Raw genomic sequence first — 56,076 nt, forward strand, 5'->3', positions numbered from 1 at the left:
TGCTCGATGTGTACAACCAGTACCACATGGGCATCACCGCCGAAAACGTGGCCAAGAAGTACAGCATCAGCCGCGAAGCGCAAGACGCGCTGGCCCTGGGCTCGCAGCAGAAGGCCGTGGCCGCGCAAGATGCCGGCAAGTTCAAAGACGAGATCGTGCCGTTTAGCATTGCTCAGAAAAAAGGCGACCCCATCGTCTTCTCGGCCGACGAATACCTCAACCGCAAGACCAACGCCGAAGCCCTGGCCGGCCTGCGCCCCGCCTTCGACAAGGCTGGTGGCGTGACGGCAGGCAACGCCTCGGGCCTGAACGACGGCGCAGCCGGGGTGGTGGTCATGACGGCCAAGATGGCCGACCAACTGGGCCTGACGCCGCTGGCGCGCATCAAGAGCTACGCCACCACCGCCATCGACCCGGCCTACATGGGCATGGGCCCGGTCACGGCTTCGCAGAAAGCGTTGCAACGCGCCGGCTGGAAGGCGGCCGACCTCGACCTGCTCGAAATCAACGAGGCGTTTGCTGCACAGGCTTGCGCCGTCAACAACGAAATGGGCTGGGACACGAGCAAGGTCAACGTCAACGGGGGTGCCATTGCCATCGGGCACCCCATCGGTGCATCGGGCTGCCGCATTCTGGTGACGCTGCTGCACGAAATGCAGAAGCGCAACGCCAAGAAGGGCATTGCCAGCCTGTGCATCGGCGGGGGCATGGGCGTTGCACTGACGGTCGAGCGTTAATCATCGTTGCGCGGTGTTGGTGGGAACCCGGTTGACCGGCCTCACCCGCAGCGCGACGCTAGGGAATCACCAACCGAAGGAGAAGAACAATGAGCCAGAAAATCGCATACGTCACCGGTGGCATGGGTGGCATCGGAACCACCATGTGCCAGCGCCTGCACAAAGACGGTTTCGTCGTCATCGCTGGCTGCGGGCCTAGCCGCGATTTCAAGAAGTGGCTTGATGAGCAGAAGGCGCTGGGCTACAACTTTCACGCCTCGGTGGGCAACGTGGGCGACTGGGATTCGACCGTCGCCGCCTTCCAGAAGACCAAGTCTGAGCTGGGCCCGATCGACGTGCTGGTCAACAACGCCGGCATCACCCGCGACGGCATGTTCCGCAAGATGAGCCGCGCCGATTGGGACGCTGTGATCGAGACCAACCTCACCAGCCTGTTCAACGTGACCAAGCAGGTCATCGAAGACATGCTCGACAAGGGCTGGGGCCGCATCATCAACATCTCGTCGGTCAACGGCGAGAAAGGCCAGTTCGGCCAAACCAACTACTCGGCGGCCAAGGCCGGCATGCACGGCTTCACGATGGCGCTGGCGCAGGAAGTGGCCAACAAGGGCGTGACGGTCAACACCGTGAGCCCCGGATACATCGCAACCGACATGGTCAAGGCCATACGCCAAGACGTGCTCGACAAGATCGTGGCCGGCATCCCTGTCAAGCGCCTGGGCACGCCGGACGACATTGCGTCCATCGTGTCGTGGGTGGCGTCTGATGAATCTGGGTTTGCAACCGGCGCTGATTTCTCGGTCAACGGTGGCTTGCACATGGGTTAGCAAGCGGAGCGAAGGGCGAGGGCCCCCGCTTGCGGGGATCGACCAGCGCAGCGCAGCGGCGAGTGAGCCGGGCTCAATGCCCGGCTTGCGAGAGGTGGAGCGTCAACGAGCTTTCCCGTCTTGCGACAATCTCGCCTTCCCATGCCAACCCTCTTCCACATCTCGTTCTACAAATTCACCGCACTGCATGAGCCTCATGCCGTCGCGGTGCATGTGCGTGCGCTCGCCGAAAGCCTGCTGGGCAGTGTGCTGGTGGCAGAGGAGGGCATCAATGGCGTGCTCTGCGGTACGGCACCTGAGCTCAACGCGTTCGAGCAAGCGCTGCTCGCCGACCGGCGCTTCGCCGGCATGGCCTTCAAGCGCAGCAGCTGTCGCACGCCGCCGTTTGCAAAGCTGAAGGTTCATGTCAAACCTGAGATCGTGGCGGTGGGTGTGCCGGCTGGTACGCCTTCGTCATCCAAACGGCTCACCCCTGCGGCCTGGCGCGAGCTGATGGCGCAAGACGACGTGGTGCTGCTCGACAACCGCAATGCCTTCGAATACCGCCTCGGCCATTTCAAACATGCCGTCGACCCTGGGGTGACGAACTTCCGCGACTTCCCGAAGTACGTTGAAGCGCACGCCGCCGACTGGAAGGCCCGCGGCCAGCGTGTCGCCATGTACTGCACCGGCGGCATTCGTTGCGAGAAGACCATTGCCTGGATAGAAGGCCTGGGCCTCACGGTCTACGAGCTCGAAGGCGGCATCTTGAACTTCTTTCAAGCCCTGCCCGACGCCGAGCGAGACTGGCAAGGTGAGTGCTTCGTGTTCGACAACCGCATTGCACTCGACACGCGGCTGCAGGAAACCGACACCACGCTGGAGCAGGTGTACGCCGATGAGCCTGATGGCGAATGGCGCTTGCAGCGCGCACGGCGGCTCGATGCTGCCGTTTGAAGCCGTGGTGCCGCCGTCTCGAAACGGTGTGGGGCCAAGCTGCACGGTCTTGCCCGAAGGGCCGTGGCCCACGATCCGCGAGTTTCTGCTCGAGCGCTTTGCCAAAGTGGCAGCTGCTGAATGGCAGTTGCGCCTGCAACGCGGTGATGTGATCAGTGCTCGCGGCCAGCCCGTGCGCGCCGATACCGCCTATGAGCCGCACCTCAAGGTCTACTATTTCCGCGACCCGCCGCCCGAGCCGGTGATCCCGTTCGAGGAGTCGGTGCTGTTTCAGGACGACCTGATCGTCGTCGCCGACAAGCCCCACTTTCTGCCCGTCATCCCGTCAGGCCGCTACTTGCAGCAGACCTTGCTCGTGCGCCTGAAGCGCCGCCTGGGCATCGACACGCTGGCGCCAGTGCACCGCATCGACCGCGACACGGCGGGCCTGGTGTTGTTCACGGTGCGGCCCGAAACCCGCGGGCGTTACCAGGGGCTGTTTCGCGAGCGCGAGGCACGCAAGCACTACGAGGCCATCGCTGCTCTCAACCCTGCGTTGCCGCTGCCCATGAACCACCGCAGCCGCCTGGTTGAGGGCGATTCGTTCATGACCATGCGAGAGATCGAGGGCGAAGCCAACACCGAGACCCTGATCGAACTCATCGAATCGCGGGCGGGCCTGGGCCGTTACGGTTTGCAGCCCTTGAGCGGCAAGCGCCATCAGCTGCGCGCCCACATGTCGGCGCTCGGCATGCCCATCGTCAACGACGGCATCTACCCAGCGCTGACGGCTGAGCGCGCGGTGCCCGACTACACACTGCCCTTGCAGCTGCTGGCGCGCTCGCTGAGCTTCACCGACCCGATATCGGGCGAGGTGCGCTTGTTTGAAAGCCGTTACCGGCTCACGCTGCCCGGGTAGGCGCCCATGGCCTCGCCCAGGCGCACGGCACCGCCCGGTGCCCAGGCGGGGTTGAACTGCAGAGCGCTACGGGGGAAGAGCATCACCACCGTGGAGCCCAGCATGAAGCGGCCCATCTCGGCGCCTTGCTTGAGCTGCACCGGCTTGTTTTCATAGCGCCAGTCGCGCACGTTCTTCACCCGAGGCGGGTTGACCACGCCGTGCCACACCGTCGCCATGCTGCCCACGATGGTCGCGCCCACCAGCACCAAGGCGAAGGGGCCGTGAGCGGTGTTGAAGACACACACCACGCGCTCGTTGCGAGCAAACAGGCCCGGCACGCCGCGCGCCGTGGTCGGGTTGACCGAGAACAGCTCACCCGGCACGTGGATCATGCGGGTCAGCGCGCCGTCACAGGGCATGTGGATGCGGTGGTAGTCGCGCGGGCTGAGGTACAGCGTGGCGAAGTGGCCGTCGTCAAACTGCGTGGCGAGGCTTGCATCGCCGCCCACCAGCGCCGTGGTGGTGTAGCGGTGGCCCTTGGCCTGGAAGATCAGGTCGCGCTCGATGGAGCCGAACTGGCTGATGGCGCCGTCTACCGGGCAGATCAGGTCGGCCTGGGCGAGCGGGCGTGCGCCGGGCTTGAGGGCGCGGGTGAAGAACTCGTTGAAGCTTGGGTAGCTGGCGATGTCGGGGTTGGCCGCCTCGCTCATGTCGACCTTGTAGCGGCGCACGAACCACTCCACGAATTGTGTGGTCAGCTTGCCTGCGCGTGCCGAGGCGCCCACGCCGGCCAGGCGGGTTAGCGCCTGCTTGGGCATTACGTACTGTGGCAATACATCTGTTCGATCGGACACGGCGGCACCTGCAAGAGAGAGGGCGCGATTCTATCGACCGGCCCGTGCCAGGCGTCAGGCTGAGATCGCGTCGAGCAGCTCGGTCTCGATCTCGATCTGCATCTTGTTCTGCTGCAAGGCAGAGCCGTCGATGAGGAAGGTGTCTTCCACCCGCTCGCCCAGCGTGGTGATCTTGGCGAGTTGCAGGTTGATGTGGTGCTGCGCGAGCACACGCGCTATGGCATAGAGCAAGCCCGAGCGGTCACTGGCGGACACGCCCAGCAGCCAGCGCTGGCCACGCTCGTCGGGCCGCAGCGTGACGCGCGGCGTGATGGGGAACGACTTCACCCGACGCGACAAGCGCCCGCGCGAAGGCACCGGCAGCGGCCCCTCGGCCTTGAGCGCCAGCGTGGCCTGCGTTTCCACCAGCGAGATGAGGTCGCGGTAGTGTTGGTCGATCTGCGGGCTGATCACCTGGAAGGTGTCTAGCGCATAGCCGGCGCGCGTGGTGTGGATCTTGGCGTCAAGAATGTTGAAGCCGGCGCTGTCAAAGTAGCCGCAGATGCGGGCGAAAAGGTCGGGCCTGTCGGGTGCGTACACCAGCACCTGCAGGCCTTCACCGAGCGACGACAGCCGCGCGTTGACCACCGGTTGGGTGCTTTCGACATGACGGAACAGCGAGCGCGCATGCCAGGCGATGTCGCCGGCATCGTGTCGCACGAAGTAGCTGAGCTCCAGCGTCTTCCACAGTGGCACTTCAGTGCCGGGCAGCAGCGAGTAGAGGTTGAGCGTGTGCCGGGCTTCTTGCTTGCGGGCTTCGATCTCGGCGTCCATGTTGGGCCGGGCACCGCCCAGCGCCCGCAGCGTGAGCCGATACAGGTCTTCAAGCAGCTTGCCCTTCCAGGCGTTCCAGACCTTGGGGCTGGTGCCGCGAATGTCGGCCACGGTGAGCAGGTACAGCGCCGTCAGCCGCCGCTCGGTACCCACCAGCTTGGCAAAGGCTTCGATCACGTCGGGGTCACTCAGGTCTTCTTTCTGGGCGATGCGCGACATGGTCAGGTGGCCCTTGACCAAAAACTCGATCAGCGAGGTGTCTTCGCGGCCGATGCCGTGGTCGCGGCAGAAGCGGCGCACTTCCACCGCGCCCAGGTCAGAGTGGTCGCCGCCGCGGCCTTTGGCCACGTCATGGAAGAGGGCGGCCACGCAGAGGATCCACGGGTCGTCAAAGGTAGAGGCGAGCTGCGAGCAGAAGGGGTATTCGTGGGCATGTTCAGCGATGAAGAAGCGGCGCACGTTGCGCAGCACCATCAGGATGTGCTGGTCGACGGTGTACACGTGGAACAGGTCGTGCTGCATCTGGCCCACGATGCGGCGAAACACCCACAGGTAGCGGCCCAGCACGCTGGCCTGGTTCATCAAGCGCAAGGCATGCGTCTGGCCCTCGGGCGCCTGCAAGATCTGCATGAAGGTGGCGCGGTTGACCGGGTCGCGGCGAAACTCGCCGTCCATCACCTCGCGGGCGTTGTACAGCGCGCGCAGCGTGCGCGCCGACAGGCCTTCGATGCCGTGCGACTGCTGGAAGACGAGAAAGGTCTCCAAGATGGCGTGCGGCTCGCGCTCGTACAGGTCGTCGCTGGCGACTTCGAGCATGCCGGCGCGGTCGAAAAAGCGCTCGTTGACGGGGCGCATGGGTGCGTCTTGTGAGCCGTTGACGCGCTCTTCAATGTTGAGCACCAGAATCTGGTTGAGCTGCGCCACCGCCTTGGCGGCCCAGTAGTAGCGGCGCATCAGCACTTCAGACACGCGCTGGCCCTTGGTGGCTTGGTAGCCGAAGCTTTCAGCCACGGCGGTCTGCAGGTCGAACACCAGGCGGTCTTCGCGCCGGCCGGCCACCATGTGCAGGCGCGCACGTATCAGGCGCAGCAGGCCTTCGTTGCGCTGCAACTGTTTCACCTCGAAGGGCGTGATCAGGCCCTTGGCGGCCAGCTCGTTCCAGCTCTTGCCCAGGCCGGCGGCGCGTGCCACCCAGATCACCATCTGCAGGTCGCGCAGGCCGCCGGGGCTTTCCTTGCAGTTGGGCTCCAGCGAGTAAGGCGTGTCTTCGTACTTCTGGTGGCGCTGGCGCATCTCTAGCGTCTTGGCGACGAGAAAGGCCTTGGCGTCCATCGCCGCGGCGTTGGCGAGGCGGAAAGAGTTGAACACCCGCTTGGAGCCGCAGAGGTAGCGCGATTCGAGCAGCGCGGTCTGCACCGTCACGTCGCTTTCGCTTTCGGCGATGCACTCGTCGACAGTGCGCACGCTGGAACCGATCTCGAGGCCGATGTCCCAGCAAGCGGTGATGAAGCCTTCGACCGATGACTTGAGCGCGTCATTCGATGAACCGGCCAGCCGCGCATTGGCGAGCAGCTCGCCCGGCGGCAGCAGCACCAGCACGTCCACGTCGGAGTGTGGGTACAGCTCGGCACGGCCATAGCCACCCACGGCCACCAGGGCGGCGCCCGGCGGCATGAGCGCGTGCTCCCAAAGCTCCAACAGGGTTTGGTCGACGTGGCGGGCCAATGCACGCACCAACCGTGTGGCGGCCGGCGCGGTGGGGCGCGACGCGCGGAAGTGATCGAGCAGCGCCCCCTTGCCTTCGCGAAACTGGGCGCGCTGCTCGCTGATGCTGCGGGGGGCGCCGATGGGCGCCCGAGTGGTTTCAGCCACGACCGCCATGGGCGGCTCCTTGTCTGGCGAGTTCAGGCGGTTGCAGTCGCGGGGGCGGTCACGAAGGCCGGCGGTGGCGGGCTGCCGGCCGACACGGTCAACACCTCGTAACCCGTTTCGGTGACGAGCACGGTGTGCTCCCATTGGGCTGAGAGCGAGCGGTCGCGGGTGACGATGGTCCAGCCGTCACCGGCTTCGCGTATGTCGCGCCGGCCGGCGTTGATCATGGGTTCGATGGTGAACACCATGCCGGGCACCAGCTCGTCGAGCGTGCCGGGGCGGCCGTAGTGCAGCACCTGCGGCTCTTCGTGAAATTTCTGGCCTATGCCGTGGCCGCAAAACTCGCGCACGATGGTGAAGCCGGCGTTTTCGCCGAAGGTTTGAATGGAGTGGCCGATGTCGCCCAGGCGCGCACCGGGCTTCACCTTCACGATGCCTTTCCACATGGCCTCGTAGGTGAACGAGCAAAGGCGCTTGGCGGCAATCGACCCTTCACCCACGATGAACATGCGGCTGGTGTCGCCATGCCAGCCGTCTTTGATGACGGTGACGTCGATGTTGACGATGTCGCCGTTCTTCAGCGGCCGGTTGTTCGGGATGCCGTGGCACACCTGGTGGTTGATCGAGGTGCAGATAGATTTGGGGTAGGGCGTGTAGCCCGGCGGCTGGTAGTGCAGCGGCGCGGGGATGGCCTGTTGCACCTTCACGATGTGCTCGTGGGCCAGGCGGTCGAGCTCTTCGGTGCTGATGCCGGGCTTGACGTGCGGGGTGAGCATGTCCAGCACTTCGGATGCGAGGCGGCCGGCGATGCGCATGGCCTCGACATCGGCGGCGGTTTTGATCGTGATCGTCATAGCCCTGAATTATGTCACCCGACCCGTAAAATGCCGGGTTTCCGCCATCCAAGGCCCGATGCCCGACCCGGTCTCCCCTGAACCGTTAGGGCTGAGCCCGTCGAAGCCCAGCGCAATGCACAAGGGCCCTTCGGCAGGCTCAGGGCGAACGGTGGTGTTCGATGAACTTTCCTCGCACTGAGCCCGAGCGTGACTTCCACTCCCAAGCATCTGCTGCACTTCGAGGGCGGCAACGCCTTGTCTGCCTTCCGCGCCCAGGCCTTGCTGCCTCGGCTGCAGGCGGTGAGCCCCCGCATCGCCGGCGTCCATGCCCGGCATGTGCATTGGGTGTGGAGCGAGGCGCCGCTGGACGCAGCGGCTACCGACAAGGTGCAGGCCCTGCTGCGCTACGGCGACGCTTACACGGGCCCGGCTGACGGCACGCTGATCGTCGTGGTGCCGCGCCTGGGCACGGTGTCACCCTGGGCATCGAAGGCCACCGACATCGCACACAACTGCGGGCTCGCCATCAAACGGGTGGAGCGCGTGACCGAGTTCCGCCTGGTGCTCAAGAGTGGCCTGCTGGGCGGCACCAAGCCCTTGAGCGCTGACGAGTTGCAGGCTGTTGCCGCCCTGCTGCACGACCGCATGACCGAGAGTGTGCTGCTGGCCCGCGAAGGCGCTGCCCACCTGTTCGACGCGCAGGCCAGCCAGCCCATGGCGCATGTGGATGTGCTGGGCCGCGGCCGCGCTGCACTCGATTCGGCCAACACCGAGTTCGGCCTCGCGTTGAGCGACGACGAGATCGACTACCTGGTCAACGCCTTCACCGCGCTGAAGCGCAACCCGACCGACGTGGAGCTGATGATGTTTGCGCAGGCCAACAGCGAGCACTGCCGGCACAAGATCTTCAACGCGCAGTTCACCATCGACGGCGTGGCACAAGAAAAGTCCATGTTCGGGATGATCCGCAACACGCATGCGTTGGCGCCGCAGCACACCGTCATCGCCTACAGCGACAACGCTTCGGTGATGGAAGGCGGCGCTACCGAGCGCTGGCTGCCGCAGGGTTACACCAACGCACCGCAGTACGCGGCGCGGCAAGAGCTGGTGCATGTGCTGATGAAGGTGGAGACGCACAACCACCCGACCGCCATTTCACCGTTCCCAGGTGCTTCCACCGGCGCAGGCGGTGAGATTCGAGACGAAGGCGCCACCGGCCGCGGCTCCAAACCCAAGGCGGGCTTGACGGGCTTCACGGTGTCCAACCTGCACTTGCCGGGCACCAGCGAGCCTTGGGAGCAAACGCCCTATGGCAAGCCGGAGCAGATCGCAAGCCCCTTGCAGATCATGACCGAGGGCCCGCTGGGCGGCGCGGCGTTCAACAACGAGTTCGGCCGGCCCAACCTGGGGGGCTACTTTCGGGTCTACGAGCAGACGGTGGGCGAGCAACGGCGCGGCTATCACAAGCCCATCATGATTGCTGGCGGGCTGGGGTCGATCTCTGACTCCCAAACGCAGAAAATCAAGTTCCCCGCCGGCACGCTGCTCATCCAGCTGGGCGGCCCGGGCATGCGCATCGGCATGGGCGGCAGCGCCGCCAGCTCAATGGCGGCCGGTGCCAACGCGGCTCAGCTCGACTTCGATTCGGTGCAGCGCGGCAACCCCGAGATTCAGCGTCGCGCGCAAGAGGTCATCAACCACTGTTGGGCGCTGGGTGAGGTGAACCCCATCCTCGCCATCCACGATGTGGGTGCGGGTGGTATTTCCAATGCTTTCCCCGAGCTGGTGGACGGCGCCGGCCGCGGTGCGCGCTTCGACCTGCGCCAAGTGCCACTCGAAGAAACCGGCCTCGCACCCAAGGAAATCTGGTGCAACGAAAGCCAGGAGCGCTACGTGATGGCGGTGTCGCCCGAGGCGCTGCCGCTCTTCAAGGCCATGTGCGAGCGCGAGCGCTGCCCGTTTGCCGTTGTCGGCGTCACCACCGCCGAGCAGGCGCTGGTGCTGGAAGACGGCCCGCAAGGCGAGCAGGCCATACACATGCCCATGGAAGTGCTGCTGGGCAAGCCGCCCAAGATGCACCGCGACGTGAAGCGCATCGAGCGCAAATTTTCCCCGCTGAACCTGAACGACGTGTCGCTAGACAAGGTCGCCTTCGACGTGCTGCGCCACCCCACGGTGGCCAGCAAGCGCTTCCTCATCACCATTGGTGACCGCACCGTGGGCGGCTTGAACAGCCGCGACCAGATGGTGGGCCCGTGGCAGGTGCCGGTGGCCGATGTGGCTGTGACGCTGGCCGACTACAGCGGCTTTCGCGGTGAGGCCATGAGCATGGGTGAACGCACGCCGCTTGCGTCATTGGATGCACCCGCTTCCGGCCGCATGGCGGTGGGTGAGGCCATCACCAATCTGCTGGCCGCGCCCATTGAGCTGCCGCGCGTGAAGCTCAGCTGCAACTGGATGGCCGCTTGCGGCGAGCCAGGTGAAGACGCCGCTCTGTACGACACCGTGAAGGCGGTCGGCATGGAGCTGTGCCCCACATTGGGCATCAGCGTGCCGGTGGGCAAGGACAGCCTGTCGATGCGCACGCGTTGGAACGAAGGCACTGGTGACGCAAAAGCGGCGAAGCAAGTTACCGCCCCCGTGAGCCTGATCGTCACCGCGTTCGCCACGCTGGCCGACGTGCGGCCTACGCTCACGCCACAGCTGCAAGCGGGTGACACGACGCTGATCCTGATTGACCTGGGCAATGGCAAGAACCGCATGGCCGGCTCGATGCTGGCCCAGGTGCTCAACCAGTTCGGCGACGAAGTACCCGATCTCGACCAACCCGATCAGTTGAAGGCGCTCGTCAACGCGATCAACCAGCTGCGCACCGAAGGCAAGCTGCTCGCGTACCACGACCGCAGCGACGGCGGCCTGTGGGCGGCTGTGAGCGAAATGGCCTTCGCCGGCCACCTGGGCGTGAGCCTCAACATCGACATGCTGGTCACCGAAGGCGACGGCATCACCGACAGCCGCGCCGACTTCGGCGACTCCAAGAACTGGGCCGGCCAGGTGGGCGCACGCCGCACCGAGCTGAGCCTGCGCGCGCTGTTCAGCGAAGAGCTGGGGGCGGTGATTCAGGTGCCCACAGCGGTGCGCAACGAGGTGATGCAGGTCTTGCGCGAGCATGGCCTCTCCAAGCACAGCCATTTCATCGGCAAGCCCAACGACAAGGGTGTGGTCGAGGTGTGGCGCGACGCCAAGGCGATCTTCAGCACGCCGCTGCGCGACTTGCACCAAGCATGGGACGACGTGAGCTGGCGCATTGCGCAGCTGCGCGACAACCCCGTGTGCGCCGATGCCGAGCACGCGGCCGCCGGCCGTGCCGATGACCCGGGCCTGCACGTGCACCTGTCGTTCACGCCTGAAGCGCCTGCCATCAAGCTGACCCGCCCCAAGCTCGCCATCCTGCGCGAGCAGGGCGTCAACAGCCACGTCGAGATGAGCTACTCGATGGACCAGGCCGGCTTCGACACTTTCGACGTGCACATGAGCGACCTGCAGACCGGCCGCGCGCGCCTCGATCAGTTCCAGGGCTTCGTGGCCTGCGGCGGCTTCAGCTACGGCGACACGCTGGGCGCCGGTGAGGGTTGGGCCCGCTCGGTGATGTTCAACCCGGTGCTGGCCGAGCAGTTCGCCGCCTTTTTCCAGCGACTAGACACCTTCGCGCTGGGCGTGTGCAACGGCTGCCAGATGATGGCCGCGCTGTCGCCCATCATTCCTGGCGCGCAGGCCTGGCCCAAGTTCGTGCGCAACAAGAGCGAGCAGTTCGAGGCGCGCCTGAGCTTGGTCGAAGTGCTCGACAGCCCGTCGATCTTCTTCAAAGGCATGGCCGGCAGCCGCCTCCCCATCGCGGTGGCGCACGGCGAGGGCTTTGCTGATTTCTCTCAACGCGGTGACGCCAAAGCCGTGCACCGCGCCATGCGCTTCGTCGACCACAGCGGCGCCGCCACCGAGGCCTACCCCTTCAACCCGAATGGCAGCCCCGAGGGCCTCACCTCGGTCACCACACCCGATGGCCGCTTCACCGTGTTGATGCCGCACCCTGAGCGCGTGTTCCGCAACGTGCTGATGAGCTGGACTTCGGGCGACAAGAGCGAGCACAGCCCGTGGATGCGCATGTTCCAGAACGCACGCGCCTGGGTTGACTGAACTCTCGGCGCGCACTGATTTGCCGAACAAGACGGCCCCTCCGGTCTGCACCGGCGGGGCCGTCGGCCTGAGGGGTTTCGCTCAGCGGTTGGCGCAGAACCCGAACGCTGTCTTGCCACCCGGTGCCAGGCTGGCGTTCCAGTCGACGCCGCGGGCGCTGAGCTGGGTGCCGGTTTGGCTCCACACGGTGTTCCAGGCCTGCGTCACCTGGCCTTCGATCCTCAGGGTCACCCTCCAGACCACGGCGGTGCCGCCGGTGTTGGCCACGTCCACGTTGGCGCAGTAGCCGGCGGTCCAGTCACTGGATTTCGTCAGGGTCGTTGTCACGCCGGGAGGCGGAGGCGGAGGCGGAGGCGGAGGCGGTGGGTTGCTGGAGCCCTGCCAGAACGCCTGCAACAGCGCCACCTTGCCGGCGTTCACGGTGATCCAGTCGTCGTTCAAGATGCCACCGGTATCGCCGCTGTTGGGGTTCCACGACCAATAGAACACGTCTCGGATGTCTTTGGCTTTCAGGTAGGTGAAGAGCCTGTCTTGAAACGCCTTGTCGCGCGGGTCGCCGCTGCCGTATCGGCCGCCGGTTTCGCCGATGACGACGGCATAACCCTGGGCGCGGGCGTTGCCGAAGTGGGCGTCCCAGATGGCGGGCAGGTTGTTCGGGAAGCCGGCTTCGCCAAAGTAGGGCTGCGGGAACACATCTGGGCCATAAACGTGCGGCGAGAGCACCAGCCTGTTGGCCGGGATATTGAGTGGCTTGCACAGCTGGCCGGCCACGCTGCCACCCCACCAGGCGTTGGCTTGCAGGCCGGTGCAGTAGGTGCCGTCGCTTGTGCCCTCGACGAAGATCAGGGCCTGGGGGGCGACGCCCAGCACGGCCGCACTGGCCTTCTCGGCCGCGGTGTTCCAGTCAACGGCCGGGTTGCCGCTGCCCCAGCGGGCTGCGCCGTGCGGCTCGTTCTTCAAGTCCATGCCCAGGAAGTGCGGCCTGTTCTTGTAGCGAGCGGCGATGGTGGTGAGGTCGGCTATCCACTGCTGCTCGGTGTAGCCGTTGACGTACCACAGCTCAGAGATGGCCGAGCAATCGGGCCGGTGGTGGTCGAGCAGGAAATACATGCCGCGCTTTTCCATCTCTTGCACGAACACGTCGAGCACCTGCAGGCTGTTCAGGCCCTGCAGCGCCGGGTTCTTGGCGTAGTCGATGGAGTTGGGTACGCCGCCGTGCAAGGTGGAAGGGCAGAAAGGCACGCGGATGGCGTTGAAGCCGATGCGCTGCATCTGGTCGAGCGTGTCGGTCATGCTGCGTGACCACAGGCCGTGCAACACGTTGTTGGCGGTCTCGAAGCCGAACCAGTTCACGCCTTTGAGCGTGATGCGGTTGCCGGCATCGTCATGGACACGACCGCCCGAAACATAGAAAGCCTGGGTGCTGACGCTCAAGCACAGCGCAGCAGCAGCGAACAGCGTTCGCGAGAAGGGGATTTTCATGTTGTCTCCTTGTAGTGGTTGCGCATCAGCGCGTGGTGATGATGTCGACCGTGCAGTTTTGGCCCTGCACGGCGGCACCCGTGGGAAGCGGCTTGCCGCCGCTGTAGGCCAGCTGCCAGCCGAGGTCAGCCGAGCTGTTGGGCAGGATGGTGGCGTTCCAACTTGTTGGCCTGACGGTCACCACACGCCCGCTGGTGGTGAACACACCGCTCCAGCTGTTGGAGAGTGTGAAGTCGTTCGACTCCGTCCACGAGAGTTGCCAGTTGGTGATGGGCGCGAGGCCGCTGTTGGTGAGGCGGATGGACATCACCTGGCCGGTGCCCCAGTCGTTGCTGATGTCGAGCGTGAGCCTGCAGCCGGCGGTGCTCACCGCCCTGGGCGTGGCGTTGATGGCGGCCGAGGCGGTCTGCCCTGCTGCGTTGGTGGCCAGCACGCGGTACCAGTAGGTGCTGCCGTTGACCACGGCGGTGTCGAGATAGCTCGTGGTGCTGGCCGGCACACTGCCCAAGGTGCTGAACGGGCCGGCCGCTGCGCCGCCGCGTTGTACCGTGTAGCCGGTGGCGCGATCGGCAGCGCTCCAGCTGAGGCTCACTCGGGCGTTGCCTGCGGTGCCGGTGAGGGTGGTGCTTGCGGGCAGCGTGGTCCCGGTCGCCGTGGCGGCCGATGCAACGTTGCTGGCCCGGCCCTCGCCGTCTGCATTGCTGGCGGTTACCAGGTAGAAGTATCTGGTGTTGGCCGGCAGGCTCATGTCGGTGTAGTTGTTGACGGTGGGGCTGGCAATGGCCACGAAGCTGCCAGCCGCGCCGCTGCTGGAGCGCTTCAAGCTGTAGCGGGTGGTGTTGGCGGTGGCCGTCCACGACAAGGCAATGCTGCCGCTGCCGCCTGTGGCCGTGAGGCCTTGTGGTGCAGCGGGCAAGACGGGTGGTGTGCCGCCGCACGCGCTAGGTTCATTGCCGAAGATCAGCCTGCCGGCGGAGTACACCGGTATGGCCTTGGTCTTCACCGCCGCCGAGGCGCTCAGGCCGGCATACGACGGGTCGTTGATCGGGTTCCAGTAAGTGGTGCCAGCAGGTGCGGCGAAACGGAACTGAATCTCCTTGCGGTGGGCTGATTGGCCGCCCGGGTAGATGTTGGTGCCAGTGAAGTCCGCAACGGCGTAGTAGATGCTGCTGGAGCCACAGCGAAACAGCCCCGTGGCGGCGCCGCCCTGCGTGTAGTTGGTGTTCAGACTGACCGCGCTGGCGGGCTGGCCGGCGACGGCCACTTCGCTCAAGTCGACGAAGTAGCGCAGCGAGAGTTTGTCGCCTTGGCGCGCGGGCCAGCCCGAGTTGTTGTTCAGCAGAGCCTTGATCTCGGTGTAGTTTCCGCCCGAGCTGTTGATGCTGGCTTCGACAAAGATTTCGTCTTCGGTGGCCACCTCGCGCACCGGGAAGTTGGCCAGCGGCACGCTGCCCGGGGCCAGCTCGTTGACCGCGGCCAGCACGCCGGTGAACGAGGCGTTGTAGTCGGTCGCGACTTCGTTGGTCACGTAGTTGCCGATCTCGTCGACATAGCTGTCGTCGGCGCCGGGGCCGCCCACCAGGGCGCCATACAGCGTGTGGCGGTGCTGCGCCGGGGTGGTCTGGCTGTCCAGCCACGAGCCGTGCGAGGTGCGGTGGTGCGGGTGCTGCGGCGGGTTGTTGCCGAAGCCGATGACGTAGCTGCTGCGGCGCGGGTTGTCGCCCAGCACGTAGTGCAGCTGGCGCAGTGCGAAATCACGGTAGCGTTGTTGTTTGCTGCTGTCGGCCACGGTGTCTGCGTAGACGAGTGCGAGAAACGATTCATTCATCGCATAGCGCAGCGACCCCCATTGCTCCAGCCAGGCCAGGCCGCCGGGGGTGTAGGTCACGCGCTCGCCGTTGCTGGTGCCACTGGTCCAGTAGTCGAGGTTGCGTTCGATGGCGTTGCGGTAGACGGCCTTGCCGGTGGCCTCGGCCAGCATCACATACACGCCGTAGTGCTTGCTGTCCCAGCCGTGCGTCCACTTGTAGGGCAGGTAGCTGCTCTGGCCTTCAGTGCCGAAGCCGCTGCTGCTGGTGTTGACCCAAGATTCGGCCTTTTGCAGGTAGGCCGCTTCGCCGGTGGCGCGGTGCAGCCAGGCGGCACCCCAGGCCAGCTCGTCGGCGTAGCCCGACCACGATTTGTAGAAGTTTGCGGCGTCGGTCACGCAGTCGGAGTACTTGGCCCGCACCGTGTCGGCGAATGTGTAGAGCTGCCGGGCGTGCGTAAGCAACTGGGCGGCGTAGTTGGGGTCGCTGGGCCTGAAGACCATCGAGGCGGCTGCCAGTGCAGCCGCCGTTTCCGCGGCCACATCGGAGCCGCCGCAGCTCGCGGTGATCTTGTAGCTGGGAGCGGCCAGGGGGTAGACCTCGACCGGGCCCCACCAAGTGTGGTCAGTGCCGCCATTGCCCACTTGCACATACAGCTCATTGGGCGCGGTGTGGGCGCGCATGAAGTAGTCGTTGACGAAGCGCAGGTTGTTGAGCATGGCGTCGTATTGGCCAGCGGCCCGGTAGCCAGCCTCGAAGCGCAGCGCGCCCCAGGCCAGCTGGGTGGCGGTCGCCGCCATCGGGAAGCCGAACTTCACGTGGTCGCCTGCGTCGTACCAACCGCCGCTCAGGTCATGGCCGACGTCGGCGCCGTCGTTCAGGCGCGAGTCACCGCGCCAGCTCACCCGGTTCCAGCTGGGCAGGCGGCCCGATTGTTGGGCCTCGTAGAAGAAGATGGATTTTTGCAGCGCCTCGGCATAGTTGAATCTGGGCGCCAGGGCCTGGGCGGTCTCGCGCTGGCTGCTGCTGCTCTGGGCCTGTGAAGGTGTGGTGGGGTCGCCGCTGCCGCCGCATGCCGCCGCCACGCAGGCGACGGCGCAAACGGCCAAGCGCCACGCGCCGCGTGCCGGCCTGAGCCAAGAGGGGATGTATTGGGTGAGGTTCATGCGCAACTCCTTTTTCACAGTGACGTGTCGGGTCACGGCGCGTGGGGGCGCGACGCGTTGGGAATTGGTTCGGCGCTGGTCCAATGCCAGGCGCAAACCGTGGGGGCAATTGCAAGGAAATGTGAAAACGTTTTCATACGTGAGTAAAAAAATTTGGCGTAGCGGCCGTCGCCATGACTGCTCGAATCCATAGGAGCTGAGCTTGGCAAGGTCGATGGTTTCCGACAGTTGAGGCTGAAAGTACGCATGAAATCGTTTCCAAGAAAGCCACAGTATCGAATTGAGGGCGCTCGTGAAACAGTGATAGCTATTACATCCGGGTAAACGCTGATGATCTTGCCCGGCCGCAGGCAGGCGAGGTGCTAGCCTGAGCTTCGATTCCCAAAGCTTGTATGCACAGCAAACCGGTGAAATATGTGGTGCTCATCGAATCAGGCGGCGTGATCACGGCCCGGCTGTTCGACGCCGAGCGGACTCAGGTCGGCTTCATTGACGGCTCGTCGGGGGAGGTGGCTTCCATGACGAATGGCGTGAGCCCTCTGGTAATCGAGATCAACGACCCCCTCTGGCGCGAGCCCTTGGCGGCGCACAGCTCGAGCGAGCGACGCACTGCCCGCCTGTTTGTGCTGAATCCCTGATTTGCACCACCCTGACCAACGGTGCATGCACGACCTGACGGGGGGGGCGGGGCAGCCCGTTCTCCCTGCCGAAGCGCGCTCGGTGGGTCCGGGTGTCCTGGGAGGCCTTTGCGTTGTGGGTGCGCAGCGGCACACCGACAACGAGATGGGGTTGCGTGCTCCGCGTGGTTTTCATGGGCTGCTCCCAGCTGAAAGAAGAGCAGCCGTCTCGTGCCGGGTCTTTTTGACAAGTCTTGCGGACTTGGCGGCTATCGGTTGCCGTCGACCACCGCTCGCACGAACAAGGCGGTGGTGTCGGCCAGCGAAGTGAGTTCGCCGATGCGGTCCTGCTCGATCATCTCCAGCACCAGCTCGTTGATGCCGCCCACGATGGTGACGGCCAGTGCCTGCGGCAGTGGCGAGTGCGTGGCTGACGGCTGGTTCACCAGTTCCAGGATCAGCTCGGCCAGGTGTTGGTTGACCCGCCGCCGCGCGGCCAGCCCCACCGTGCCCAGGCCGAGGATTGCGACGAACAGCGTCTTCAGCAGCGGCGGGTTGCTCGCCAGGCAGGCGAAGTAGGCTCGCAACGCCTGCTCGGCCTGCATCAGCGGGTCGTGTGCAGGGTCGATCGCTTTGCGAAGCACCGACAAGGCCTGCCCGCTGGCCGCTTCATAGAGCGCAATCAGGCACTCTTCCTTGCTGCTGAAGTGCTCGTAGAAGGTGCGGCGCGACACCCGCCCGCGTGCCGCCAGGTCGGCGATGGTGGTGTCGGCGTAACCCTTGTGCGCCACCGCATCGGCCATGGCATCAAGCAGGCGGTGGCGGTGGTCGTTGCGGCTGTCGGTGGCGGCAGGCATGGGCAGAAGCAAGCGAATTGGTACTTGACAGTACCACATCGACTTGGCACATTGGCTGCGTTGGTACTGATGAGTACCGATCCTTTTCTTCCGGAGAAACTCATGGCCGACCTCGTCGTGCGCCGCCTGCTCATCGACCTCGAAACGGCCATCCCGCGCCGCTGGGCGGGTGGCGATGCTTTTCGCACCGCCTTGTTCAACGCCTTGTCGATGAGCTTCCCCGTGGGCGAGCAGTTTTTCATCGACTCGTTGCGTGCCGGTTTGAAGCAACTGCCTGAAGACAAGCGCGCCGCGCTGGCCACCGAAGTGCAGGGGTTCATTGGCCAGGAGGCCACGCACCGGCGCATTCATGCGCTGTTCAACGGTCACCTCGATCGGCATGGCTACAAAAACACCTGGGAAGCGCGCATCGCCAAGCGCACGCCCATGTTCGACCAGGTCGACGCGCGCCATGTGGTGGCCGTGACGGCCGCGACCGAGCACTTCACCGCCATCCTGGCGGAATGGATGCTGGGCCACACGCAGGCGCTGGCCGGCGCGGAGCCGCGTTTGCGCACCATGTGGATGTGGCACGCGGCAGAAGAGTCAGAGCACCGCAGCACCGCCTTCGACATGTACCAGGCGCTGGGCGGCAGCCACGAGTGGCGTGTGAAGTGGTTCCGCAGGGTCACGATTCTTTTCCTGACCGACGTGCTGCGCCAGACCACGCGCAACCTGTGGCATGACGGTGACTTGTTCCGCTTCGCCACCTGGGCCAGCGCGGTGCGCTATCTGTTTGGCCAGCATGGCCTGGTGCGCTGCACCTTCAAGCCGTGGCGTGCGTATTTCAAGCGCGACTTCCACCCGCGCCAGCAAGACGACTCGCTTTCACGCGATTGGCTGCGCAGCAACGCGGCGCAGTTTTCGGAAGTGGGGAGATAGTTTCCGTTCGCCCTGAGCTTGTCGAAGGGCCCTTCGGCAAGCTCAGGGCGAACGGAGAAGCGCGATGGCCTTTAGCCGATCGCGCTCAACTGCACCGCCACACCACCCAGCACGGCGTTGCCCGAGATCGGGTCGCGCAGGTTCTCATCGAGCACGCTGTTGAGGTTGCTGCCCGGTCGCTCCGAAGCCAGTCCGAGCTGAGCCCCTGGCAGGTTGTGACCCCAGCCATGCGGCAGGCTGACCACGCCTTGCATGATGGTGTCGCTGACTTCCACCTGCGCTTCGATGGCGTTGCCCGCATGACCGGCAATGCGCGCCATCGCACCATCCACCAAACCCAAGCGCTGCGCATCGGCAGGGTGAACCAGTGCCGTGCAGCGGAACGGTCCCTTGGCCAGCAGCGGCAGGTTGTGCATCCAGCTGTTGTTCGAACGCACGTGGCGGCGGCCCACGATCACCATGTCGGGCGCCGGTTGGTCCAGGTCGGCTGCGGCGCGGGCCACGTCGGCAATCAAGAGCGCTGGGGCCAGCTCGATCTTGCCACTGGGCGTGCGCAAGACCTCGGGCACGCGCGGCTTCAGCGGGCCCAGGTCGATGCCGCCGGTGGCGGCGATCACCTTGTCGAGCGTCAAGCCTGCGGGGTTGCGGCCGAAGCCGTCGCCATAGGGGCCACTGCGCAGCGAGAGGTCGAGGCGGCGCTCCGGGCCGGTGTGCTTGGAGATGGCGGCCATCACCGTGTCGGCCTGCTCGCCGTGGCTGCGTTGCAGCTCGGCGTAGATCAGCTCGTCGTCGATCTGCTGCGCATCGGCTTGCGCGCCACGGCCTTGCAGCAGGCCGATCAGCTTCACCATCATCTGCCAGTCGCGCAGGTGGCCTTCAGGGCCAGGCAGTGCCGGCGAGCTGTAGCGCACATGGTTGCGGTAAGCGAACTGCGGCAGCGCCACATCAAAGTGCGCGTCTTCCAGCGGCGAAAGGCCGGGCAGGATGACATCGGCATGGCGCGTGGTTTCGTTGAGGTAGATGTCGATGCTCAGCATGAAGTCGAGCCCGTCCAGCGCCTTGGCCAGCCGCGCACCATTCGGCGCCGAGAGCACCGGGTTGCTGGCGAAGGTGATCAGCGCCTTCACCTGGCCAGGCCCCGCTGTTTCGATCTCTTCGACCAGGCAGCCCATGGGCAGCTCGCCGAAGACTTCGGGCGCGCCGCTCACCCGCGAGCGGTGGCGGCCGGTGCTGATGCCTTTGCCTGTGCCCGGCGTGCTTTCGGTGTTGGCCGAGAAGGCCGCGGCTTTGGCAAACATGGCGCAGCCGGGTTCGTCGAGGTGGCCGGTCAGCACGTTGAGCACGTCGATCAACCAGCTGGCAAGTGAGCCGTAAGCCTGGGTGCAAGTGCCCAGACGACCGTAGACGGCGGCGCGCTCGGCCTGGGCGAACTGGCGCGTGAGATCGCGGATGTTGTCGGCTGCGATGCCGCAGCGCGCGGCCACGGCGTCGGGGGAAAAGGGTGCCACGGCCGTTTGCACTGAGTCGACTCCGGTGATGTGCTCCGCCAGGCGACCCACGTGCACCAGGCCTTCATCGAAAAGCGTGTGCACCATGGCGAGCAGCAAAAACGCATCGCCTCCGGGGCGTACGGGCAGGTGGCGGCTGGCGATGTCGGCCGTCTCGGTGCGGCGCGGGTCGACTACCACCAACTGCCCACCACGCTCGCGCAGCGCTTTGGCTTTGCCACGGAAGTCGGGCACCGTCCACAGGCTGCCGTTGCTGGCCATCGGGTTGGCACCCAGCATCAGCAGGAAATCGCAGCGCTCGATGTCGGGGATCGGAATGGACAGCCAGCTGCCGAACATCAGCCCGCTCGAGAGCTGCTTGGGCATCTGGTCGAGCGTGGAGGCGGAGTACACGTTGCGCGAGCCCAGGGTCTTGAGCAGGCGGCCGAAGTACAGCATCAGCCCGAACTTGTGGCCCGCGGGGTTGCCCACTGACGCCGCCACGGCGTCGTTGCCGTGCTCAGCGCGCACCGGCAGCAGGCGGCGCTCGATCTCATCGAAGGCTTCGTCCCAACTCGCTTCCACGAAGCGACCGTCGCGCTTGATCAGCGGCGAGCGCAGGCGGTCGGGGTCTTCTTGCAGGTCTTTCAAGGCCACGCCCTTGGGGCAGAGGTAGCCCTTGCTGAAGCCGTCGGACTCCTGGCCGCGAATGGCGATCACCTTGCCGTCGTTGATGTGCACGTCGAGGCCGCAGGTGGCTTCACAGACGGGGCAGATGTGGTGCGCAATGGTCGTCATTTCTCGTTTCCTCCCCCGCGGGTTATGCAGGATTTGCCGCCACCAGTCCGTCACTCATGCGACGCAGCGCTTGCGCGGTGGCTGCGTCGGCGGGGAAGAAGGTTTCCAGCGCCAGCTCCGACAGGGTGATGTCGACCGGTGTGCCGAACACGGTGGTGGTGCTGATGAACGACAGCACGCCGGCCGCCGTGCGCAGCTGCAGTGGCACGGCCACGGAATTGGGGTCGATCGCCTCGTGGGTGCCGTCATCGGGAGGGGCGGGGTAGGCCATCAGTTCTTCCAGCAAAGCGGCGAGCACCGGATCGGCACTGGCGGCAATCTGCTGGCGCAGGCGTGCAAACAGGTGCGTGCGCCAGGCCGCGAGGTTGACGATCTTCGGTGCCAGGCCTTGGGGGTGCAGGCTCAGCCGCAGCACGTTGATTGGCTGCTGCAGCATCTCGGGCGCAATACCGTCGAGCAGCAGCAGCACCGGCCGGTTGTGCGAGAGCATGTTCCAGTGCCGGTCGACCGCCAGCGCCGGGTTGGGCGAGTGGGCATGCAGCACCAACTGCACCGCATCGTGGGCGGCTTGTAGGGCAGGGTGGTCGAGCGTGCGTTCGAGGTAGAGGGGCGCATAGCCGGCGGCGGTGAGCAGAGAGTTGCGCTCGCGCAGGGGCACCTCTAGCTGCTCGGCCAAGTGCAGCACCATGGCGCGGCTGGGCGTGGCGCGCCCGGTTTCCACATAGCTCAGGTGGCGGGTGGAGATGCTCGCATCGAGCGCGAGATCGAGCTGGCTCAGGCGGCGGCGCTGCCGCCACTCACGCAGCAAAGTGCCCACCGGAGCGGGCGATGAAGCGGTGGTGCTGTGCATGAACGTGACCATAGCGCAGCGGCAGCCGGCGCTCCATGACCTGGCAGGTCATGGACGCTGCACCACCCCCCAGTGACCATGCGTGCCATGTCGTCGCCAGTGGGGCGGCGGCTCAACACAAGGAGTTCGCCATGTCTCAGGTTCTCGTGTCTCGATTTGTGCGCAACGTGCTGCTGGCCGATGCCGCCGTGAGCGCCGCCGCCGGTGCGGTGATGGCGCTGGGAGGGGCGGCGCTGCAGGCTTTGCTGGGCCTGCCCGGCTCGCTGCTGGTGCCGGCGGGGCTGCTGCTTTTCCCATACGCCGCCGTGCTGGTGTGGCTGTCTCGCCGCGAGCGCCTGCCGCGCGCCGCGCTTTGGGTGCTGGTGGTCGGCAACCTGCTGTGGGCCATGGAGTGCGTGGTGATCGCGCTGGGCCACGGCTACGCGCCCAGCGTACTCGGGCAAGTCTTCCTGGCCCTGCAGGCGATCGCGGTGGGGGTGTTCGCCGAGTTGCAGTTCATCTGCCTGCGCCGGCCTCAGCAGCACGCCATGGCTTGAGATCAGACCACCGTGTCCCAGGGTGCAGACAGACGCACCGCGCCGTTGATCACGCCCACCATCGAATAGGTTTGCGGGAAGTTGCCCCAGAGCTCGCCGGTGCTGGTGTGCAGGTCTTCCGACAGCAGGCCGAGGTGGTTGCGGCTGGCCAGCAAGGCTTCGAATATCTCGCGCGCCTGCGCCGTGCGGCCAATGCGGGCCAGCGCATCGATGCGCCAGAACGAGCAGACGTTGAAGGCTGTTTCGGGCAGGCCGAAATCATCGGGTGCTTCGTAGCGGCGCATGAAGGGGCCATCACAAAGCGAGGCTTCGAGCGCTTCCACTGTGCTGATGAAGCGCGCATCGCGCGGGTCGATGAAGCCCACCTCGGCCATCAGCAGCACGCTGGCGTCGAGGTCTTTGCCACCGAAGCTTTCGACGAAGGAGTTGCGCGTGTCGCTCCACGCCTTGGCGAGGATGGTGTCGCGGATGATGGTGGCGCGCTCGCCCCAGAAGGCGGCGCGATCCGCGGCGCCCATCACGCGTGCGATCTTGGCCAGCCGGTCGCAAGCCGCCCAGCACATGAGCGATGACGAGGTGTGCACGCGTGAGCGTGTGCGCAGCTCCCACATGCCGGCGTCGGGTTGGTCATGCAGTTTCCAGGCTTGCTCGCCCATGCTTTCGAGCAGGGCGAAGTCGTTGGCGTCGGCGCGCTTGAACAGGCGGTGGTCGTGGAAGGCCTGCGCTGCGCCCAGCACGACGTTGCCGTAAACGTCGTGCTGAAAGTGTTCGGCGGCCTGGTTGCCCACACGCACCGGCCCCATGCCGCGGTAGCCCGACAGGTGGTCGAGCATGCTTTCGGGCAGCTCCTTCTCAAGACCCACGCCGTACAGCGGCTGCACATGGCCACCGGCGGCACCGCGCATCACGTCGTTGAGCCAGCGCAGGTACTCTTCCATCGTGCCCACTTCAGACAGGCTGTTGAGTGCGCGCACCACGAAGAAGGCATCACGCAGCCAGCAGTAGCGGTAATCCCAGTTGCGCTGGCTGTTCGGCGCCTCGGGGATGCTCGTGGTCATGGCCGCGATGATGGCGCCGGTGTCTTCGAACTGGCACAGCTTGAGCGTGATGGCGGCGCGGATCACCGCGTCTTGCCACTCAAGTGGCAGCGCGAGACGGCGCGTCCAGGTGCGCCAGTAGAGCGAGGTCTGCTCCTCGAAGTCGCGCGCGGTCTCTTCAATCCCACCGGCCAAGGTTTCATCGGGGCCGAACAGCAGACTCACGGGGACGTGCAGCGCGAACCAGCTCTCTTTGTTGATGTAGGTGAGCGGCGCGTTGGTGGTGAGGCGCAGTGTCTGGTCAGGCCCGACGAAGCGGATGTGGTGGCTGCCTTGCGTGGTCACGGGCGTCACGGTGCCCCAGCGCGCCAGCGGATGCACCACGATGCGAATGCGCGGGTGGCCCTGCAGCACCCGCACGCGGCGCACCAATTGGGCTGGGCGAAAGACGCGGTCCCGATTAAAGAAACGGGGTGCGAAGTCGGTGATCTCGACGGCGCTGCCGCTGGTGTCGAAAAGGCGTGTACGCAAGATGGCCGTGCAGGGCTCGTAGGCCTGCTCGCTGCGCTCGAAGTTCTCGATCTCGACGGCATAGCTGCCGTGATCGGGCAGGCCGTCGGCCGAGTTCAGCAGCGAGTTGAAGACAGGGTCGCCATCGAAGCGTGGCAAGCAGCACCAGGCGATGCGGCCGCGTGGGTCGACCAGAGCACTGATGGCGCAGTTGCCGATGACGCCGAGTTCTAACGAAGCATGGTGTTTCATGGGAATGAGAATTGCGTTAAGGTCATAGGTTCCCTCCCAGGCAAATCGAAAGAGAGCATCCGCTGCACGATTTATTCTCATTGAAAACGCTGCGCTTGCAGTTGAGATTTTTGGTGCCCCTGGTACTGACACTCACAGCCGCCGCCTATATTGCGCTGCCCCTCATGGACCGGCTGACCTTGCGCTGGTTCGCGCGTGACCTCGACATGCGTGGCGCTCTGGTGGCCAGTGCACTGTCCGAGTCGATCGAGGACGCGTTGCAGCAAGGCCGGGATGGGCGTGTGCAATCTTTACTGAACCGTGCCGTTCAAGACGAGCGTCTGATTGCCGTCGGCCTGTGCGGAGACGACGGCCAGCTGCTCCAGCGCACCGCTGGCTACCCGACCACCCTGAGTTGCAGCGCCGCCGAGCAGACTGCCGGCCAGCGCGAGCCTCTGCTGCGGGTGTCAGGTGGGGCGATGCAGGTGGGGCAATACCCGGTAGAGAGCCAGGGGCGGCGCATCGGCAACCTCATCTTGCTGCACGACCTGAGCTTCATTGATCGGCGCAGCCAAGACACGCGCCAGTACCTCATCATTTTGATCGTGGTGCTTGGCGCGGTCATGGCGCTTATCACCATGGTGGTGGCCCAACTGAGCTGGCACGGCTGGGTGAAGGGCATGCGGGCCATCTTGCGTGGCGAGGGCCTGCTGCGCCCGATGGAGCGCGGCGCCGCGCCGCCCGAGCTGGCGCCCCTCGCGGCCGACTTGCGCGCGCGCCTGCGCGATCTCGAAGATCAGTACCGCCGAGGTCTGGGGCCCGAAGAAGAATGGAATCCTGACCGGTTGCGGGCATTGCTGCAGTCGCAATTGCGTGGCGATCAGGTTTTGGTCGTGTCTAACCGTGAGCCTTACATCCACGTCAACACGCCCGACGGTGTGGTGGTGGAGCGACCGGCGAGCGGCGTGGTCACGGCGGTGGAACCCGTGATGCGCGCTTGCTCGGGCACCTGGATCGCCCACGGCAGCGGCAGCGCCGACAGGTCGGTGGTCGATGCGCACGATCGCGTTGCTGTGCCGCCCGGGCTCGAGGAGTACCAGCTTCGGCGCATCTGGCTCACACCGGAGGAGGAGCAGGGCTACTACTACGGCTTTGCCAACGAAGGCCTGTGGCCGTTGTGCCATGTGGCCCATGTGCGGCCGGTGTTCCGCGAATCCGACTGGAAGAAGTACCGCGAGGTCAACCAGCGCTTTGCCGACGCGGTGGTGGCCGAAGCGCGGGGCGAAGACCCCATCGTGCTGGTGCAGGATTACCACTTCGCGCTGCTGCCGGCCATGGTGCGCGCCAAGCTGCCGCGGGCGACCATCATCACCTTCTGGCATATCCCCTGGCCCAACCCCGAGTCGTTCAGCATCTGCCCATGGCGGCAAGAGCTGCTGCAGGGTTTGCTGGGCAGCAACATCCTCGGCTTTCACACGCGCTTTCATTGCAAGAACTTCATCGAAACGGTGGATCGCAACCTGGAAGCCCGCATCGAGCACGAGCACTCGACCATCTCTTACCAGGCCGACGAGACCTTGATCGAGAGCTACCCGATCTCGATCGCGTGGCCCAGCCCTGAAGAAATGCAGACCATGCCGTCGGTGGAGGCGTGCCGCGAACGGGTGTTTGCGCGCATGGGGTTTCCGCCCAAGCTGAAGCTGGCTTTGGGGGTGGATCGCTTCGACTACACCAAGGGCATTCTGGAGCGGCTGCATGCGGTGGAGCACATGCTGAGCAAGCACCCCGAGTGTGTGGGCCAGTTCAGCTTCGTGCAGGTGGCGGCGCCCACGCGTTCGTCGCTCGACGAGTACCGCGTGTTCCAGGAGCGCATACACCAGGTCACGCAGCGCATCAACGACCGCTTCGGCAGGCCGGGTTACCAGCCGGTGCATCTGCTCGCCAAGCATCACGGCCATGAGGCGTTGATTGAGCTGTACCGAGCAGCCGACGTGTGCGTGGTGACCAGCCTGCACGACGGCATGAACCTGGTGTGCAAGGAGTTTGTCGCGGCTCGCGACGACGAGCAGGGTGTGCTGTTGCTGAGCCGCTTTGCGGGTGCGGCACGTGAGCTGGGTGAAGCGCTGATCGTCAACCCGTACCACGTCGAAGAAACCGCCGATGCGCTCTATCGAGGCCTCAACATGCCGAGCGAAGAGCAACGCGAGCGCATGGCCAGCATGCGCGCCACCGTGCGCGAGTTCAACGTGTTCCGCTGGGCTGGGCGCATGCTCACACGTGCGGCCCGCTTGCGGCTGCGCAGCCGCGTGGAGGCACGCGTACAACTTCACCAGTCCGACTGACATGCAGCCACTTTTCTCGCCCGAGGGCGAAAGCGCGCTCGCCTCGGTGATGCAACGCCGCCCGCTCCTGGCGTTTGATTTCGACGGGACGCTCGCGCCCATCGTCGATCGCCCCGAAGAGGCGCGTCTGCCGGCTGCGTGGGCCGTTTTGTTTGCGGAGCTGAAGACCTTGCTGCCGGTGGCCATCGTGACCGGGCGTTCGGTGGTGGACGTGGCGCCGCGCTTGTCGTTCGAGCCCCACTACATATTGGGCAACCATGGCGCCGAAGACCCCCACGGCACCATGCAAGCGGGCTCGGTTGAGCGGCTCGATGCCTTGCGTCACGAGTTGGCCCTCAGCAAACCCCGCTGGTCGGCGCTGGGCATAGAGCTCGAAGACAAGCACTACTCGCTGGCCTTGCACTACCGGCTGGCGGCCGACCAGGAGGCCGCGCGAATCTGCATCGAAGAGCTGGTGGCCGGCAAGCCGCCAGGCCTGCATTTCTTTCACGGCAAGTGCGTGATGAACGTCGCCCCCGACGATGCCGACGACAAGGCCGATGCCGTGATGTCGCTGGTGGAGAGGGTGGGTGCGGGCGCCGCCTTGTTTGCGGGCGACGACATCAACGACGAGCCGGTGTTTGAGCGGGTGCCCGCCGACTGGCTGACGGTGAAGGTGGGCCATGAAGGCCCGCCCAGCCGCGCACGCTTCGGCTTGAGCGAGCAAGCCGACATGGGCCAATTGCTGCGGCGTTTGCTGCAACTGGCCCGGGCTCTGCCTCAGTCTTCGTAAGCGGCCAGGGGAACGCAACTGCAGAAGAGGTTGCGGTCGCCGTAGACGTTGTCGACCCGGCCCACCGGCGACCAATACTTCTGCTGGCGCAGGCTCTTGACCGGGAAGGCCGCTTCTTCGCGTGAGTAGGCGTGGGGCCAGTCGGCCTTGAGCAGCGCGGCCGTGGTGTGCGGCGCGGCCTTCAGCGGGTTGTCTTCGCGCGGCCAGCCGCCTTGCTCCACTTTGCGTATCTCTTCGCGTATGGCGATCATGGCGTGGCAGAAGCGATCCAGCTCGACCAGCGGCTCGCTCTCGGTGGGTTCAACCATCAGCGTGCCTGCGACCGGGAAGCTCAGCGTGGGCGCGTGGAAGCCGTAGTCGATGAGGCGCTTGGCCACGTCTTCGGCGCTGATGCCCGAGCTGTCTTTCAGTGGCCGCAGGTCGAGGATGCATTCGTGCGCCACGCCCCCGCCCTTCACGCCGGCGATGTTGCCGCTGTAGTGGATGTCGTAATGGTCGGCCAGTCGTGCGGCAATGTAGTTGGCGCTCAAGATGGCGGTTTCGGTGGCCAGCTTCAGTCCGTCGGCGCCCATCATGCGCACGTACATCCAGCTGATGGGCAGCACGGCGGCGTTGCCCAGCGGGGCTGCGCTCACCGCACCCACTTGGGTGTCAGTGCCAATGCCCGCCGCACGATGTGCTGGCAGGTAAGGCACGAGATCGGCCACCACGCACACCGGGCCAACACCGGGGCCGCCGCCGCCGTGCGGAATGCAGAAGGTCTTATGCAAATTGAGGTGGCTCACGTCGCCACCGAATTGGCCCGGTGCGGCAATGCCCACCAACGCGTTCATGTTGGCGCCGTCCACATAAACACGCCCGCCATGCTGGTGCACCAGGGCGCACAGCTCCTTCACCCGCGTCTCGAACACGCCGTAGGTGCTGGGGTAGGTGATCATCACGCATGACAAGTTGGCGCTGTGCTGCTCGCACTTGGCTTTCAGGTCGGCGAGGTCGACGTTGCCATCGGCATCGCACTTGGTCACCACCACTTGCATGCCGGCCATCTGGGCGCTGGCCGGGTTGGTGCCGTGGGCCGACTCGGGGATCAGGCAGATGTTGCGCTGCCCTTGGCCCTGGGCCTCGTGACAGGCCTTGATGATCAGCAGGCCAGCATATTCACCTTGCGAGCCGGCATTGGGCTGCAGGCTGATGCCGGCGTAGCCGGTGGCCTGGCACAGCCAGTCGCGCAGCTGCTGGTCGAGCTCGGTGTAGCCCTGCAGCTGGTCTTGCGGCGCAAACGGGTGCACGTTGGCGAATTCGCTCCAGGTGATGGGGATCATCTCGCTGGTGGCGTTGAGCTTCATGGTGCATGAGCCCAGTGGGATCATGCTGCGGTCTAGCGCCAGGTCTTTGTCTGACAGGCTGCGGATGTAGCGCAGCATCTCGGTCTCAGAGTGATGGGTGTTGAAGACAGGGTGCGTGAGGAAAGGGCTGCTGCGCAGCAGCTCTGGCGGAATGCGCGGGGCGATGCCCTTTTCATACTTCTCGAACGACGAGCCGGCGCGACCGAAGAGTGTCCAGAGTGCGCGTATGTCATCGCGCGTGGTTGTCTCGTCGAGCGTCACGCCCACTGAGCTGGCTGACGCGCGCCGCAGGTTGAAGCCCGCTGCGCGCGCGCCCTTCAGCACCTGCTCGGTCTTGTCGCCGCTGATGATCTCCAGCGTGTCAAAGCTCGCGCCCTGCGCCAGCGGCGCACCCAGCTCTTCAAGCCCTGCCGCCAGAATGGCGGTGTAGCTCGCCACGCGCTGGGCAATGCGCTTCAAGCCCTCGGGCCCGTGGTACACGGCGTACATGCTGGCGATGACGGCCGGCAGCACTTGCGCCGTGCAGATGTTGGAGGTGGCCTTCTCTCGGCGTATGTGTTGCTCGCGCGTTTGCAACGCGAGGCGATAAGCCGGGTTGCCGTGGGTGTCGACGCTCACGCCGACCAAACGGCCAGGCATGGAGCGCTTGAATTCGTCTTTGGTTGCCATGTAGGCGGCGTGCGGGCCGCCATTGCCCATGGGCATGCCGAAGCGTTGGGTGTTGCCTACCGCAATGTCGGCACCCATCTCGCCGGGCGAAGTGATCAGGGTGAGTGCGAGCAGGTCGGCGGCGACGATGGCCAGACCGCCTGCGGCGTGTACCGCCTCGATCACGGGCTTGAGGTTACGCACCACGCCGTTGACGCCGGGGTACTGGAACAGCGCGGCGAAAGCCTGCGCGCGGGCGGCATCGATGGCGGGGCCGGTAAGCACGGTGATGCCGAGCGGGCGCGCCCGTGTCTGCACCACTTCCAGCGTTTGAGGCAGCACGTCGTCGGCCACGAAGAAGGTGGTGGACTTGCTCTTGCCCACGCGCATGGCGAGCGTCATGGCTTCGGCCGCGGCGGTGGCCTCGTCGAGCATGGACGAACCGGCGATGGCCAGGCCGGTAAGGTCGCACACCATGGTCTGGAAGTTGACCAGCGCTTCCATGCGTCCTTGCGAAATCTCGGCCTGGTAAGGCGTGTACGCGGTGTACCAAGCCGGGTTCTCAAGGATGTTGCGCAAGATCACGCCTGGCGTGTGCGTGCCGTGGTAACCCTGGCCTATGAAGCTCTTAAGCACCTGGTTCTTGTCGGCGATGCCCTTCAGCTCGGCCAGGGCCTGCGCTTCGGTCAGCGGCGCCGGCAGCGACATGGGCAGCGGCCGTGCGATGGTGCGCGGCACGATGGCGTCGATCAGCGCACGGCGCGAAGCCGCACCGATCACCGACAGCATGTGCGCTTCGTCACCGGCCTCGATACCGATGTGGCGGGCCACGAATTCAGAAACGTTTTCAAGCTCACCGAGGGGCTTGTGGGCGGGCATCAGCATGTTGGTTCCAGCAAGGGCGTGGTGGCAGAGAGAAGGTTCAGGCGTTCTTCACGAGCTCGTCATAGGCGGGCGCGTCCATCAGTTGCTCGAACTCGGCCATGTCGGCCACGCGCACCTTGAAGAACCAGCCGGTGCCCAAGGGGTCGGTGTTGGCCAGGGCCGGGTCGGCACGCAGGGTCTCATTCACTTCGACGATCTCGCCGCTGATGGGCATGTACAAATCGGCAGCCGCCTTGACCGACTCAACGACACCGGCCACGTCGCCTTTCTTGAAGGTGCGGCCCACCTCGGGCAAGTCAACGAACACCACATCGCCTAGCGCGTCTTGCGCATGCAGGGTGATGCCGACGGTGGCGGCTTCGTGGTCTTCGATGTTGATCCACTCGTGATCGGGGGTGTACATGGTGGTCATGGGATGGCTCCTGTGGGGTGAGGCGTTGAATTTGAAGAGGGGTTTGTTGCTCGACTTGCTACGTTCGGGCTGAGCTTGTCGAAGCCGGCGCGATTCTCTGAACAGCACTTCGACAGGCTCAGTGCGAACGGGCGGCAGTTTCAACCGCGGAAGTACCTGTGCGGCGTAAACGGCATGGCGGTCACGCGCATGGGCTGGCGCTTGCCACGCACCTCGGCATACACCTCGTGGTGCGGCAAGGCGTGGTTGCTGGCGAGATAGGCCATGGCGATGGGCTGGTTGACGCTGGGCGACAGCGTGCCGCTGGTCACGTGACCCAGCTTGTGGCCCTGGGCGTCGACGATGGATGCGCCTTCGCGCACGGGCACGCGCTCGAGCCCGAGCAGGCCCACGCGCTTGTTGCTGGCACCGTGCGCGAGCTGTGACTCGATGACGTTGGCACCCGGGTAGCCGCCCGCGCGCGCACCACCGGGGCGGCGTACCTTCTGGATGGCCCAGGTGAGGCCGGCTTCGACGGGTGAGGTGGTGTCGTTGATGTCGTGGCCGTAGAGGCACATGCCGGCTTCCAGGCGCAGCGTGTCGCGTGCCCCCAGGCCGGCAGGCTTCACTTCGGGCAGGGCGAGCAAAGCGCGAGCCAGCGCTTCGGCTTTGTCGGCAGGCACCGAGATCTCGAAGCCGTCTTCGCCGGTGTAGCCCGAGCGGGTGACGAAGCAGTCGGCACCGACGATGTGGGCATGCATGCCGGTCATGAAGGTGAGGCTGGCCACTTCGGGGTTGAGGCGGCGCAGAGCGGTCACGGCTTTCGGGCCTTGCAGCGCCAGTAGGGCGCGCTCGGGCAGGGGCTGCACGGTGCAGCGGTGGCCGATGTGGGTGACGAGGTGAAGGGTGTCGGCGTCTTTGCAGGCGGCGTTGACGATGACGAAGAGATCACCTTCTCGGCGCGTGATCATCAGGTCGTCGAGGATGCCGCCGCTGGCGTTGGTGAAGAGCGCGTAGCGCTGTTTGCCGAGTGCGAGATCGACCACGTCGACCGGAACCAGCGATTCGAGGGCCTTGGCGGCATCAGGCCCTACCAAGCGCAGCTGGCCCATGTGCGACACGTCGAACAATGAGACCGAGTCGCGGCAGTGCTTGTGCTCGGCAATGATGCCGCCGGGGTAATTGACCGGCATGTCGTAGCCGGCAAAGGGCACCATCTTGGCGCCCAGCTCCAAATGCAGGGCGTGCAGCGGTGTTTTAGAAAGGGTGGCAGACATGGCAGTGCTCCGAGGGCATTCTTATGAGACAAGTATTCGCCACCGAGGTGATGAATGCCTGCAATGCCCTCACTGTCCGCTTTACCTGAGAGATTGACGCGGGCCGGTCAACGGCCACGCGCTTGCCCCTTCGGTGGGCCCACTCAGGGTGGGCCTCTCTCCAGCGAGGAACGCCTCTTTTCAGAGGCGCTTGCCAGTCCTTTTGCCTGAGCGTTTGAGCGTCACATTTCTGTTCGGCCCTGCGCCTTCGGCGGCTTCCGTGGAAGCTCTCTCCTAGCGTCGGGGAGTGTAGCTCCCCAGGTGGTTCACATGCCCGAATAATTCGGCCCGCCGCCGCCCTCGGGCGTAACCCACACGATGTTTTGCGTCGGGTCTTTGATGTCGCAGGTCTTGCAGTGCACGCAGTTCTGCGCGTTGATCTGCAGGCGGTCGGTGTTGTCTTCGTTTTTCACGAATTCGTACACGCCGGCTGGGCAGTAACGGGCTTCGGGGCCGGCGTATTTGGCGAGGTTGATCTGCACCGGCACGCTGTTGTCTTTGAGCGTGAGGTGAGCCGGCTGGTGCTCTTCGTGGTTGGTGTTGCTGACGAAGACGCTGCCCAGGCGGTCGAAGGTGATCTTGCCATCGGGCTTGGGGTACACGATCTGCTCGCATTCGGCTGCCGGCTTGAGGTACAGGTGGTCGGCCTTGTGGCGGTGGAACGACCACGGCGGCGCCTTGAAGCCCAGGCGCGGCAGCACCCAGTGCTCAATGCCCACCATCAACCCACCGATGAGGTTGCCGAACTTGAACCAGCTCTTGAAGTTGCGCGAGGTTTCCAGCTCGGCGCGCAGCCAGCTCTTGTCGAATGCGGCCGGGTACTCGGCCAGCTCATCGTGCTGGCGGCCGGCTTGCACGGCGTTGAATGCGGCGTCGGCGCAGAGCATGCCGCTCTTGATTGCGGCATGGCTGCCCTTGATGCGCGCGCCGTTGAGGTAACCGGCATCGCAGCCCACCAGCGCGCCGCCTGGGAACACCGTCTTGGGCAAGCTCATGATGCCGCCGGTGGTGATGGCGCGTGCGCCGTAGCTGATGCGCTTGCCACCCTCTAGGTAGGCCTTGATGCGCGGGTGTGTCTTCCAGCGCTGCATCTCTTCGAACGGGCTCAGGTAGGGGTTGCTGTAGTTGAGGCCGGTCACCAGGCCCAGCGTCACCTTGTTGTCTTCGAGGTGGTACATGAAGCCGCCGCCGTAGGTGTCGTCCTTCATGGGCCAGAAGGCGGTGTGGATGACGAGGCCGGCCTTGTGTTTTGCGGGGTCGATTTCCCACAGCTCTTTCACGCCCAACGCGTAGGCCTGCGGGTCTTTTCCTGCGTCGAGCTTGTACTTGGCGATGAGCTGGCGGCCCAGGTGGCCACGTGCGCCTTCGGCGAATACCGTGTACTTGCCGTGCAGCTCCATGCCGAGCTGGAAGCTGCTGTTCGGCTGGCCGTCTTTGCCGACGCCGAGGTTGCCGGTGGCAATGCCTTTGACGCTGCCGTCATCGTTGTAGAGCACCTCGGCGGCTGCGAAGCCGGGGAATATTTCGACGCCCAGCGCCTCGGCCTGTTGGCCCAGCCAGCGCACCACATTGCCCAAGCCGACGATGTAGTTGCCTTCGTTGTGGAAGCAATTTGGGATGAAGAACTTCGGCGTGCTGAACGAGCCCTTTTCGGTGAGTACCAGCAGCTCGTCGCCGGTGACGGGCTGGTTGAGCGGGGCCCCATCGGCCTTCCAGTTGGGCAGCAGCTCGGTCAGGGCCTTCGGGTCCATCACCGCGCCGCTCAGGGTGTGCGCGCCGGGCTCTGAGCCTTTCTCAAGCACCACCACCGAGATTTCCTTGCTCTGCGCCGCCGCCAACTGCTTCAGGCGAATGGCGGTGGCCATGCCGGCCGGGCCGCCGCCGACGACGACCACGTCGTATTCCATGGCTTCGCGGGGTCCGTACTGGGCGAGGATTTCGGCGGGGGTCATGCGGGCTCCTTCATTGAACAATTGCCGCGCATTCTAATGGCGCGAAGACTGAAAAGAACGGTCGTTCGTTTTCGTTTCGCTCTGCAGTTCCTGGCGAGTCGAATGTGCCCGAGGCGCGTGCTATCTTCATCGCCACTTTGTGATGACGTCGAGGAGAAGAACATGGGCTACACCATCGATCTGTCGGGCCGCGTGGCCTTGGTTACCGGAGCCTCCAGCGGCTTGGGCACGCAGTTCGCCAAGACGCTTGCCGGCGCGGGCGCAGCGGTGGTGCTGGCAGGCCGCCGTGTCGAGCGACTGAAGGCCTTGCGCGCGGAGATTGAAGCCTCGGGCGGCGTTGCGCACGTGGTCACACTCGACGTGACCGACCACGACAGCATCAAGGCCGCCGTGGCGCACGCCGAGACCGAGATGGGCAGCATCGACATCCTGGTCAACAACTCGGGCGTGAGCACCACGCAGAAGCTCACCGATGTGTCGCCGGAAGACTACGACTACATCATGGACACCAACACCAAGGGCGCCTTCTTCGTGGCGCAAGAGGTGGGCAAGCGCATGCTGGCGCGTGCCAAGGGTTCGGCGCCAGGCACCTTCACCGGCGGGCGCATTGTCAACATCGCGTCGATGGCAGGCCTGAAAGTGTTGGGCCAGATCGGCGTGTACTGCATGAGCAAGGCCGCCGTGGTGCACATGACCCGCGCGATGGCGCTGGAATGGGGCCGCTACGGCATCAACGTCAACGCGATCTGCCCCGGCTACATCGACACCGAGATCAACCACCACCACTGGAGCACCGACCAGGGCCAGAAGCTCATCAGCATGCTGCCGCGCAAGCGCGTGGGCCAGCCGCAAGACCTGGACGTGGTGCTGATGATGCTGTGCTCGAACGAGAGCCATTTCGTCAACGGGGCGGTGATCCAGGCGGACGACGGCTTTTCAGTCTGACTGTGCGTCCACTCTCGCTGCTGGAAGCACGCGTTCTTGGCGTGCTGGTCGAAAAGGCCCACACGGTGCCCGACAGCTACCCGCTGTCGCTCAACTCGCTGATGTCGGGCTGCAACCAGAAGACGACACGAGACCCGGTGATGGGCGCCACCGAAGCCAAAGTGCAGATGGCGGCTGACGCGCTCAAGGCCTTGCACCTGGTGTTCGAGTCGAGCGGCTCGCGGGTCACACGCTACGAACACAACATGGGCCGCGTGATGGCCTTGCCCTCACAGTCGGTCGCGCTGCTCGCCACGCTGATGCTGCGTGGGCCGCAGACCAGCGCCGAGCTGCGCGGCAACTGCGATCGTTTGCATCGTTTTGCCGATGTGTCGTCGGTCGAAGGCTTTCTGGATGAGCTGGCCACGCGGTCAGACGACAAGGGTGGCCCGCTGGCCGTGAAGCTGCCGCGCGCACCCGGCGCTCGCGAAGCGCGCTGGGCGCATTTGATGAGTGGTGCGATCGACATTTCGGCGATGCCGGTGGCGGCGCAGTCTGAAGACTTTGTAGCGGCCAGCGAGCTTGCGTCGCTCAAGTCGCAGCAGCTCACCATGCAGCGCGAAATCGACGATCTGCGTGCGCTGGTCGACAAGCTGTATGCGGAGCTGGGTGTGACCAAGCCCTGAGGGAGGTGCGATGCGCATTGAGATACCGCGTGAGAAGCGCCTGGTTCACGAGATGCAAATCCCCATACGATGGGGCGACATGGACGCCATGGGCCATGTCAACAACGTCAGCTACTTCCGCTATCTAGAAACTGCTCGCATCGAATGGCTGAACGGCGCGGGCTTCCAGCCCGACCCGAGCGGCGAAGGTTTTGTAATCATCAATGCCTTCTGCAACTTCCTGGTCCAGCTCGAATACCCGGGCACGGTGCTCGCGAGGACCTACGCCGCCAACCTCGGGCGCAGCAGCTTCGACAGCTTCACCACGCTGGAGCGCACCGACCAAGCTGGCGTGATCAGTGCGGCAGGTGGCGCGACGATCGTGTGGGTGGACTTCCCCTTGCAGAAATCTACGCCGTTGCCTGAGCGGCTGCGCGAGCTGCTGGCCTGAGGCCCAAGGGGATCAGGCCCCGGTAGAGCGCTGGCACTCCAACCACGTACCGATCTCGTAGCTGAAAACCTGGCCCATGACCATGGGATCGGTTTGAACCACCGCTTTGACGATGTCAGCGTCGGCAGAGTTATAGATCAGCACCGCCTTGCCGGTGGGTGCTCCGCCTGCGACCAAGGGGCCGGCATATTGAATGTTGCCCTGAGACATTTGCGATTTCAGGAAGGCCAAATGCTCGGGCATCAGTTCGTTGGCCCGGGCGACGCGCGCCCCAGGCGCGTAGAACACGATGGTCTTTGGTGCCCCCGACATGCCGGGGCCGCAAGGTGAACCCTCAGTGGCCCATATGGCAGCGGGCGACAGCAGGCATGCAAGCAGTGCGACCCGCGAGCACGCCGGGGTGCGAAGGGTGAGGTATCGATTCTTCATGAGGCTGTCCTTGGGGAGTTGCAGGGTGTGCGCCGCTCGGGTCGACCGCGCGCCGTGAAAATGTAGGCAGCCCTGGGTCTTGCCACCAGCCAGCGCGGCGATACTTCAGTTTCACCAAGGTGATGAAAATGGCCGCATTCGACAAAATTGATGAGTTGCGTACGCTGGTGCTCGTCGTCGATGGGGGCAGCTTGTCTGCAGCAGCGCGCAGCTTGCGTGTGAGCCCCAATGCTGTCAGCCGGCGGGTCATGCGCCTCGAGCGTCAACTCGGGGTCAAGCTCTTTCACCGCTCCACGCGAGCACTGAGCGTCACGCACGAAGGTCTGCTGCTGTACACGAGGGCGCGCCGCGCTCTTCTGGAACTGGACGCGGCGCACGACGAGATCAGCGAGTCAAAAGCCGCGCTCAGTGGTTTGGTGCGCGTGGCCATTCCCGGCGGGGCCAGCCACCCGCTGGTGCTGGGGCAGCTGACGCAGTTACTCGACGCCAACCCGCTGCTCCAGCTTCAGCTCAGTCTTGCCAATGAGCCCGTCGACCCCCGGGCCCAAGCCTTCGACATCGTGGTCCAGGTCGGGCCGGTGGCCGACACCCGCCTGGTTGCGCGCAAACTCACTGTGAGTTCGTGGGCTCTCGCGGCCACCCCGGCCTATCTGGCGCGTGCAGCGCCGGTGCGCACTCCGCACGATCTGCGGCATCACCGATGTCTGCGATTTGCTTCGCAGCAACCGCAAGCCGACTGGCCGCTGGTGGACGCGAAGGGCCGCACGATCAAGGCGCCGGTGGGCGGTGGGTTCGAGGCGGATGACACGCGTGTCCTGGGCGACGCCTGCTACGCCGGTTTGGGCATCGGCGTGCGTCCCATGGCCGAATTGCGGGCGGCTGAGCGTGAGGGCCGGTTGGTGCAGGTGCTGCCTGAATGGCGTTTTGCGGCATTGGATGTGCATGCGCTGCTCCCTCAGGGTTCGTTGCGCGTGCCTCGTGTGGCCGCCGTGCTCGCCGTGCTGCAAGATGCTTTCGCTCGCTTGGCTTAAATGGCTCGCCTGGGGCATCGTGACGGCGAATCTCGGCACTCTTGAAGGTCCACGGTGCGCATGGCGAAGGATCGACCTTTGTCGCGGTACGTGCCGCTCAAAGTCGCCAGCTGTTGAGCGTTAAACGCTGAGCAGCTTGTGCACCAAGTCGGGCGTGGTGGAGGCCGCGTACTTGCGCATCAGCCGCGCGCGGTAGACGTCGACCGTGCGCGGGCTGATACCCAGGCGTTTGCCGATCAGCTTGCTGGTCAGGCCGTCGATCAAGAGCGCCGCAATTTCGCGCTCGCGGGCGGTGAGCTCGGCCTTGAGCTGGCGGCGTGACGACAGGTCTTCGAAAGACCAGATGCCGGCGGCGTGCGCTTGGTTTGGGTCGAGCGCGCGACCCGACACGTGGCACCAAAACAGCTCGCCGCGCTGCGGGCCGTCTACCCGCTTCATCACGCGCTCGTCGGCGTACCAGCCGCTGGCGTTGAGGCTGGCCACGATGCGCTGGCCGGTGCGCTCGAACTCGTCGTGTGTGGGATAGAGCACTTCGAACGACTGGCCCAGCAGCTGCTCTTTGGCGGCGCCAAACATGTCGAGCAGCTGCTGGTTGCAGTCCAACATCAGCCGGTTGCGTGACAACACCATGCCGATGGGGGCCAGGTCGAAGGCGGTGCGGTAGTCGTCTGCGCTGAGGGCCATCGTGGGGTCCGGGGTGTGAGGCGAAAAGGTGTGCAGGAAGGTGCGCGGGTATGTCGGTAATCAATTCTACGTAACGACTACGTAATGGGTTACGTAGTACGCTCCCGGATTGCAATTCATCCCCGCAGGAGACAGCAAATGAACAAGGTGTACGCCAGTGCCGCCGAGGCACTGAAGGGCATCGTCAAAGACGGCCAGCTGATGGCCGTGGGCGGCTTCGGTTTATGCGGCATCCCTGAAGCGCTGATCGCCGCACTGCGCGACACCGGCGTCAAGAATCTTTCGGTGATTTCCAACAACGCGGGTGTTGACGGCTTCGGCCTCGGCCAATTGCTCGAGACGCGACAGATCAAGAAAATGATCTCCAGCTATGTCGGCGAGAACAAAGAGTTCGAGCGCCAGTACCTGGCCGGCGAGCTGGAGCTTGAGTTCACGCCGCAAGGCACGCTGGCCGAGAAGCTGCGCGCCGGTGGTGCTGGCATCCCGGCTTTCTTCACCAAGACCGGCGTGGGCACGCTGGTGGCCGAGGGCAAGGAAACGCGTGAATTCGACGGCCAGGTCTATGTGATGGAGCGCGCGTTGCTGCCCGAGGTGAGCCTGGTCAAGGCGCACAAGGCCGACAAGAGCGGCAACCTGATCTTTCGCCGCACGGCGCGCAACTTCAACCCCGCCGCGGCCATGGCCGGCAAGATCACGGTGGTGGAAGTTGAAGAGATCGTCGAGACCGGAACCTTCGACCCCGACGCCGTTCATCTGCCGGGCATCTATGTGCATCGCATCGTGTTGAATGCGACACCCGAGAAGCGCATCGAGAAGAGAACCATCACTGAAAAAGCGGGAGCCTGACCATGGCCTGGACACACGATCAAATGGCCGCCAAGGCCGCCGCCGAGCTGCAAGACGGCTTCTATGTGAACCTGGGCATAGGCTTGCCTACGCTGGTGGCCAACCACGTGCGCGCCGACACCGAGGTGTGGCTGCAAAGCGAGAACGGCATGCTGGGCATAGGCCCGTTCCCGACCGAAGACGAGGTCGATGCCGACCTCATCAACGCGGGCAAACAAACCGTGACCACCATCCCCGGCTCCAGCATCTTCGGCTCGCACGACAGCTTCGCGATGATCCGCGGCGGCAAGATCAACCTGAGCATCCTCGGCGCCATGCAGGTGAGCGAGAAAGGCGACCTTGCCAACTGGATGATCCCCGGCAAGATGGTCAAGGGCATGGGCGGCGCGATGGATCTGGTGGCCGGTGTCGGTCGCGTGCTGGTGCTGATGGAGCACGTGGCGAAGAAAAAAGACGGCGGCATCGATCTCAAGATATTGCCGACCTGCACGCTGCCGCTCACAGGTGTGGGCGTGGTCAACCGCATCATCACCGACCTCGCGGTGATGGACGTCACACCGCAAGGCCTGAAGGTGGTGGAGCTTGCAACCGGCGTGAGCCGCGAAGAACTTCAGGCCAAGACGGGCGTGCCGCTGCGCTGAGGTTTCAGCCGCGTTTCCCCGACGCTTTCAAGGCGCGCGCGGCCTCGGTCACGAGCCCTGGGCCTTTGTAGATGAAGCCGGTGTAGAGCTGCACCACGTCGGCGCCCGCGGCGAGCTTGGACTGCGCATCGGCCCCGCTCATCACGCCACCCGCGCCGATGATGGGAAAGCCTTGGCCCAGCGCGGCGCGCAGCTCGGCGATCACGCGGTTGCTCGCGGCGAATACCGGCGCGCCCGACAGGCCGCCGGCTTCTTCACCGTGAGGCAGCTTCTTTACTGCGTCGCGCGCGATGGTGGTGTTGGTGGCGACCACGCCGTCGATGCCGTTCTTTCGGATGGCGGCGGCGATCATCTGCACCTGGGCTTCGTCTAGGTCGGGCGCGATCTTCACGAAGATGGGCACTGGGCGGCCATGCTGTTGTGCGAGCTGTGTCTTGCGCGTTTGCACAGCTGAGAGCAAGGCATCGAGCGCTTCGTCGCTTTGCAGCTCGCGCAGGTTCTTGGTGTTGGGCGACGAGATGTTGACCACCACGTAGTCGGCATGCGGGTACACGCCGTCCAGGCAGATCAGGTAGTCGTCGACCGCGCGCTCGATGGGTGTGGCGGCGTTCTTGCCGATGTTGAGCCCTAGGATTCCACCCTGATCGCGGAACCGGCTGCGCTTCACGTTGGCGATGAAGACGGAGAGCCCCTCGTTGTTGAAGCCCAGGCGGTTGATGAGCGCTTGTGCGTCGGGCAGGCGAAACATGCGCGGCTTGGGGTTGCCGGCTTGCGCGAGCGGCGTGACCGTGCCCACTTCCACCGAGCCGAAACCCATGGCACCGAAAGCGTCGATGCAGCGGCCGTTCTTGTCGAGGCCGGCGGCCAGACCCACGCGGTTGGGAAAGCGCAGCCCGGCCAGGGTAAGAGGGTCGTTGATGCGCGTCTGAGACACCGCGCAAACCAGCGGTGTGTGCTGAATGCGGGCCAGGGCCCCCAAGGTCAGGTCGTGGGCCTGCTCAGGGTCGAGCCCGAACAGAAAGGGGCGGGTGAGGGCGTAGGGAACGAGGGGCATGAGTGGCGTCTTGGATAATCCAGCATTGTCTCAAACGCTTACGCATAGACGCCATGACGCAAGACGAACTGAAAGTGTTGGTGGGGCAGGCTGCGCTGGCCTATGTGGTGCCGGGGGCGGTGATCGGTGTGGGCACCGGGTCGACGGTGAACTGCTTCATCGACGCGCTGGCCGGCATGAAAGATCGCATTGCCGGTGCCGTGTCCAGCAGTGAAAAGAGCAGCGAGCGGCTGCGTGCGCACGGCATTGCGGTGCTCGACAGCAACACCGTGCCTAGCATTCCGGTCTACATCGATGGCGCCGACGAAATCGACCATGGCGGCCACATGATCAAGGGCGGTGGCGCGGCGCTCACGCGCGAGAAGATCGTGGCCGACACGGCCGAGCGCTTCATCTGCATCGCCGACGAGTCGAAGCTCGTGCAGACCTTGGGGCATTTCCCGTTGCCCGTGGAAGTGATCCCCATGGCTGCCGCCCAAGTGGCTCGTCGCCTGCGCGCGCTGGGTGGCGAGGCCCAGCTGCGAGCCGGTGTGGTGACCGACAACGGCTGCCACATTCTCGACGTGCGCGGCCTCTCGATCAGCGACCCGACGGCAATGGAGCGCGACATCAACCAGTGGCCCGGCGTGGTGACCGTGGGCATCTTTGCGCGCAACAAGGCCAGCGTGTGCCTGCTGGGCACTTCACAGGGCGTGAAGACACTCACTTTCTGACAATCGCCCTGCCAGCGCCGGGCGAAAAGCGCGTACCCTCGCGTTTGTTGCATCGCGTTTGTTGCACCGCGTTCAAGCAGCCCACAGGAAGGACGGCCCATGGCCAAACCAAACTACTCGTTCGAAAAGCGCCAGCGTGAAATGACCAAGAAAAAGAAGAAGGAAGAAAAACTGAAAGAGAAGGCTGACCGCAAATCGAGCGGCGAGCCGAGCCAAGACGACGGCCAGCCTCCCGAGCAAGACGCTTCGGCCACCCCGCCAAGCGAGAGTTGACCGACAGCAGCCAAGGCGTCGCCCCCACCATGCCCAAGCGCCGCAAGCCTGAAGACCCCAGCATCGCCCCTCCGACCATCGGGCCTGCGAGCTACGCACCGGTCTTCAAGGCAGGCCTGCAGGCCACCACCACGCGGGTGCAAGAAATGCACAACGCGATCTCCGGAAAGACCTTCGACGCCTTGCAAAAAGTGCCAGGCCTTTCGGTGCCGGCGCGCCTCGTACAAGGCGCCCATGACGCCATCACCACCGGTGTGTACGCCGCTGTGCGGCACGGCACCGGCGCCTTGATGTCGCTGGCCGGCGATGCCGAACGGTTTCTCATGGACCCCTCTCGCCAGCCCTCAGGCCGCGAGCTTGCCTTTCGCAGCGCACTCAATGCTGCTGCAGGCGATGCGCTGGAGCAGGCGGGTAGCCCGCTGGCCGTGCAAATGGGTTTTCATGCGCAGGGCCAGCCGCTGACGCTTACCCGCGCCGGGTTGGCAGGCTTGAACGAGCGCGTATGCATCTTCATCCACGGCCTGGCCTGCGACGAACAAAGCTGGTCGCTGTTTTCCGAGGCCTGGCGCGGTTCAGGCAGAGACGCTGATGGCGCAAGCTACGGCGCGCTGCTGCAGGCCGAGCTTGGCATCAGCCCCATTTACTTGCGCTACAACACCGGCCTTGCGATCGATGACAACGCGAGCGACCTGGCGGTGCAACTGGCTCAGCTGAGCGAGTTTGCGCCGCAGGTGCGCGAGATCGTGCTGGTGGGCCACAGCATGGGGGGCCTGGTGGCGCGGCGTGCCTGCGAGCAGCCCGATCAGGCCGATGCCGCATGGCGCCACAGCGTGCACACCGTGATCTGCCTGGGCTCGCCGCACCAGGGTGCGCGACTGGAGAAGCTGGGCCACTTTGTCGCTGCAGCGCTGAGCTTGTCGAGCGTGACGCAACCGCTGGGCAGCATCGCCAACGCCCGCAGTCAGGGCATCAAAGATCTGCGCACAGGATTGCGCGGCAAGAAGCGACGCCCCGAAGGCCTGGCGCTGCGCCTGGTGGCGGGCAGCCTGGCCGACGAGGCCGACATGATGATGGGCCCGATGGTGGGCTCGGTGCTGGGCGATGGGCTGGTGACGACGACCAGTGCGTCAGACCCCAGCCTGACGGGCGACGTGCAACGCGTCGAGCTCGCCGGCCTCGGTCATATGGCCCTGCTCAACCACCCGCGGGTGTATGCCCTGATACGCGGCTGGCTAGCCGCACCGCCCGGCTGACGAAGCGGGCCGGGTCGATTGCATCCAGCAGGCTGCTCTCCAGCGGCACCGGCCCACCGGTGATCAACGCGGCCAGAGTTTGCGCACCCAGCGCCGACCACGTGATGCCCCGTGAACCGAGTGCGGTGAACACATAAAGCCCTGGCATGCGTGGCACGAAGCGCGGTTGATCGAGTGGGCGATCAATGGCGCCTTGTCGCGTATCGGGCACGGCCCCGATCACCGGCAGCTTGTCTTGCGCGACCCAGCGCCAGCCGGTGCGGCCTTGCAGCGCCGAAGGGTCCAGGTCGACAGATGTGCCGAGCAGCCGCGACAGTTGCGCGAGGTTGTGTTGGTGGTCTGCAAGCCGCACGCTCGCGTCCATGTCACCCGGCTGCGTGCTGGCACCGAAGAGGGCTTGCCCATGGCTTTCGGGCAGCAGGTAGCCGGCGCCTGCAACGGGCAGGCGCGGCAGCGCGAACGGTGCGGCGGGCGAGCAGCCCATCGAGCTGATTTGACCGCGCACTGCCTCGACCGGCCAGGCGGGTGCATCGAGCAAGCGCAGTGCATCGCCCGCATTGGCGAGCACCAGCACCTCAGCTTCGTCGATCGAGTGGCCGTGTTCATCGAGCAACTGCCACATGGCATCGACCCGTTGTATTCGAGCGACCTGCACCCCGCCATGAAAGGTGGACAGCGGGGAGGCTTGTGCCAACCATGCTCGGGCCAGCTGGGCGGGGTGAACCCAGCCGCCGCCCGGGTAGAACCAGGCCGATTGGGTGAGCGCCAAGCCGCACAGGCTGCTGGCCTCTTCGGGGCCGACCGCGCGCACGTAGTCGCTGGGGAGGCCGAGCTGCGCAAGCACCGCTTGCAGCCTGGGCGCAGCGGCATCGTCAAGGCGAAGCAAGCCTTGCACATCGCCGGTCACGCCTTGCGCGCTGACGGCATGCGCGATCACCCGCTGTGCGTGCAAAGCCGCGGCCCGATTGAAGCGTGCATGTGTGCCGTCTTGCGCGTTGACGATGCCGTGAAACAGGCCGCCGGGGTTGCCCGATGTCTCTTGCGCGGGCAGGGCGTGGCGATCGAACACCGTGCTGCACCAGCCTTGCGCGGCCAGTGCCCAGGCCGTGGCACAACCGGCGAGCCCCGCCCCCACGATCAGTGCGCGGCCTGGGCCTGCCGTGGTGTTCATTAGCCGAGACGGCGAGCGCCGCGGCGAGAAAGCGGGCGCGTAGCGAGCCAGGGTGACGTCGCGCCTGTCGCCCATGCCCGGCGCATTGCGCGCTTCGAAACCGGCGGTGCGCAGGCCTTGTTGCACGGCACTGCCAGCCGTCCAGGTGGCCAGCGTGGCGTCGGGCACGGCCAGGCGGGCCAGAGCCTTGAACAGGCGCGCTTGCCACATCTGAGGGTTGCGCGCCGGTGCAAAGCCATCGAGATAGATGGCATCAACGCGAGCCACGATCTCGGGCAGCCAGTCGCTCACGTCGCCCAAGGCGAGCATCAGCTCGACGTGGCCGTTCTCGAAGCTCAGCGTGTGCATGTTGTGCGTGAGCGGCGGCCACGCCTTGACCAGCTGCGCAGCCAGCGCTGGGGCAGGCGATTGAGCATGTGCGTGGCGCAAGTCGCTGGCGGTGAACGGGTGCTGTTCGATCGAGATGAAGACAAGGCGCTCGCAGCGCTTGGGGTCTTGTCGCCAGGCCTGCCAGGTGGCAAGGAAGTTGTTGCCCAGGCCGAAACCCGTTTCGAGGATCACGAAACGCTGGCGTTGCTGCCAGCGTGTGGGCAAGTCGTTGCCCGCCAGGAAGACATGCTGCGCTTGCGGGAACGGGCCGGCGTTCGGGTGGTAGATGTCTTGGTAGGTCGCCGACCAGGGCAGGCCATCTTCATTGAATGCCAGCGTGGCTGCGACGAGGGGTCGGGTGTTCATGCGCTGGCTTGGGTCGCCAGCCATGCCAGCAGGCGATCGCGCGCGTCGGCGAGGCCGCGGTAGGCCAGCACGGCCGGGCTCATGGTGGCGAGCGCGTCATGCACTTGCCGGGCGTGGGCCGGGCTGGGCAAGGCCAGGGTAAGCGGCTGCAGGTCGACATGGATGGTGAAGACTGCCAGTCGCAGCTCGGGTTGCGGAATGAAGGTCTGGTGCTCGGTGCGGAAGAAAGCGCACTGCACCAACTGTTCGGGTGTGGCGGCGGCTGGCCAGGGGGCTGGGTCTTGTCGCGCCGGGTGGGCGTGCAGGCGCGGGTGGCGGGTGATGGTCCAGACGAAGCGCTCCCAGCGATCGCTGCCCGTCACCAGTCGGGCCAAATGGTCGCTGGCCGTCACCAGCAGCTGGTTGTCGGCCACGGGTGCATGCACCTGCGCGAAATGGCGGCCGACCTTTTCTTCGGGCGCCCAGCCCGAGGGCAGGCACACCGCCAGCCAGGGGATGTGCGCGGTGGCGCCGTCAATGATGGCGAAGTCTTCAGCGAAAGCCAGGCTCAGCAAGGCAGCCAGGCGCCAGGCAGGCGGCAAGGCCTGCAGGCAGGCGCCGACCTCGGGCTGGGCACCGTGCTGCGGGTGCAGCTCGCCCTTCGTCAACGACCAACCGAGCCAGCCGGCGTGTACGTCATCGGGAGCGTGGTGGGCCCAGGCCTGGGGGTGTTCGCGTGCGGCCTGCTCGCTCAGGGCCTGCAGCGGCAGGCTGGCGTCGAAGCCGGGCGTGTCGAGCAGCGCTTGTGATGAAAACGCGTTCAGCACCGCGAGTTTTTCTCGCAGGTGACGGCTGCCTGGCGTGTTGGGGGTGAGCTGCTGCGTGCCGGCGGCCAGCCGCCGCAGGCCGGGCTGCATGCGAAAGGGGGCGGTGACGCTGGTGAAGTCGAAAGGCATGGCCGAATGATGCTCACAAAAGAGAAGGGCCCGCAATGCGGGCCCGCCTTCCTGTTTGCCGACTGGCGCTACCGATAGGGTGCTATACGCGCCTGCGGTACTCGTGCGTGCGGGTGTCGATTTCGATCTTGTCGCCGGTTTCCACAAACAGCGGCACCGCCACTTCGAAGCCCGTGGCCAGCTTGGCGGGCTTGAGCACCTTGCCTGAAGTGTCGCCCTTGACGGCGGGCTCGGTGTAGGTCACTTCGCGCACGAGGCTCGTGGGCAGCTCAACGGAGATGGCCTTGCCGTCGTAGAACACCACTTCGACGGGCATCGCGTCTTCGAGGTACTGGATGGCGTCGCCCATGTTCTCGGCCTCGACTTCGAACTGGTTGAAATCGGCGTCCATGAAGGCGTACATCGGGTCGGCGAAGTAGGAGTAGGTGCACTCCTTCTTGTCGAGGATGACCTGGTCCATCTTGTCGTCGGCCTTGAAGACGACTTCGGTGCCCGAGCTGCCCACCAGGCTCTTGAGCTTCATGCGAACGGTGGCAGAGTTGCGGCCACCGCGGCTGTATTCGGTGCGCAGGACAACCATGGGGTCCTTGCCGTGCATGATCACATTGCCGGCGCGAATTTCTTGAGCGATCTTCATAGCGATTTCCGTGTGCGGTGCATCGGTTGATGCGAGATGAGCGCGTCGGAAATGCACAGAGGCATGCACCAGAACGCGCAAAGCCTCGAATTTTAGCGTGATTCGGCCACGAAGCCCATTAGCTGGGTGGCCAAGTCGGCTTGGGTCAGCAACTGTTCACGCCAGGATTTGCACGCGTCTTGCCACAGCGCCAAGGGCGGCCACGGGGTGGGGAAGGCGCCCAGGCCATTCCAGCCTCGCCACAATTCGCGCAGGCCCGGCACTGCGGGGAAGCGGTCGAGAAAGGCTTCCAGCTTGTGTGCGTGCGCCTGGTCATGCTGTGGATAGATTTGCCAGACAAATGGTTGGCCCGCCCATTGGGCCCGCACGAATGAGTCTTCGCCGCGCACGAAGTTGAGGTCGCAGGCCCACAGCAATCGGTCGTACTGCTTTTGCGTGAGAGGGGGCAGCCGCTGCGTGCGTACGCCCGCGGGAAGTGGGCCAGGCTCGGCGACACCAGGCGTGAGCAGCAGCAGGGTGGGCACATCGGCCAGCGCCTGAATGAGCGCCCCTTGTGAAGGGTTGTCATAACTGAACAGGCTGACCAGGCGCTCGCCGTCACGCAGTGCGATGGCTTGCCCTCGCAACCAGGCGTTGCGATCGAAGGCCCGCTGACTCTGCACAAGCCCTGTTTCGCGGATCAGGCCGCCTGTGGCGCGCGTGAAGCCGGGGTAGAAGAAGTGCTTGGTGAGGCCTCGGCCCGGGCCGCTGAGCTGGGGCGATGTGAGGCGGTGGTTGCGTTCCACATAGCGTTCGGCACTCAGGTATTCGAGGTTGATCCAGACCGGTGTACTGGCCGCCATGCGTTCGATGAAAGACCTGGGCAGCTCGCATCCAAAGGCTTCGATCACCACATTGCTTGGAATCGCGGCCTCGGCATCAGCCCACCGCAGCACGGTCACACCAGGGTGACCGGTGGGCGCCATCCAGGCGAGTGCTGAGGCGTCATCGACCCACAGACGTACCAATTCCCCGCGCGCAGCCATGTCAGCGGCGAGCCGCCAGCACACACCGATGTCGCCAAAGTTGTCGACCACGCGACAGAACAGGTCCCACTGCATGGGTGGATTATCGAGGCGGCACAATTCGCCTCCAATGAGCGAAACCACCCCACACGACGAAGCGACCGATCCTGCACTTGAGCAGCTGCTGGCCGACGTGGCTGCGCTGCCTGGGCTGCCCGGCGTGTACCGCTACTTCGACGCGCAAAACGCCGTGCTCTACGTCGGCAAGGCGCGTGATTTAAAGAAGCGCGTGGCCAGCTACTTCCAGAAGAACCATGGCGGCACCCGCATTGGCCACATGGTGAGCAAGATCGTGCGCATGGAGACGACGGTCGTGCGCTCTGAGGCCGAGGCGCTGCTGCTCGAAAACAACCTCATCAAGACGCTCAACCCGCGCTACAACATCCTGTTCCGCGATGACAAGAGCTACCCCTACCTGAAGATCGCATCGCACGCCTACCCACGCATGGCCTATTACCGCGGCTCGGTGGATCGCAAGCACCGCTACTTCGGCCCTTACCCAAGCGCCTGGGCGGTGAAGGAGTCGATTCAGATGCTGCAAAAGGTGTTTCGCTTGCGCACGTGTGAAGACACCGTCTTCAACAACCGCACGCGGCCTTGCCTGCTGTACCAGATCAAGCGCTGCTCGGGGCCGTGCGTGCAGTACATCGGTGCGGACGACTACGCACGTGATGTGACCAACGCTGAGCGCTTCCTGTTGGGCGAGCAGCAAGAGGTGATGGACACGCTGCAGTCGCAGATGATGGCCCGTGCCGACGCGCTCGAGTTCGAGCAGGCCGCTGAGATCCGCAACCAGCTGGGCGCGCTGTCCAAGGTCTTGCACCAGCAGTCGGTGGAAGACAACACCGGTGTGACGACTAAAGACGCTGACATCCTGGCAGTGAAGGTAAAAGGCGGCCGCGCTTGCGTGAACCTGGCCATGGTGCGCGGCGGGCGGCACCTGGGCGACCGGCCGTATTTCCCGGCACATGTGGACGACGGCACCGCGGTTGCGCTGGAAGAACAGGAAGAGCGCTCGTCACCCGAAGTGCAGGTACTGCAGGCGTTCATCGCCCAGCACTACCTGGAAAGCGCCGTACCCCCGTTGCTGGTGCTGAGCCACGCGGTTGACAAGGCGCTGATCGAAGCGCTGAGCCTGCACAGCGGCATCAAGGTGACGGTGCAGCACCAGCCACGCGAGCCGCGCCGCGCGTGGCTCGACATGTGCATTCAGGGGGCCGACATCAAGCTCACCCGGCTGCTGTCAGAAGAAGGCTCGCAGCAGGCGCGCACGCGCGCACTGGTAGAGGCGCTCGACCTCGCGGTCGAAAACATCGACACCTTTCGCATTGAGTGTTTCGATATCAGCCATACCGCGGGCGAGTCGACCCAGGCATCCTGCGTGGTGTTTGAAGCGCACAAGATGCAGAGCTCTCAGTACCGCCGCTACAACATCGAAGGCATCACCGGGGGTGACGACTACGCCGCCATGCGCCAGGTGTTGACGCGCCGCTACAGCAAGCTGGCCGCTGCCGCGCAGGCCAGAGAAGGGCGCCTGCCCGATCTGGTGCTGGTCGATGGCGGCAAAGGCCAGGTGAGCGTGGCGCGCCAGGTGTTCGAAGAGTTGGGCCTCGACCTGGGCCTGATCGTCGGCGTGGAAAAGGGCGAAGGCCGCAAAGTGGGGCTGGAAGAGTTGGTGTTCGCCGATGGCCGCGACAAGGTCTCGCTCGGGCATGACTCGGCGGCGCTGATGCTGGTGGCGCAGATTCGCGACGAAGCGCATCGCTTCGCGATCACGGGTATGCGCGCAAAGCGTGCAAGTGTGCGCACCGGCGGCAGTTTGCTCGAAGAGATAGCGGGCATCGGCCCGAAGAAGCGTGCGAAACTTTTGCAGCGCTTCGGGGGTGCTCGCGGCGTGGGCCACGCCAGTGTGGAAGACCTGGCCAGTGTGGACGGCATCTCGAAAGAACTCGCAGAGGAAATCTATCGTGCATTGCATTGACCTGAATTCGACGTCGCGCGGTTCGAGCGCCCGGTGGGCTTTGATGAGCAGCTTCGCGCTGGCCATGGGTTTGACCGGATGCGGCAGCACGTCGCCAACGTCGGCAGTGGCACCAGCCCCCGCGCCCGCCCGCGCTGCGGAGCCGGTGGCGCCACCGTCAGCGCTCGGGTCTATCAGGCTACCGGCGCCGACTGCGTCGAAGAACTGGAACGAGTTCAAGCTGCAAGCGGCCAAGCGCATGGTCGCGGCCACCCCCAATGGCAGCTACACAGGCAAGCCGCAGCAGATGCTGCTGGCCATTCCGGTGCTCGAGATGGAGCTCAACGCCGATGGCAGCCTCAAGAACATCGACATCATGCGTCGCCCGAGCCAGGCGCCCGAGACCACGCAAATGGCGATCGACGCAGTGAAGCGTGCAGCGCCTTTTGGCGATGTGTCGAGGCTGCCCAAGCCCTGGAAGTTTGCCGAAGCCTTCCTCTTCAACGACGACAAGCGCTTCAAGCCGCGCACGCTCGACGCGCAATGATTCAGCGCGGATCGGTGTAATACCGGTCCGCCGCAAAGAAGTTCGGCACAATGCCCGAATGTTTTTTAATCTGCCCACCCTGCTAACTTGGGCGCGCATCGTCGCGATCCCGCTCATCGTCGGCGTGTTCTATCTCGATGGAAACATCGCCACCAAGAATTTGGTGGCGACTGCGCTCTTCATCGTGGTGGCCCTGACCGACTGGGCCGACGGCTACCTGGCGCGCAAGCTCAACCAGACCTCGTCGTTCGGCGCTTTTCTCGACCCGGTTGCTGACAAGTTCCTGGTGTGCGCCTCGCTGCTCATCCTCGTTCAGCTTGATCGCGTCGGTGCGCTGGTAGCCTTCGTGATCATCGGGCGCGAGATCGCCATCTCGGCCCTGCGCGAATGGATGGCGCAGATCGGTGCCTCCCGCAGTGTGGCCGTGCACATGCTTGGCAAGCTCAAGACCACGGTGCAGATGGTGGCCATTCCCTTCCTTCTGTACAACGGCACGCTCTTCGGCCTGATCGACACCCACCTGTGGGGCACGGTCCTCATCTACATTGCGGCCGTCCTCACCATCTGGTCGATGGTGTATTACCTGCAGAAAGCGCTCCCCGAGATTCGAGCCAAGGCTCGATGACTTGCGCGTGACCTCGTCTGAGCGAGGCGCGCTGTTGCGCGCCATGCCCGCTGTGTTCGTGCTCATCTGGAGCACCGGCTTCATCGTTGCGCGCTATGGCATGCCGCATGCACCGCCCATCACATTTCTGACGATCCGCTATGCGTTGTCGGTGCTGTGCTTTGGCGTGTGGCTTGCGCTGGCGCGTGCCGAGTGGCCAAGGTCGGGCACGCAGTATCTACATTTGTGTGTATGCGGCGTGCTGATGCACGCGGGTTACCTCGGCGGTGTGTGGACGGCGGTGAAAGCCGGCATGGGCGCAGGCACGATTGCACTGCTGGTCGGGCTGCAGCCTGTGCTGACCGCGGTGTGGCTGAGCAGCATGGCCGGCACGCGCGTGTCACGGCAGCAATGGCTGGGGCTGGTGCTGGGTCTGGGCGGCTTGCTTCTTGTGGTGTGGCGCAAGCTCGGTGGTGGCGAGGTGACGCCCTGGAATCTCTCGCTTGCCACGCTCGCCTTGCTGGCGATCACCGTTGGCACGCTCTACCAGAAGCGTTTCGTGGCGGCTTGCGACGTGCGTACGGCCAACACGATACAGCTGCTGGCCGCGCTCGTGGTCAGCCTGCCGCTGGCAATGCTTGAGCACGAGCCGGTCGTGCTGCACCCGCACTTCATTGGTGCCATGGCGTGGTCGGTCGTGGGCCTGACACTCGGGGGCAGCTCGCTGTTCTACATCCTCATACAGCGTGGGGCTGCAACACAGGTAACGAGCCTGCTTTACCTGGTGCCACCAACGACTGCATTGATGGCATGGTTTCTGTTTCAGGAGCTTTTGACGCCTGTCATGTTGATTGGGATGGCGCTCACGGCCATGGGTGTGTCGATGGTGGTGCGGCCTGAGGGAAAGTCCGAAGCCTTGGCGGCATGAGGCCCCTGAGTAGGCGCGCCACCTGGGCTTGTCAAGCGTGGAAGCACGCGGCCTAGCGGGGCGATGATGCAGTTGATTACGCATAGAATCCGCTTCCGCGCTTGACACTGGGTGTGCGTGCGGCTGTAATCAAATGAGCCGTTACGCCACTTGAAACGCGGCCCAGATCATTCACCCTGATTCTTTCGAGACACCTTTTTTGAGGGGATACCTTCGTGAACAAATCCGAATTGATTGAACACATCGCCAAACAGGCTGACATTTCCAAAGCCGCTGCTGCGCGCGCTCTGGAAGCCCTGATCGGCGGCGTGAAATCAACGCTCAAGAAGAACAACAGCGTTTCGCTGGTGGGCTTCGGTACCTTCAGCGTGAGCAAGCGTGCTGCACGTGCTGGTCGCAACCCGCGCACGGGTGCCGCCATCAAGATCAAGGCCGCCAAGGTGCCGAAGTTCCGTCCGGGCAAGGCCCTGAAGGATGCAGTTAACTGATTGAGTTTCTCGGGTGCTTAGCTCAGTTGGTAGAGCGGCGCCCTTACAAGGCGTAGGTCGGGGGTTCGAGCCCCTCAGCACCCACCAACGAGACGCCGCGCAAGCCCAGTAGGCGCCCGGCCATCAGCTAAAATCCGCACCGTCCACCCCTCAAAGGCGAACCTTGGTTCGCCTTTGTCGCATCTGGGCTTAGTCCCTGTTTTCCTGCTCTGCGATCCACCGATCGAGGTCATTGATGTTTGAATTTGTCCGCAAGCACACGCGCATCCTGCAATTCGTTCTGGCGATTCTGATCGTCCCGTCTTTCGTGCTCTTCGGGATTCAAGGCTACAGCCGATTTGCCGATGGCACCAATTCGACGGTCGCGAAAGTGGGTGGCCAGAACATCACGCAGACCGAGCTCGATGCAGCACACCGGCGCCAGATCGACATGTTGCGCAACCAGATGCCCAACATCGACGTCAAGCTCTTCGACTCGCCGCAAATGAAGCGCAACACGCTCGACAGCCTGGTGCGCGAGAAAGTGTTGTTGACGGCAGGTGAGAAGGCTGGCTACGTCACTACCGACGATCGTCTGCTGCGCGAGTACATGACCGATCGCCAGTTCGACACCTTCCGCCGACCTGATGGCAGCCTCAATGTAGTCGCGCTGGAGCAGGCACTGGCGGCGCAAGGGCTCAGCAAGCAAGGCTTCGACAGGCTGAAGCGCGAAGAACTGGTGATGCGCCAGGTGCAAATGGGAATTGCGGCCACCGCTATCGCGCCTGCCACATCGGCGTCGGCGGCCATTGATGCAATGTTTCAGCAGCGCGAAGTGCAGCTGCAGCGGTTCGACACCAAGGACTATCTGTCGAAGGTGAACCCGAGCGCGGCTGACATCGAGGCGTACTACAAAAGCCCAGCGCATGCTACGGAGTTTCAGACGCAGGAAAAGGCCGACATTGAGTATGTGGTGCTCGATCTCGACTCCATCATGAAAGGCATCAAGGTGCCTGAAGAGGAGCTCAAAAAGTTCTACAGCGAAAACGAGAAGAGCTACACCGTGGCAGAAGAGCGCCGCGCTAGCCACATCCTGATCAAGGCGCCGAAAGACATGCCGACTGAAGAGCGCACCAAGGCACGCGCCAAAGCCGATGCTTTGCAGGCCGAGCTGGTGAAGACGCCGACTGCGTTTGCAGATCTGGCGCGCAAGAATTCGCAGGAATCCGCGTCAGCAGAGAAGGGCGGTGAGGTCGACCTGTTCATCGCTCGTGGTGACACCGACAAAGCGTATGAAGACGCATTGTTTGCGATGAAGAAGCCTGGCGACGTGAGCCCGGTTGCCGAAACCAAGGAAGGCTTCTACATCCTGCAGCTCAAGGCCGCACGTGGCGGCGACAAGCGCAGCTACGAAAGCGTGCGCCCAGAGATTGAGCAACTGCGCAAGAAGCAGCTGGCGCAAGTTGAATACGCAAAGGCGGCTACTGAGTTCACCAACCTGGTCTACGAGCAATCCGACAGCCTCAAACCCGCGGTCGACAAACTGAAGCTCGAGCTGCACACCGCGAAGGGCGTGACGCGTTCGCCTGTGCCCGACGCTCGTGGGCCGCTGGCCTCGGCCAAATTGCTTGAGGCCTTGTTCAGCGCCGAAGCCTTGCGCAACAAGCGCAATACCGAGGCAGTAGAGACCGGCGCCAACACGTTGGTGTCGGCCCGCATCACCCAGTACAGCCCCGCGGCCACGCCGCCCTTGGCAGAGGTGACGGCGCGGGTGCGCGAGAAGGTGGTGGCTATCCAGGCAGCTGCGCTGGCTCGCAAGGAAGGTGAAACGCGCCTGGCTGCCCTGCGCCTGGCGCCGAACACCGACCTCGGCACGCCTGCAATTACCGTGTCGCGCGCGCAAGCTAAAGACGCGCCCCGGCCAGTGATCGATGCCGTGCTCAGGGCGCCTGCGGCCACGTTGCCAGTCGTGACGGGTGTCGAGCTGGGCGACGATGGTTTCGTCGTGGCCCGCATTCTGAAGGTACTTGGCCGCGACCCTGTGGCCGCCGACACGGCGCGCGCATCGGCCCAGTACGCCCAGACCTGGGGTGCCGCCGAGGCTCAGGCCTACTACTCGGCGCTGAAGACTCGCTTCAAGGTAGAAGTGAACATGCCTTCGACGGTCGAGGCCGGCGCAGGGAAGTGATTGAACGGCGGCTTCGTCCGCTATAATCCGCGGCTCTGCGGTGGCTGTAGCTCAGTTGGTAGAGTCCAGGATTGTGATTCCTGTTGTCGTGGGTTCGAGCCCCATCAGCCACCCCAAAAAATTGAAAAGGCCTCCGAGTGATCGGGGGCCTTTTGCATTTCGGGCTTCAGTTTTTCTCTGACAGCTGCCGTATGCACACGCGGCAGCAAATGCCGCCCGCGGGCAATTCGCGCCAGTCGACCTCGCCACCCAACTGCTTTACCCGCTTGCGCACCCCGCCCAAGCCCAGGCCATGGGCCCAAGCCTGCGGATTGCGCCCTACGCCGTTGTCGCTCACGCTCAGGTCCAGGCGGTCGCCTTCCAGCACGAACTCGATATCGATACGCCTAGCCTGCGAGTGGGCTATGACATTGCTGACCAGCTCGCGCATCACGCGGGTGAGAGCCGACCACTGCACCACGGTCAGCGAGATGTCGACATCGGTGCTGAAGCTCCAGCCGAGTGACACGTGCGCGGCCGTGAGACGCTGCGTCAGGTCGGCCTTCCATTCGGCGGCCGCGTGCGACAGCGGGTGGTTCGGCGCGGCAAGCCCGCGCGTCAGCGTCTTCAGGTCTTGCAGCGTGTGGCGAACGTAGTCTTCCATCTCGGGCGACTGCGCTTTGTACATGAGCGTGAGCAGGCGGGCACCGATGTCGTCATGCAGGTCTTGCGCGAGACGCAAGCGCTCCTCGCTGCGGCCTTGCTCGACGGCCTTGTCGAAGGCGACCGCCCGGCGCAGCTGCTCCACCACTCGCTCGGTCAGGCGAGCGTCTTCCGAGGTGAATAACCTGCGCCCATGGTGGGCGAAACGAATCACGATCGACGTCGCCTCGGCCGTTTCGCTGCCGGTCAGCTCCGGCACCGGGATGAGCAAGGTCGAGCCGCCGCCGGTCACTCGCGTGGCCGGGCTGCGCCGTTCGATCACCACGGCCTCCATGGGCTCGAACAGCTCGCGCAACAGCTGCGTCAGAAGCGCTGACGTGCGCTCGGGGTGGGCCTCGACCTCGCGGGCGATGCGGTACAGCTTCTCGAACATGCGCTCGGTGGTGAGCACGTTGTGGCTGCGCAGCTGGTTGAGCAGCCATTGGCGCGCACCGGCGTACAGGCCTAGAGACAGGAACAGCGCAAGCGTGAGCGAGGCAAACTGGCCGAGCGAGAAGGCCGCCACGAACAGCAGGTCGAGCGAGGTGGCGATGGTGCTGATGGCTGCGAGCAGCGAGAACTCGCGCATCACCTGCTGCGACTTCGATAGAAACGGCAGCAGCAGCAGCAAAGATGCGAGGAGCACGTACCAGATCGTCGGCCCTACCGAGGCGATCTGTTGCTGAATGAACGGCGCGCCAGAGGCCGCTGTCAATGACACCGTCAACAGCACCCAGGTGCTCAGCGCCAAGACGCCGAAGCGGCGCATGACGATGGCGAACGGGTGGGGCTCAATGCGATACGACCAGCTCTGCAAAGCGATGGCCAGCAGACACAGCGCGGCCACGCTGCCTTGCAGCCACCACCAGACGCCCGCCAGCTGCCCACTTCCCATCAGCACCATGAGCGTGGCCACACCGGCCCAGCTCAACCATGCAAACACTGTTGCATGCGGGATGCGCCGCGGGTGGAGCGCGGAAGCATGCACCACCGCCGCCGCCGTCAGCAGGTCGAGGCTCATGCGTACCGGCATGTTCCAGCGCGGCAGGGGGAGTGGCAGCGCGAGCTCCATCGTCGACTCGATGGCAATGAAGACGAGGTTGCCGGCCTGGCACAGCGCTGCCAGCGCGTACAGCAGGTTGCGTGCCGTGGGTCGCGCCAGCAGCACGACCATGGCCACGAGGTACAGCACCAGGGCCATGCCCGACAGCAGCCAGAACATCACGCCCAGTGAGCCCAGGCCGCGCGGCATCATTGGCTTTTCGATCATCTCTCCTTCGGAGAAGAAGAGCTT

At 64.8% G+C, this 56,076-nt stretch carries 46 protein-coding genes, 2 tRNA genes and 2 riboswitches (1 of these 50 only partly in view); of the genes, 27 read left to right on the plus strand and 21 right to left on the minus strand.

Annotation, left to right across the window (positions count from 1 at the left end; genetic code table 11):
- From AC30QB_RS09675 to AC30QB_RS09690, 4 genes are all read left to right on the plus strand, one after another.
- Positions 1–737, plus strand: a 737-nt coding sequence (locus tag AC30QB_RS09675; protein ID WP_489546003.1) for an acetyl-CoA C-acyltransferase, incomplete at its 5' end; no start/stop codon positions are given.
- Positions 738–826: 89 nt separating this feature from the next.
- Positions 827–1,564: an acetoacetyl-CoA reductase gene (gene phbB, locus AC30QB_RS09680; protein WP_489546004.1), complete on the plus strand. Its 738-nt coding sequence runs from the start codon at positions 827–829 to the stop codon at positions 1,562–1,564.
- Between the two features lie 141 nt (positions 1,565–1,705).
- Positions 1,706–2,500, plus strand: coding sequence for an oxygen-dependent tRNA uridine(34) hydroxylase TrhO (gene trhO, locus AC30QB_RS09685; protein ID WP_489546005.1), 795 nt, complete (start codon positions 1,706–1,708; stop codon positions 2,498–2,500).
- Positions 2,442–3,398 carry an RluA family pseudouridine synthase gene (locus AC30QB_RS09690; protein WP_489546006.1) on the plus strand — a complete coding sequence of 319 codons (957 nt, stop codon included), beginning with the start codon at positions 2,442–2,444 and terminating at the stop codon, positions 3,396–3,398. The genes trhO and AC30QB_RS09690 overlap by 59 nt, the downstream gene beginning before the upstream one ends.
- On the opposite strand, the gene asd is transcribed toward AC30QB_RS09690, so the two are convergent.
- The 3 genes from asd to map are packed head-to-tail and all read right to left on the minus strand — an operon-like array spanning position 3,374 to position 7,773.
- Positions 3,374–4,234, minus strand: coding sequence for an archaetidylserine decarboxylase (gene asd / locus AC30QB_RS09695; RefSeq protein ID WP_489546007.1), 861 nt, complete (start codon positions 4,232–4,234; stop codon positions 3,374–3,376). The genes AC30QB_RS09690 and asd overlap by 25 nt on opposite strands.
- A 54-nt stretch (positions 4,235–4,288) precedes the next feature.
- Positions 4,289–6,928 carry a [protein-PII] uridylyltransferase gene (locus tag AC30QB_RS09700; protein ID WP_489546008.1) on the minus strand — a complete coding sequence of 880 codons (2,640 nt, stop codon included), beginning with the start codon at positions 6,926–6,928 and terminating at the stop codon, positions 4,289–4,291.
- 23 nt (positions 6,929–6,951) lie between these two features.
- Positions 6,952–7,773, minus strand: a complete 822-nt coding sequence (gene map / locus AC30QB_RS09705; protein ID WP_489546009.1) for a type I methionyl aminopeptidase — start codon at positions 7,771–7,773, stop codon at positions 6,952–6,954.
- A gap of 189 nt (positions 7,774–7,962) precedes the next feature.
- On the opposite strand from map, the gene purL reads away from it, so the two are divergent.
- Complete coding sequence (gene purL, locus AC30QB_RS09710; protein ID WP_489546010.1) at positions 7,963–11,949, plus strand: phosphoribosylformylglycinamidine synthase; 3,987 nt, start codon at positions 7,963–7,965, stop codon at positions 11,947–11,949.
- A gap of 81 nt (positions 11,950–12,030) precedes the next feature.
- Here purL and AC30QB_RS09715 read toward each other — a convergent pair whose 3' ends face one another.
- Together AC30QB_RS09715 and AC30QB_RS09720 are read right to left on the minus strand one after the other, a co-directional pair.
- Positions 12,031–13,431, minus strand: coding sequence for a cellulase family glycosylhydrolase (locus AC30QB_RS09715; RefSeq protein WP_489546011.1), 1,401 nt, complete (start codon positions 13,429–13,431; stop codon positions 12,031–12,033).
- Between the two features lie 25 nt (positions 13,432–13,456).
- Positions 13,457–16,405: a glycoside hydrolase family 9 protein gene (locus AC30QB_RS09720; protein WP_489546012.1), complete on the minus strand. Its 2,949-nt coding sequence runs from the start codon at positions 16,403–16,405 to the stop codon at positions 13,457–13,459.
- A 392-nt stretch (positions 16,406–16,797) separates the two neighbouring features.
- Between AC30QB_RS09720 and AC30QB_RS09725 the strand changes: the two genes are divergently transcribed.
- The gene (locus AC30QB_RS09725; RefSeq protein WP_489546013.1) at positions 16,798–17,043 is read left to right on the plus strand and encodes a hypothetical protein; all 246 of its coding nucleotides are present in this window, start codon (positions 16,798–16,800) and stop codon (positions 17,041–17,043) included.
- A gap of 248 nt (positions 17,044–17,291) precedes the next feature.
- On the opposite strand, the gene AC30QB_RS09730 is transcribed toward AC30QB_RS09725, so the two are convergent.
- Positions 17,292–17,879, minus strand: coding sequence for a TetR/AcrR family transcriptional regulator (locus AC30QB_RS09730; RefSeq protein WP_489546014.1), 588 nt, complete (start codon positions 17,877–17,879; stop codon positions 17,292–17,294).
- 102 nt (positions 17,880–17,981) lie between these two features.
- On the opposite strand from AC30QB_RS09730, the gene AC30QB_RS09735 reads away from it, so the two are divergent.
- A complete protein-coding gene (locus AC30QB_RS09735) occupies positions 17,982–18,800 on the plus strand; it encodes a metal-dependent hydrolase (protein ID WP_489546015.1) in 819 nt (272 codons plus the stop codon).
- A gap of 71 nt (positions 18,801–18,871) precedes the next feature.
- On the opposite strand, the gene AC30QB_RS09740 is transcribed toward AC30QB_RS09735, so the two are convergent.
- Both AC30QB_RS09740 and AC30QB_RS09745 read right to left on the minus strand, forming a co-directional pair.
- On the minus strand, positions 18,872–21,085 hold the full coding sequence (locus tag AC30QB_RS09740; RefSeq protein ID WP_489546016.1) for a molybdopterin-dependent oxidoreductase: 2,214 nt from the start codon (positions 21,083–21,085) through the stop codon (positions 18,872–18,874).
- A gap of 22 nt (positions 21,086–21,107) precedes the next feature.
- Positions 21,108–21,935 (minus strand): helix-turn-helix domain-containing protein, encoded by an 828-nt coding sequence (locus AC30QB_RS09745; protein ID WP_489546017.1) that lies wholly within the window; start codon positions 21,933–21,935, stop codon positions 21,108–21,110.
- Between the two features lie 131 nt (positions 21,936–22,066).
- Here AC30QB_RS09745 and AC30QB_RS09750 point away from each other — a divergent pair, with 131 nt between their 5' ends.
- Complete coding sequence (locus AC30QB_RS09750; protein WP_489546018.1) at positions 22,067–22,471, plus strand: hypothetical protein; 405 nt, start codon at positions 22,067–22,069, stop codon at positions 22,469–22,471.
- Positions 22,472–22,473: 2 nt separating this feature from the next.
- Here AC30QB_RS09750 and AC30QB_RS09755 read toward each other — a convergent pair whose 3' ends face one another.
- Positions 22,474–24,270: a glycoside hydrolase family 15 protein gene (locus AC30QB_RS09755; protein ID WP_489546019.1), complete on the minus strand. Its 1,797-nt coding sequence runs from the start codon at positions 24,268–24,270 to the stop codon at positions 22,474–22,476.
- Positions 24,271–24,383: 113 nt separating this feature from the next.
- Here AC30QB_RS09755 and AC30QB_RS09760 point away from each other — a divergent pair, with 113 nt between their 5' ends.
- Together AC30QB_RS09760 and otsB are read left to right on the plus strand one after the other, a co-directional pair.
- Complete coding sequence (locus AC30QB_RS09760) at positions 24,384–26,591, plus strand: alpha,alpha-trehalose-phosphate synthase (UDP-forming) (protein WP_489546020.1); 2,208 nt, start codon at positions 24,384–24,386, stop codon at positions 26,589–26,591.
- A 1-nt stretch (position 26,592) separates the two neighbouring features.
- Entirely contained in the window at positions 26,593–27,363 is a 771-nt protein-coding gene (otsB, locus tag AC30QB_RS09765; protein WP_489546021.1) for a trehalose-phosphatase, read from the plus strand.
- Here otsB and gcvP read toward each other — a convergent pair.
- The 4 genes from gcvP to AC30QB_RS09785 form a co-directional block, all read right to left on the minus strand.
- On the minus strand, positions 27,351–30,242 hold the full coding sequence (gene gcvP, locus AC30QB_RS09770) for an aminomethyl-transferring glycine dehydrogenase (protein ID WP_489546022.1): 2,892 nt from the start codon (positions 30,240–30,242) through the stop codon (positions 27,351–27,353). The two genes, otsB and gcvP, sit on opposite strands and share 13 nt — an antisense overlap.
- Before the next feature lie 37 nt (positions 30,243–30,279).
- Positions 30,280–30,654 (minus strand): glycine cleavage system protein GcvH, encoded by a 375-nt coding sequence (gene gcvH / locus AC30QB_RS09775; RefSeq protein ID WP_489546023.1) that lies wholly within the window; start codon positions 30,652–30,654, stop codon positions 30,280–30,282.
- Positions 30,655–30,794: 140 nt separating this feature from the next.
- A complete protein-coding gene (gcvT, locus tag AC30QB_RS09780) occupies positions 30,795–31,910 on the minus strand; it encodes a glycine cleavage system aminomethyltransferase GcvT (RefSeq protein WP_489546024.1) in 1,116 nt (371 codons plus the stop codon).
- Between the two features lie 62 nt (positions 31,911–31,972).
- A riboswitch (glycine riboswitch) is annotated at positions 31,973–32,084 on the minus strand.
- 10 nt (positions 32,085–32,094) lie between these two features.
- Positions 32,095–32,196, minus strand: a riboswitch (glycine riboswitch).
- Positions 32,197–32,215: 19 nt separating this feature from the next.
- Positions 32,216–33,901, minus strand: coding sequence for an electron transfer flavoprotein-ubiquinone oxidoreductase (locus AC30QB_RS09785; RefSeq protein WP_489546025.1), 1,686 nt, complete (start codon positions 33,899–33,901; stop codon positions 32,216–32,218).
- Between the two features lie 162 nt (positions 33,902–34,063).
- On the opposite strand from AC30QB_RS09785, the gene AC30QB_RS09790 reads away from it, so the two are divergent.
- The 3 genes from AC30QB_RS09790 to AC30QB_RS09800 are packed head-to-tail and all read left to right on the plus strand — an operon-like array spanning position 34,064 to position 35,941.
- On the plus strand, positions 34,064–34,846 hold the full coding sequence (locus AC30QB_RS09790) for an SDR family oxidoreductase (protein ID WP_489546026.1): 783 nt from the start codon (positions 34,064–34,066) through the stop codon (positions 34,844–34,846).
- Positions 34,847–34,848: 2 nt separating this feature from the next.
- Positions 34,849–35,511 carry a YceH family protein gene (locus AC30QB_RS09795; protein ID WP_489546027.1) on the plus strand — a complete coding sequence of 221 codons (663 nt, stop codon included), beginning with the start codon at positions 34,849–34,851 and terminating at the stop codon, positions 35,509–35,511.
- Between the two features lie 10 nt (positions 35,512–35,521).
- On the plus strand, positions 35,522–35,941 hold the full coding sequence (locus AC30QB_RS09800; protein WP_489546028.1) for an acyl-CoA thioesterase: 420 nt from the start codon (positions 35,522–35,524) through the stop codon (positions 35,939–35,941).
- A 12-nt stretch (positions 35,942–35,953) separates the two neighbouring features.
- Here the strand turns inward: AC30QB_RS09800 and AC30QB_RS09805 are convergent, their stop codons facing one another.
- Positions 35,954–36,370 (minus strand): YciI family protein, encoded by a 417-nt coding sequence (locus tag AC30QB_RS09805; RefSeq protein WP_489546029.1) that lies wholly within the window; start codon positions 36,368–36,370, stop codon positions 35,954–35,956.
- Positions 36,371–36,498: 128 nt separating this feature from the next.
- On the opposite strand from AC30QB_RS09805, the gene AC30QB_RS09810 reads away from it, so the two are divergent.
- Positions 36,499–37,401 (plus strand): LysR family transcriptional regulator, encoded by a 903-nt coding sequence (locus tag AC30QB_RS09810; protein ID WP_489546030.1) that lies wholly within the window; start codon positions 36,499–36,501, stop codon positions 37,399–37,401.
- Positions 37,402–37,521: 120 nt separating this feature from the next.
- Here AC30QB_RS09810 and AC30QB_RS09815 read toward each other — a convergent pair whose 3' ends face one another.
- Complete coding sequence (locus AC30QB_RS09815; RefSeq protein ID WP_489546031.1) at positions 37,522–38,085, minus strand: helix-turn-helix transcriptional regulator; 564 nt, start codon at positions 38,083–38,085, stop codon at positions 37,522–37,524.
- A gap of 138 nt (positions 38,086–38,223) precedes the next feature.
- On the opposite strand from AC30QB_RS09815, the gene AC30QB_RS09820 reads away from it, so the two are divergent.
- Together AC30QB_RS09820 and AC30QB_RS09825 are read left to right on the plus strand one after the other, a co-directional pair.
- Complete coding sequence (locus tag AC30QB_RS09820; protein WP_489546032.1) at positions 38,224–38,931, plus strand: CoA transferase subunit A; 708 nt, start codon at positions 38,224–38,226, stop codon at positions 38,929–38,931.
- Positions 38,932–38,933: 2 nt separating this feature from the next.
- Positions 38,934–39,572: a 3-oxoacid CoA-transferase subunit B gene (locus tag AC30QB_RS09825; RefSeq protein ID WP_489546033.1), complete on the plus strand. Its 639-nt coding sequence runs from the start codon at positions 38,934–38,936 to the stop codon at positions 39,570–39,572.
- Positions 39,573–39,576: 4 nt separating this feature from the next.
- On the opposite strand, the gene AC30QB_RS09830 is transcribed toward AC30QB_RS09825, so the two are convergent.
- Entirely contained in the window at positions 39,577–40,626 is a 1,050-nt protein-coding gene (locus AC30QB_RS09830; RefSeq protein WP_489546034.1) for a quinone-dependent dihydroorotate dehydrogenase, read from the minus strand.
- 53 nt (positions 40,627–40,679) lie between these two features.
- Here AC30QB_RS09830 and rpiA point away from each other — a divergent pair, with 53 nt between their 5' ends.
- The 3 genes from rpiA (at position 40,680) to AC30QB_RS09845 (ending at position 42,865) form a co-directional block, all read left to right on the plus strand.
- Positions 40,680–41,339, plus strand: coding sequence for a ribose-5-phosphate isomerase RpiA (rpiA, locus tag AC30QB_RS09835; protein ID WP_489546035.1), 660 nt, complete (start codon positions 40,680–40,682; stop codon positions 41,337–41,339).
- Between the two features lie 99 nt (positions 41,340–41,438).
- Complete coding sequence (locus AC30QB_RS09840) at positions 41,439–41,612, plus strand: hypothetical protein (RefSeq protein ID WP_489546036.1); 174 nt, start codon at positions 41,439–41,441, stop codon at positions 41,610–41,612.
- 29 nt (positions 41,613–41,641) lie between these two features.
- The gene (locus AC30QB_RS09845) at positions 41,642–42,865 is read left to right on the plus strand and encodes an alpha/beta hydrolase (RefSeq protein WP_489546037.1); all 1,224 of its coding nucleotides are present in this window, start codon (positions 41,642–41,644) and stop codon (positions 42,863–42,865) included.
- Here AC30QB_RS09845 and mnmC read toward each other — a convergent pair.
- From mnmC to earP, 4 genes are all read right to left on the minus strand, one after another.
- Positions 42,807–44,771, minus strand: coding sequence for a bifunctional tRNA (5-methylaminomethyl-2-thiouridine)(34)-methyltransferase MnmC2/FAD-dependent 5-carboxymethylaminomethyl-2-thiouridine(34) oxidoreductase MnmC1 (gene mnmC / locus AC30QB_RS09850; protein ID WP_489546038.1), 1,965 nt, complete (start codon positions 44,769–44,771; stop codon positions 42,807–42,809). The two genes, AC30QB_RS09845 and mnmC, sit on opposite strands and share 59 nt — an antisense overlap.
- Complete coding sequence (locus AC30QB_RS09855; RefSeq protein ID WP_489546039.1) at positions 44,768–45,706, minus strand: heme-dependent oxidative N-demethylase subunit alpha family protein; 939 nt, start codon at positions 45,704–45,706, stop codon at positions 44,768–44,770. The genes mnmC and AC30QB_RS09855 overlap by 4 nt, the downstream gene beginning before the upstream one ends.
- Positions 45,707–45,788: 82 nt before the next feature.
- Positions 45,789–46,343, minus strand: coding sequence for an elongation factor P (efp, locus tag AC30QB_RS09860; protein ID WP_489546040.1), 555 nt, complete (start codon positions 46,341–46,343; stop codon positions 45,789–45,791).
- A 92-nt stretch (positions 46,344–46,435) separates the two neighbouring features.
- Positions 46,436–47,443 (minus strand): elongation factor P maturation arginine rhamnosyltransferase EarP, encoded by a 1,008-nt coding sequence (earP, locus tag AC30QB_RS09865; protein WP_489546041.1) that lies wholly within the window; start codon positions 47,441–47,443, stop codon positions 46,436–46,438.
- A 34-nt stretch (positions 47,444–47,477) separates the two neighbouring features.
- Here earP and uvrC point away from each other — a divergent pair, with 34 nt between their 5' ends.
- The 8 genes from uvrC (at position 47,478) to AC30QB_RS09905 (ending at position 54,217) form a co-directional block, all read left to right on the plus strand.
- Positions 47,478–49,388, plus strand: coding sequence for an excinuclease ABC subunit UvrC (uvrC, locus tag AC30QB_RS09870; RefSeq protein ID WP_489546042.1), 1,911 nt, complete (start codon positions 47,478–47,480; stop codon positions 49,386–49,388).
- 43 nt (positions 49,389–49,431) lie between these two features.
- A complete protein-coding gene (locus tag AC30QB_RS09875; RefSeq protein ID WP_489546043.1) occupies positions 49,432–49,914 on the plus strand; it encodes a hypothetical protein in 483 nt (160 codons plus the stop codon).
- A 58-nt stretch (positions 49,915–49,972) separates the two neighbouring features.
- Positions 49,973–50,539, plus strand: coding sequence for a CDP-diacylglycerol--glycerol-3-phosphate 3-phosphatidyltransferase (pgsA, locus tag AC30QB_RS09880; RefSeq protein ID WP_489546044.1), 567 nt, complete (start codon positions 49,973–49,975; stop codon positions 50,537–50,539).
- A 43-nt stretch (positions 50,540–50,582) separates the two neighbouring features.
- Positions 50,583–51,446 (plus strand): DMT family transporter, encoded by an 864-nt coding sequence (locus AC30QB_RS09885; RefSeq protein WP_489546059.1) that lies wholly within the window; start codon positions 50,583–50,585, stop codon positions 51,444–51,446.
- A 215-nt stretch (positions 51,447–51,661) separates the two neighbouring features.
- Positions 51,662–51,934 carry an HU family DNA-binding protein gene (locus AC30QB_RS09890; protein WP_489546045.1) on the plus strand — a complete coding sequence of 91 codons (273 nt, stop codon included), beginning with the start codon at positions 51,662–51,664 and terminating at the stop codon, positions 51,932–51,934.
- 11 nt (positions 51,935–51,945) lie between these two features.
- Positions 51,946–52,021, plus strand: a tRNA-Val gene (locus AC30QB_RS09895).
- A 148-nt stretch (positions 52,022–52,169) separates the two neighbouring features.
- Entirely contained in the window at positions 52,170–54,101 is a 1,932-nt protein-coding gene (locus tag AC30QB_RS09900) for a peptidylprolyl isomerase (protein ID WP_489546046.1), read from the plus strand.
- Between the two features lie 40 nt (positions 54,102–54,141).
- Positions 54,142–54,217 (plus strand) — tRNA-His (locus AC30QB_RS09905).
- Positions 54,218–54,267: 50 nt separating this feature from the next.
- Here the strand turns inward: AC30QB_RS09905 and AC30QB_RS09910 are convergent.
- Positions 54,268–56,076, minus strand: the 3' portion of a protein-coding gene (locus AC30QB_RS09910; RefSeq protein WP_489546047.1) for a sensor histidine kinase. It continues 501 nt past the right edge of the window; the window shows 1,809 of its 2,310 coding nt (coding positions 502–2,310); its start codon lies beyond the right edge, outside the window; the stop codon is at positions 54,268–54,270.

The organism is Rhizobacter sp. (assembly GCF_046595475.1).
Lineage (GTDB): Bacteria > Pseudomonadota > Gammaproteobacteria > Burkholderiales > Burkholderiaceae_C > Rhizobacter.

What these genes read in the sequence shown, in the direction of transcription:
- phbB (WP_489546004.1), top strand. Translation starts at nt 827, where the DNA reads ATGAGCCAGAAAATCGCATACGTCACCGGTGGCATGGGTGGCATCGGA.
- trhO (WP_489546005.1), top strand. Translation starts at nt 1,706, where the DNA reads ATGCCAACCCTCTTCCACATCTCGTTCTACAAATTCACCGCACTGCAT.
- AC30QB_RS09690 (WP_489546006.1), top strand. Translation starts at nt 2,442, where the DNA reads ATGAGCCTGATGGCGAATGGCGCTTGCAGCGCGCACGGCGGCTCGATG.
- AC30QB_RS09700 (WP_489546008.1), bottom strand. Translation starts at nt 6,928, where the DNA reads ATGGCGGTCGTGGCTGAAACCACTCGGGCGCCCATCGGCGCCCCCCGC.
- map (WP_489546009.1), bottom strand. Translation starts at nt 7,773, where the DNA reads ATGACGATCACGATCAAAACCGCCGCCGATGTCGAGGCCATGCGCATC.
- AC30QB_RS09715 (WP_489546011.1), bottom strand. Translation starts at nt 13,431, where the DNA reads ATGAAAATCCCCTTCTCGCGAACGCTGTTCGCTGCTGCTGCGCTGTGC.
- AC30QB_RS09720 (WP_489546012.1), bottom strand. Translation starts at nt 16,405, where the DNA reads ATGAACCTCACCCAATACATCCCCTCTTGGCTCAGGCCGGCACGCGGC.
- AC30QB_RS09725 (WP_489546013.1), top strand. Translation starts at nt 16,798, where the DNA reads ATGCACAGCAAACCGGTGAAATATGTGGTGCTCATCGAATCAGGCGGC.
- AC30QB_RS09730 (WP_489546014.1), bottom strand. Translation starts at nt 17,879, where the DNA reads ATGCCTGCCGCCACCGACAGCCGCAACGACCACCGCCACCGCCTGCTT.
- AC30QB_RS09735 (WP_489546015.1), top strand. Translation starts at nt 17,982, where the DNA reads ATGGCCGACCTCGTCGTGCGCCGCCTGCTCATCGACCTCGAAACGGCC.
- AC30QB_RS09740 (WP_489546016.1), bottom strand. Translation starts at nt 21,085, where the DNA reads ATGACGACCATTGCGCACCACATCTGCCCCGTCTGTGAAGCCACCTGC.
- AC30QB_RS09745 (WP_489546017.1), bottom strand. Translation starts at nt 21,935, where the DNA reads ATGCACAGCACCACCGCTTCATCGCCCGCTCCGGTGGGCACTTTGCTG.
- AC30QB_RS09750 (WP_489546018.1), top strand. Translation starts at nt 22,067, where the DNA reads ATGTCTCAGGTTCTCGTGTCTCGATTTGTGCGCAACGTGCTGCTGGCC.
- AC30QB_RS09755 (WP_489546019.1), bottom strand. Translation starts at nt 24,270, where the DNA reads ATGAAACACCATGCTTCGTTAGAACTCGGCGTCATCGGCAACTGCGCC.
- otsB (WP_489546021.1), top strand. Translation starts at nt 26,593, where the DNA reads ATGCAGCCACTTTTCTCGCCCGAGGGCGAAAGCGCGCTCGCCTCGGTG.
- gcvP (WP_489546022.1), bottom strand. Translation starts at nt 30,242, where the DNA reads ATGCTGATGCCCGCCCACAAGCCCCTCGGTGAGCTTGAAAACGTTTCT.
- gcvH (WP_489546023.1), bottom strand. Translation starts at nt 30,654, where the DNA reads ATGACCACCATGTACACCCCCGATCACGAGTGGATCAACATCGAAGAC.
- gcvT (WP_489546024.1), bottom strand. Translation starts at nt 31,910, where the DNA reads ATGTCTGCCACCCTTTCTAAAACACCGCTGCACGCCCTGCATTTGGAG.
- AC30QB_RS09785 (WP_489546025.1), bottom strand. Translation starts at nt 33,901, where the DNA reads ATGACCCCCGCCGAAATCCTCGCCCAGTACGGACCCCGCGAAGCCATG.
- AC30QB_RS09790 (WP_489546026.1), top strand. Translation starts at nt 34,064, where the DNA reads ATGGGCTACACCATCGATCTGTCGGGCCGCGTGGCCTTGGTTACCGGA.
- AC30QB_RS09800 (WP_489546028.1), top strand. Translation starts at nt 35,522, where the DNA reads ATGCGCATTGAGATACCGCGTGAGAAGCGCCTGGTTCACGAGATGCAA.
- AC30QB_RS09805 (WP_489546029.1), bottom strand. Translation starts at nt 36,370, where the DNA reads ATGAAGAATCGATACCTCACCCTTCGCACCCCGGCGTGCTCGCGGGTC.
- AC30QB_RS09810 (WP_489546030.1), top strand. Translation starts at nt 36,499, where the DNA reads ATGGCCGCATTCGACAAAATTGATGAGTTGCGTACGCTGGTGCTCGTC.
- AC30QB_RS09815 (WP_489546031.1), bottom strand. Translation starts at nt 38,085, where the DNA reads ATGGCCCTCAGCGCAGACGACTACCGCACCGCCTTCGACCTGGCCCCC.
- AC30QB_RS09820 (WP_489546032.1), top strand. Translation starts at nt 38,224, where the DNA reads ATGAACAAGGTGTACGCCAGTGCCGCCGAGGCACTGAAGGGCATCGTC.
- AC30QB_RS09825 (WP_489546033.1), top strand. Translation starts at nt 38,934, where the DNA reads ATGGCCTGGACACACGATCAAATGGCCGCCAAGGCCGCCGCCGAGCTG.
- AC30QB_RS09830 (WP_489546034.1), bottom strand. Translation starts at nt 40,626, where the DNA reads ATGCCCCTCGTTCCCTACGCCCTCACCCGCCCCTTTCTGTTCGGGCTC.
- rpiA (WP_489546035.1), top strand. Translation starts at nt 40,680, where the DNA reads ATGACGCAAGACGAACTGAAAGTGTTGGTGGGGCAGGCTGCGCTGGCC.
- AC30QB_RS09840 (WP_489546036.1), top strand. Translation starts at nt 41,439, where the DNA reads ATGGCCAAACCAAACTACTCGTTCGAAAAGCGCCAGCGTGAAATGACC.
- AC30QB_RS09845 (WP_489546037.1), top strand. Translation starts at nt 41,642, where the DNA reads ATGCCCAAGCGCCGCAAGCCTGAAGACCCCAGCATCGCCCCTCCGACC.
- mnmC (WP_489546038.1), bottom strand. Translation starts at nt 44,771, where the DNA reads ATGAACACCCGACCCCTCGTCGCAGCCACGCTGGCATTCAATGAAGAT.
- AC30QB_RS09855 (WP_489546039.1), bottom strand. Translation starts at nt 45,706, where the DNA reads ATGCCTTTCGACTTCACCAGCGTCACCGCCCCCTTTCGCATGCAGCCC.
- efp (WP_489546040.1), bottom strand. Translation starts at nt 46,343, where the DNA reads ATGAAGATCGCTCAAGAAATTCGCGCCGGCAATGTGATCATGCACGGC.
- earP (WP_489546041.1), bottom strand. Translation starts at nt 47,443, where the DNA reads ATGCAGTGGGACCTGTTCTGTCGCGTGGTCGACAACTTTGGCGACATC.
- uvrC (WP_489546042.1), top strand. Translation starts at nt 47,478, where the DNA reads ATGAGCGAAACCACCCCACACGACGAAGCGACCGATCCTGCACTTGAG.
- AC30QB_RS09875 (WP_489546043.1), top strand. Translation starts at nt 49,432, where the DNA reads ATGAGCAGCTTCGCGCTGGCCATGGGTTTGACCGGATGCGGCAGCACG.
- pgsA (WP_489546044.1), top strand. Translation starts at nt 49,973, where the DNA reads ATGTTTTTTAATCTGCCCACCCTGCTAACTTGGGCGCGCATCGTCGCG.
- AC30QB_RS09885 (WP_489546059.1), top strand. Translation starts at nt 50,583, where the DNA reads ATGCCCGCTGTGTTCGTGCTCATCTGGAGCACCGGCTTCATCGTTGCG.
- AC30QB_RS09900 (WP_489546046.1), top strand. Translation starts at nt 52,170, where the DNA reads ATGTTTGAATTTGTCCGCAAGCACACGCGCATCCTGCAATTCGTTCTG.